This window comes from Pseudomonas sp. LAIL14HWK12:I7, from assembly GCF_000483465.1.
Taxonomy (GTDB): Bacteria; Pseudomonadota; Gammaproteobacteria; order Pseudomonadales; family Pseudomonadaceae; genus Aquipseudomonas; species Aquipseudomonas kermanshahensis.
On sequence record NZ_AXYZ01000005.1, the window covers coordinates 1 to 56,797 of the forward strand.

A 56,797-nucleotide genomic window follows, 5' to 3' on the forward strand; every position below is an offset into this window, starting at 1 on the left:
AATTCCAGGTAGGAGCAGCCTTGTGCTGCGAAGAGGCCGGTGAAGACACCATTAATCTTCGCTGCTGCCACTGGCCTCTTCGCAGCACAAGGCTGCTCCTACCCGGATCGCGCATGGCGGGAAGGCAGGGCTAGTGGGTTGGCTGCGATGTGGCTAAAGCCACGTCCGCGCTGGAGGAATGCCTGGACGGCGGACTGCTTGAATGCGGTTTGGGGGGGCGCTCAATTCCAGGTAGGAGCAGCCTTGCGCTGCGAAGAGGCCGGCGAAAACACCATTAATCTTCGCTGCTGCCACTGGCCTCTTCGCAGCACAAGGCTGCTCCTACCCGGATCGCGCATGACGGGAAGGCAGGGCTAGGGGGTTGGCTGCGATGTGGCAAAAGCCACGTCCGCGCAGGAGGAATGCCTGGACGGCGGGCTGCTTGAATGCGGTTTCGGAGGCAGCTCAATTCCAGGTAGGAGCAGCCTTGCGCTGCGAAGAGGCCGGCGAAGACACCATAAATCTTCGCTGTTGCCACTGGCCTCTTCGCGGCACAAGGCTGCTCCTACCCGGATCGCGCTTGACGGGAAGGCAGGGCTAGTGGGGCCGGCTGCAGGCCTCGCCACCCTGGCATATCCGCCAGCAAGCGGCGTGTGTACTCACTCGCTGGTTGCTCGAATACCTGCTCGGTAGGCCCTTGGTCCACCAGCCTGCCCTGGCTCATCACCAGCACCTGGTCGCTGATGCCGCGTACCGTGGCAAGGTCGTGGGACACGAACAGGTAGGTCAGGCCCAGGTCGCGTTGCAAGGTCTGCAACAGCTCCAGCACTTGCGCCTGCACCGGTGCGTCCAGCGCTGACAGCGGCTCATCCAGTACCAACAGTTCCGGCTCGGCGGCCAGCGCACGGGCGATGGCGACCCGTTGCCGTTGCCCACCGGACAACTGGCCAGGGCGCCGCTGCAGCAAGTCGGCAGGTAGCCCGACACGCTCCAGCAGCTCGACCACCCGCTGGCGATCATCGCGCCGGTTGCCGATGGCGAAGGCGCGCAGCGGCTCACTGATGATGTCCAGCAGGTTGTGCCGCGGGTCGAGTGCAGCCCAAGGGTTCTGGTAGACCAACTGCACCCGGCGCCGATAGGCCTGCAACTGTTTGCGCCCTGCGCCAAGCACCTGCTCGCCATCAAACAACACGCTGCCTGCGTCGGCCTGCTCCAGGGCCAGGATGATGCGCGCCGTGGTCGACTTGCCAGAGCCCGACTCGCCAACCAGGCTGGTAGTGCTGCCACGAGGCAGGCTGAAACTGACATCCGCCACCGCCGCCGCCCCCTGGCGGTTGAAGCGCCGCTGCAGCCCATTGACCTGCAGCAAGGGCGCCGCAGGATGATCGGTCGGGCGGGTACGACGCTGCTGCAACCGTGCCAAGGGTGAGGCATTGAGCAACTGGCGGGTGTAGGGGTGGCTGGGGGTATGCCACAGGTGTTCGGGCGTGCCGCTTTCGAGCAGTTGGCCGTGGCGCATGACCAGAATACGGTCGGCCCGGTCCAGCGCCACCGCCAAGTCATGGGTGATCAGCAACAGGCTGCTGCCGCGCGCGCGCACCAAATGCTGCAAACGGTCGAGGATCTGCCGCTGGACACTCACGTCGAGGGCGCTGGTGGGCTCGTCAGCGATCAGCAGCGGCGGGTCATTGGCCAGGGCAATGGCAATCAATACCCGCTGGCACATGCCGCCCGACAACTGATGGGGGTAGCACCGCAGCAGTTGCTCAGGTGCCTTGAGGCCAACTTGCTGCAACAGGACCAGCGCCTTGGCATGGGCTTCACTGTGCGCTTCGCCATGCACGGTCATGGCTTCGATCACCTGCGCGCCGATGGTCTTGACTGGGTCCAGCGACGTACCTGGGTCTTGTGGCACGAAGCCGACCAGCCGACCACGACGGGTTTGCCAGTCGCGCTCATTGAAGGTGTCGAGCGCCTGGCCCTGCAGCCACAGTTGGCCGTTTTGCCGTGCTGTAGCCGGCAACAGACCCGCCAGCGCGGCCGCGGTAGTGGACTTGCCTGAGCCGGACTCGCCGACCAGGCAGACGACTTCGCCCGCGCCAATCTCCAGGTCCAGCGCCTGTACGGCGGGTTGTTGGCTGCCGGGGTAGTCGACGCGGAACTGGCGGATACGAACCAGTGGTGAACTCATCACGCTGCTCCCTCAAGTTGTTGCAGGCTGCGCGCCAGTTGTTGTGTGGCCAGGACCACTGCAGCCACCACCAGGCCCGGCAAGGTGGTGTACCACCAGGCGACGACCATGTAGTTGCGCCCCTCGGCGATCAGCAAGCCCCATTCCGGCTGGGGCGGCGGCGCGCCGAAGCCCAAAAAGCTAAGCGCCGAGACGGCCAGCACGGCGCTGGCGAATTCCAGTGCGGCCAGGGCCAGCAACGGCCCCGCGGCATGTGGCAACACGTGGCGGCAAAGGTTGGTCCAACTGCCAACCCCGGCCACCTGCGCCGCCTCGACAAAGCTGCGGCGGCGCCAGCGCAAGACTTCGCCACGTGCCAGGCGGGCGAACATCGCCACCGAGGAAAGCCCCACGGCCAGGGCAATTTCCAGCGTGCCAAAACCCAGGGCAGTGACGATGGCCATCGCCAACAACAAGGCAGGAATCGCCATCAGGACTTCCACCCCCATCGCCAGCAGCCGGTCGGCGACGCCACCGAACCAGCCGGCAATGCCCCCCAGCAGGCTGCCGGCGACCAGGGCGATCAGTACCGCGATGCTGGTGGCCTGCAGCGACAGTGCCGCGCCATGCACACAACGCGCATACAGGTCGCGGCCCAGGTGGTCCGTGCCGAACCAGTGGTCGGCGGAGGGGGCTTGCAGGGCCTGGCTCGGGTCGGCCAGCAGCGGGTCGGCGCTGCTGAACAGGTTCGGCCAGAAGGCCCAGCCCAGCACCACGATGAACAAGGCCACGCTCAGCGTCAGTGGCAGGCTTGGCCAGCGCACGGGGCGTGCCAGGCGGTAGGCAGGTTGCAGGATCATGGGCGGCTTCCTTGGCGGATACGGGGGTCGAGCAATGGGTAGGCCAGGTCGGTCAGCAGGTTGGTCAGCACGTACAAGGCGGCGGCCAGCAGTACTACGCCCTGGACCACGGCGATGTCCTGGCTGGCAACAGCACCTTGGGCCAAGCGCCCGATGCCATCACGGGAGAACACGGTTTCAGTCACCACCGCGCCGGCCAGCAGGTTGCCCAGCAGGGTGCCGGCCAGGCTCAGCAAGGGGATCGCTGCGTTGTGCAGGATATGCACGCCAAGCAGCCGCCATGGCCCGACACCCTTGCTACGCAGGGCCTGCACAAAGGGCTGTTGGCTGACCGTGGCGATCGAGCGGCCAAGCACCTGGGCGATCATCGCCGCGCAGGGCAGGGCCAAGGTCACGGCCGGCAGAACCAGGCTGGCCAGGCCTTGCCCACCCATGGCCGGCAACCAGTGCAGTTGAAAGGAAAACAGTTGCAGCAGCACCAGCCCGACCCAGAAGGTCGGCAGCGACACCACCACGGCAGGGGCATTGTGCAGCACGCTCTGCAACGGTCGCTGGCGTACGCGATGGGCCGCGAGCGCTAGGCAGATGCCCAGTGGCAGCGCCAGGCCAAGCGCCGTGAAGGCCAACGCCAGGGTGGCCGGCAATGCCGCTGCAAGGGCTGCGGTGACCGGCTTGCCGGTCTGCAGCGAAGTACCCAGGTCTAGCTGCAGCAACCGCCACAGGGCACCGGTGTACTGCTGCCAGAGGCTGCCGTCGAGGTGATAGCGAGCGCGCAGCTCAGCGACCTTGACCGGGTCTGCCGAGCCCGGTTCGCCGCTTTGCGCCAGCAGGATCGCTACCGGGTCACCGGGCAGCCCATAAAGGATGGCAAACGACAGGGTAAACGCTGCCCACAGCACCAGCAGTGACTGGGCCAGGCGCCACAGGTGCGCGGGGTGATGGTTCAGGGCGTTCATCGGTCAGTGACTCCCCGGTTGTACCAGCCAGGTGTCGTAGAACTGCAAGCGGGTCGAGGCCTCGTAATGCAGGCCGCGCACCGCATCGCGGAACGCCGTGACCGTAGCGGCCTCGACCAGCGGGATCACGTGGCCCTGCTCGAGCAGCTCGCGGCTGGCCTGGTGGATCAACGCTCCGCGCGTTTGCACATCGAGGCTGGCAGCCGAATCGATCAGGGTCTGGTCCAGTGCCAGCGGCCCCCGCACATTCACATTTCGCCCGCTGGCGAGGAACACCGTGCGTAGCACGTCCGGGTCGGCGCGGGTCAGGTTGAAGAACCACAGTTCGTAGTTCAGCGATGTCTGCAGCAGGCTGACCTGGCCAATGGTGGACTTGTTCAGGCGCAGCTCGATGCCGGCTTGACGCAGTAGCTGCTGTACCAACTCCAGCACCGGTGTACTGGCCTGCCAGTAGTCGAGGGCAAAGCTCAAGCGCTTGCCATCGCGCTGCCGCCAACCGTCGGCCCCCTTGTGCCAGCCGGCGCTGTCCAGCAGTTGGCCGGCACCTTGTGGGTCATAGGCGAGCACCGCGCTTAGGTCCTGGTAGTAGGGCGTGCTACTGGCGAGCACGGAACTTGCTGGTTTCTGGTAGCGGGAAATCACGCCCTTGAACTGGCTGCGGTCGATCGCCTTGTTCAGTGCCTGACGCACCTTGGCATCGTCCAGCGGCGGGCGGGACTCGTTGGGCGTCAGGTTGAAGACGATGCCTGGATTAGACCGTGCGATGGACGCAATGCCCTGGGCCTGCAGCACCGCTTCGTCCTGTACCGGCACGCTGGTGTTCACGTCGATTTGCCCGGATAGCAGGCTGCCCAGGCGCACACCGGACTCGGGCAGGATGTGAAACTCGATAGCCTCCAGCCAGGCACGGCCCTTGTGTTCGGCCAGCGAAGACGGCCAGGCGTAATCGGCGCGGGCTTCGACGCGCACCTGGCGGTTGTGCTCGAAGCTTTTTACGTTGAATGGCCCGGAGCCCGCCAAGGCGCCCTGGCAGCGTTGTTCGGCGCTACGTGCCAGGGTACTGGGTGCCAGCAGCCCCAGGCTCATGGTCGAGGTCGCCTGAAGGAACTGCGCGTTGGCCTGTTTGAAGCGGATGCGCACGCTCAGCGGCCCAATGACTTCGACGGTTTCAAGGCCAGCCAGGTAAGTACTGGCCAGTTGTGCCTGGGCACCGAGGGCGACGATGGCCTCAAAGTTGGCCTTGACCGCTGCGGCGTCCAGCGCGCTGCCGTCGCTGAAGGTCACCCCTTCACGCAGGTGAAAGGTGAACTGGCGCGAGTCGTCGCTGACTTCCCAGCGCTCGGCCAGCCAGGGCACGATCTCGGCGGTCTGCGGGTTTTGATCGGTCAGCGAGTCCACCAATTGCCGGCCAACGTTGAGGGCGGTGTTGTTGCCCGCCTGTTGCGGGTCGATGCAGTTGGGGTCGCCGTCGAACGCCACCCGCAGCACGCCGCCATGCTGCGGCTGCGCCGGGGCACCCAGGTTGGCCTGCTGCGCGCTTTTACCATCGCAGCCGGCCAGGCTCAGGGCAATGGCCAGGCTCAGTGTCGCCAGGGGTCGGAACATGGGCTCTCCTTAAAAGAAACGGTTGGCGCGGTAAGGCAGGCCTAGGTTTTGCCGCAGGGTGGTGCCGGCGTATTCGCGCTGGAACAGGCCGCGACGTTGCAGCTCTGGGACCACGCCATCTACGAAGTCATCGATGGCTGAGTGCAGGCCGCTGAACATGATGTTGAAGCCATCGGCGGCGCCGGCTTCGTACCAGGCCTGCAGGTCATCGGCGATGCTCTGCGGGGTGCCGATCAGGATGCGATGGCCGCCGGAGGTGAGTTGGTTGAACAGCTGCCGCACGGTCGGCCGCTCACGGCGGATCAGGTCGAACACCAGCTTTTGTCGGCTCTGGTGAGTGTTGGTGGTGAAGGTCTCTGGGGGCAGGGGCACTGCTTCGTCGAAGGGCAACTCCGAGAGGTCGTAGCCGAGGCTGGCGAAGCGCGAGATGGAACTGAGGAAGGCCTTGGGTTCCAAGAGCGCTTGCTGGCGGTCGTACTTGGCCTGGGCCTCAGCCAGTGTCTTGCCCACTACCGGCGAGACGCCGGGCAACACTTTCAGTGCATCGGCACGGCGCCCAAAACCGGCGGCGGCCTGCTTGGTCTCCTCGTAGAACGCCTGGCCTTGGGCGATGGTGTGCTGGGCGGTGAAGATCAATTCGCCAACCCGCGCCGCCAGCCGCTTGCCAGCTACAGAAGCGCCGGCCTGGGCGACCACCGGATGACCTTGCGGCGATCGCGCCACGTTGAGCGGCCCGCGCACCTGGAAGTGTTCGCCTTGATGTTCGAGCACATGCAGTTTGTCGATGTCCAGCCAGGTACCACTGGCCTTGTCCTGGACAAACGCATCGTCGGCCCAGCTGTCCCACAGGCCGCTGACCACGTCGTAGAACTCTTCGGCACGGGCGTAGCGGTCATCGTGTTCGACGTGCTCCTGGCGGTTGAAGTTTTCGCCGCCGCCCAGCGACGTCACCAGGTTCCAGCCGGCCCGGCCTCCGCTCAGGTGGTCCAGTGCAGCGTATTTGCGGGCGATGTTGTAGGGCTCGTTATAAGTGCTGCTGGCCGTGGCGATCAGGCCGATATGGCGGGTGCTGGCGGCCAGCGCCGGGGCAAGGATCAAAGGGTCCCAACGCACGCTGTTGGGGCCACGCTGCAGGGCCAGGTCGAGTTTGACGTCGAGGGTGTCGTTGAAAAAAAGCGCGTGAAACCGCCCGGCTTCCAGCTTGCGGGCAATGTATTGGTAATGCTCCAGGCTCTTGAAGGTATCGAGCGGTGCCTCCGGAAGGCGCCAGGCGCTGCCGCTAAGGGTGCCGGGGACGAACGCGCCGAGTATGAACGGGCCGTGGCTCATGGTGCTTCTCCTGGCGCCCGCCACACACGGCGGGCGCTGTGTGGGTGGGGTCAGAAGTTGTAGGCGATGCGCGTGTACCAGAAGCCACCGTAAGGGTCGAACGGCGAAATGGCACCGAACTTGGGGAAGCCATTGGTATCGCCGGCGGGGTAGCCGTTGTTGTCGGCACGTACGTCGAACAGGTTGTTGGCACCCACGGCAACATCGAAGTGGTCGGTCAGGGCGTAGGCGACTTCCAGGTCAGTCAGCCACTTGGCGCCGTAGGTCACGTCATAATCGGGGTTGGCGTCGCGGGCGATGACTTTGTCGTAGCGGGTCAGGCCGGCGTTGATGGTGAAGCGCTCGATCTGCCAGTTGGCGCTGAGCATCAGCTTGGTCTTGGGGTTGGCCACGGTCAGGTAACCCTGGGCGACGCGGTCGAACAGTTCGAGGTTGTTGCCTGCGGCGCGCAGCGATGCCGGTGTCTGCTTGATGTCGTCGATGATGGTCTTGTTGTAGTTGACCCCCAGGCCGTACTTGACCCGGCCAAAGCGCCCATAGTCGACGCGGTAGTCGGCCACCAGGTCGACGCCACGGGTGGTGGTGTCAGCTGCGTTGGTGAAGTACTTGACGCGGTAGCCTGGCTTGTAGCCGTTGGCGACCAGTTGCTGATCGACGCCGTTGCCATAAAGGAAGCCCGTCAATGCAATGCGGTCGCGGATTTCGATTTGGTAGGCATCCAGGGTCACGCTGGCCTGCGGCAAGGGTTGCCAGGTCAGGCCGAGGCTGATGTTGCGTGACTTTTCCGGGCTGAGGTCTTCGGCGCCCAGGGCTTTGGCCAACGGCGAATCCACCCGCACGGTCTTGGCTTCGACGAACTGCGCCACACCGTCGACGGTGGTGTACTGGTTGGCGGTCTGGGCGTAGACCGACTGCGACAGCGACGGGGCGCGAAAGCCGTTGCTGAGGGTGCCGCGCAGGGCAAAGGTTGGCGTGAAGTCGTACCGTGCGGAAAACTTGCCGCTGCGGGTATTGCCGCTGCTGTCATCGTATTTTTCGAAGCGCGCGGCCACGCCGAGCCAGAGTTTTTCCGTCGGGTTCAGGCCCAGGTCGAGGTAGCTGGCGTAGCTGTTGCGGCTGAGTTGGCCTTCATCTTCCGGGGTCAGGGTAATGGCGCCTTGGGCGCCCACCGCTGCCGGTTGGCCTGCCAAGGGGCCGCTGGGGTAGAAGTAGCCGCCGTTGATGTACGAGAGCGGGTCGTCGGACTCGGTCTTGTACCGTTCGTGGCGGTGTTCCAGGCCCCAGGAAACCTGCAAGGGCTTAGCCAGGCCAACCTCGAAGGCGCGGGTCAGGTCGAGGTTGTTGGTCCACTGGTCGAAGGTATTGGTATAGGTGTCGAAGCGGGTCGGGCTGGTCGGGCCGAGCGAGGCGTTGAGGGTTTCGTCGGCACCGGCTTGGCCTTTGTCGCGGCCGAAGGTGGAGCTCAGGTCCCAGTGCCATTCGGCGAACTCACCCTTGCCACCGGCGGCTGCCTGGTAGTCGGTTTCTTCCAGAGTGTAGAAGGGGGCGGTGCCGTCCGGGTAGATCTCGGGGATGATGTTGGTGGAATTGGGCCGGCGGTAGTTTTGCCCGCCGCGGGCATCACGCTTGCTGAAGGTCGAGAAGGAATACAGGGTCAGCGCGTCGCTCACCGGCAGTTCGGCGTTATACGACAGGTTGATGGCCTTGATCTTGGGCAGGCCGTTTTTTTGCACTTCGCGGTCGGCGGTGTCGTTGCGGGGGTCGCCGGCGAAATACAGGTTGCCGGTGGCGGCGCGTGAGCGGGTGGCGGTCTGGACCGACTTGGCGTCCAACGCATAGTTGAAGAAGCCGCCGTTGTCGCCCAGGGCCAGGCCCTGGTTGAGGGTTTGCCGCAGGTTACCGCCGTCGCCGTCCTCGTAGTATTGGCCATATTGGGTGCTGGCCGATCCGCCGTTGTCGCGCTGCTTGAGGATAATGTTGATCACCCCGGCGATGGCATCGGAGCCGTACTGCGCCGAGGCGCCGTCGCGCAGTACTTCGACGTGGTCGATGGCACTGATGGGGATCATGTCCAGGTCCACCGGGTTGGTCCCGTAGGCGGCGGTGGAGTCGAGGTTGATCACTGCGCTGTTGTGGCGGCGCTTGCCGTTGACCAGCACCAGTACGTTGGAGCCGTTAAGCCCGCGCAAGCTATAGGGGCGGGCGATGCTGTCATTGGACGAACCGGAAGGGCGCTGGGAAAACGATGGCAGCGTTTTCTGCAGGGCACCGCGCAGGCTGGACTCGCCGGTTTGCTCCAGTTGCTTGCTGTCGATGACGTCGATCGGTGCCGGGCTGCTGGTGACGGTACGTACTTCGCTGCCCCGCGAGCCGGTGACGATCACCGTGTCGAGGGCGGCGTCATCCTCCGCTGCCATGGCCAGGGGGGTGAGCAGGTAGCCAGCGAATACGGCGGGTGCCAGCGTTAAAGAGGTAAACACAGACTTCATGACTGTTCCTTGGGTTCGATTGGCAGATCAGGCCCTGGATGTGCGATCGAACGGGCTCTCATAAGGTGTTTCACGCAGTGCAGGCGCAGCCTGGCCCGCAGGAGGTCCGTTGCTCCCGTGGCTGAGGTGCCTGTGAATCGTCCGGCGCGCGCCGGTGCGGGGTTGCCGCGGCGGGTCTCTAGCCGCTGAGCAAGGGGGTGAAGCGGTCGTCCCAGAAGCCCCGCACATCCAGTGCCTGGCGGATCAGCCCACTGTCGTGGAACAGGTCGGCGATGTGCTGCTGGGCAACGATGTCTGCCTGGCTGACGGGCAATAGCCGACAGGGCTGCTGACGTTGCGCGAACTGTTGCAAATAGAGGTCGCTGGAAATCCCGGTAAGGGCTTGGTTACGTGCAGCCCATTCATGGGGGTTGTGCTCGACCCAGTCCCAAGTGGCTTTTTCGCGCTGCAAAAAGTCGCGAATGGCGGCCTGTTTGCCCGGCTGCTGCAACGTCTGGGCGGTGGTTGCAATCAGGTAGTTGCCGCAGTGATAGGGGCTGGCGTCGGCCAGCGCCATGCCATCCATGGCCGTCTGCGCTTGCAGGGCACCGATACCGCCGGCGACGATGGCGTCCAGGTGGCCGTTTTGAAATGCCACCAGCGCATCCCGGGCAGGCATGGGCCTGGCCTGGATATCGGCAAGGGTCAGGCCGTTGTCGCGCAGCAGGTTGAGTATCAGGTAGTGGGTGTCGGTGGCGCGGACGAAGCTCACGCGCTTGCCCTTGAGGTCAGCGATGGAGGCGATGCCGCTGCCGCGTTTGACGATCACATTGCTGCGGTTCTGCTCGCCTTGGTAGCTGGCGATCAACACCAGCGGGTTACCGGCCACGCTGGCGAACAGCGGCAACACCGGGCTCATGAAGGCGTAGTCGAGGCTGTTGCTGGCAAAGGCTTCCAGCACCATGGCGCCCCCGGGCACGTCTACCCAGTGCAGCGGGTAGGGTGTTTGCGCTTGGCCCGCGTCGGCGAGAAAACTCGCGGCCTGGCCCTTGTAGCGCCAAACCCGCAAGGCTTCATTGGCGCGTGCCAGGGCGGGGGCCAAGCCTACGGCCAGCCCGGCAATGGCGCTGTAGCGTAGGAAGGTGCGGCGGCTGATGCTGATTGCCATAGGGTGCGCCTCAGTCCAACAGGTCGGGTTGTTGCTGGACGATGCGGTCCCACAGCGGCAGGAAGTTCAGCCAACCGAACAGCTCGCGCTGGGCAGGGTTGACGGGGGCTTCGTCCAGGTCCGGGATACGCGGTTGGCCGGCAGCGTAAGCCAGCAGGTGGGCGCGGGCGCTGTCGTCGGCGAGGATGAAGCGCCAGGCGGCGCTTTCCACAGTCTGGCCCGTGGTCCACAGGCCGTGGTTCTGCCAGACCAGCAGGTTGTTGTCGGCGAAGGTTTCGACAAACGCTTGTGCCACTTGGTCGCGGTCTTGCAGCAGGCCGCCTTCGGGCGTGCGCAGGGCGTGGCGGTCGAACAGCACCTGCTCACCGGCGAAGGCAGACGACTCTGCAGTGATCGGCTGGAACAAACGCCCCAGCGCTGACCAGGCCCGCCCATGGAAGCCATGCAGGTGGGCGATACCCACCACGTCAGGCCGGGCGCGTTGCAACGCGTAATGCAGCTCAAGGGCGCTGGTATTAAGCAGGCCGTCACCTTCGACCACCTGGCCTTCGCCGTTGACCCGCAGCAGGTCACGGGTGCGGATGTGCGAGAACGGCACTCCCAAGGGGTTGATCCAGTAGTGGTCGGTCTCGATCGGGTCGCGTGCCGTGAAATGGCCGGCCAAGCCTACTTCAAAGCCCAGTTCGGCGAACAGCCGATAGGACGCTGCAAGGCGCTGCTTGCGGTGCAGACGCTCGGCGAACGGGTCGCTGAAAGCGGGTGGAACGGTGATTTGCAGGCGATTATCACGGTTGGGCAGGCGGGCGACACTGTGGCGCGCAGCAGGTTGGCTCATGGCAGTACCTCACGGAGGAAATGATCGTTTGCCGATCATCCGTTCTGCCATGTCCGCCGTTTCAAGGGCAGGGCTCGCAGGTGGATGAATCGGGGCCTCCACCATGCGAGGGGTCGGGTCTGAGGGGACTGTAGCAAGGGGGTAGGGGCGGAAAGAAATACTGTTTTGATCTATTTTTATTATTATTTTTACGAATAAAAATTAGCGCTGATATTTGAATAATGCATTTAAGACGTGTGCTTGCCCGTGACGCTGGGCCTTGCGGGCAAAAGCCCTGGCTGAAGCATGGGTGGAAACTACTCAGCGCTGTTCACCTTTGGTGCGTAAATGCCTCAAATCAAGGCAGCTGGCACACATCATCTCGCCTCATTCGATGCTTAAATATGCAGAGTGCACAGTATTGTCTGTGCTGTTCGCCCGATGCGCTTCGGTTTCCATCCCTTGTAAAACCGGCCCGCATATTGCTCTTACTGCTCCCGTCTTCCACCCGGAGCCCCGTGCAATGAGCTCACCAACCGAATTCCCGCTTTGCGAAGCCCCGCAGTCGTCCCGCAAGGGCCTGCTACCGATAGCGATGGTGCTGTTCAGCTTCACATTCTTCACTGGCACGATGTTCGCCGGTGGCAAATTGGGCATGGCCTTCAACTTCGTCGACATGCTGTGGGTTGCCACGGTCGGCAACACGCTGTTGGCGTTATACGCCGCAACCCTGGCGTTCATCGCGTCACGCAGTGGGCTGAATACCGTGTTGATGGGCCGCTTCTGTTTCGGTGAAGCGGGCAGCCGACTTTCCGACTTCTTGCTGGGGTTCGCTGAACTGGGCTGGTACGCCTGGGGCACCGCGACCGTAGCGATCGTGCTGGTCAAATTGTTGGGCCTGGCGGGCGGCTTCACTGTGCCGCTGATGGTGCTGTTCGGCCTGGGCTTCAGTATTACGGCCATTATCGGCTTCAAAGGGCTGGACCTGTTGTCGCGGGTATCAGTGCCCTTGATGTTCGTGCTGTTGCTGGTGTCGATGTACATCGCCACTCACGATGCCGGTGGCTTTGCTGGCCTTGCCGCGGTGGTACCACACGAGACCATGACTTTTTCGGCGGCCGTGACCATGGTCTTCGGCACCTTCGCCAGCGGCGCCACCCAGGCCACCAACTGGACACGCCTGGCACGCAGCGGGCGGGTGGCGGTGGTTGCCAGCATCGTTGCGTTTCTGCTGGGCAACGGCCTGATGGTGGTTGCCGGTGCCTGGTGCGCGATGGTGTATCAGCAGGCCGACATCGTCGAGGTGATGATGCTGCAGGGCCTGTCGTTCGCGGCGGTGGTGATGCTCTGCCTGAACCTTTGGACCATCCAGGGCCCGACCATCTACAACGTGTCGGCAGCTGCCTGCCACCTGCTGCGCAGTGAGCGACGGCGAACCGCGACGCTGGTGGCGGCAGGGGTGGGCATTGTGCTGGCGATTGGCGGCATGTACGAATTGCTGATTCCGTTTCTGGTGCTGTTGGGTTCGGTCATCCCGCCAGTAGGTGGGATGATCATGGCCGATTTCTGGTATCGCCACCGTGGCCAGTATCCCGCATTGGCCACAGCCACCCTGCCGCGTTACAACCTGAGGGGGCTTTGTGCCTATGCCGTCGGCGCGGTACTGGCGTATGCCTCGCCCTGGGTTGCGCCGTTGGTAGGTATTGCTGCCTCAGCGCTGTGCTACATCCTCTTGCTTGAACTGAGCGGCCGACGCCGGGTGGTGGGCGAGGCCGGTGTCGAGCCGTGAGCCTGGCACTGGAAGACATTCTGCACCTGCCTGGCTTGCAGGACATGACCGTGCGCGCAGGCGCACGCAACCTGCAGCGTCGGGTGCGCTGGCCTTACGTCGCAGAGAACGAGGGCATCGCTGAGTGGGTGATGGGCGGCGAACTGGTGTTCGTCACCGGCATCAACCACCCGCGTGGCGAGGCCAACCTGCTGAGCCTGGTGGAAGACGGCGAGGCCGTGGGTATTGCCGGCTTGGTGATCCTCACTGGCGGCACTTTCATCCAGGCTATCCCGCCAGCGGTGGTTGCCCGCGCCGAGCAACTGGGCTTGCCGTTGATCGAGCAGCCCTATGCGCTGAAAATGGTCGTGGTCACCCACCTGATCGGCACGGCCCTGGTGCAGATGACCCAGGTGCGCCGCTCGCGCAACGACATCCTCGGGCAGCTGTTGACCGGCGACTACCCAAGCCTGGCCATCGCCCGGCAACGGGCAACGCACCTGGCCCTGGCGCTGGACGAGCCGCGACGCCTGCTGGCGCTGCGTTTGTCGGGCGTCGATGGCGTATTCGAGCGCCATGGGCTGGCCCAAGGCGAGCGTTTGTGGCAAGGCATTCGCCAAGCCCTTGAAGACCAGCTCGAGGCCTGGTGCCGCAGCCGGCCGGGCACCGTGACGGCCCACTTGCCGGGCGATCTGTTCGTACTGTTGCTGCCCGATGCACCGGGCTTGCCTGCTACGCTGGCCGCGCTGCACCGGCAATTGGCGGGCGTGGCAGGGGAGCTGGGCCTCTATATGGGGCTGTCGAGCCTCGCGGAAGATTGCGCGCACTACCGCCGCGCGCTCAACGAGGCCCGCCAGGCCCTGGAAGTGGCGCAAAACCTGCGTCCCGCCAATGGCTATTGCGATTTCAGCGAGCTGGGCGTGCTGCGCCTGTTGCAAGGGATCGTCGATCGGTCATTGATCGACGACTTCGTCGCCCAGACACTAGGGCCGCTGATCGCGCCCGGCCGCAAGCACCCGAATACACTGGTGCATACCCTCGATGCCCTGCTCAAGGAAAACGGCAACGGCCTGAAGGCCGCGCAACGCCTGGGGCTGCACCGCAATACCATCAATCAACGCATTCAACGCATCGAACACCTGAGTGGGCAGTCGCTGGACGACCCGCTTTTCCGTATGAATGCTTCGGTCGCCATGCTGGTGTGGCGCATGACCGAAGCCCAAGGCAAGGAGTAACGCCATGAACATCATCAACGCAAAACTGCGAGGCAAGGCTGGCCTGTTTCGCATCGAATTGAACGGTGACCGCATCGCCAGCATCACGCCACAGGCCGACCCGGTGGCACCAGGCGGCGCTGATGACCTGGATGCCAAACAGAACCTGGTGGTTGCTCCCTTTGTCGAGCCGCACATTCACCTGGATGCCACCCTGACGGCCGGCGAGCCGAAGTGGAACATGAGCGGCACGTTGTTCGAAGGCATCGAACGCTGGGCCGAGCGCAAGGAAATCACCACCCACGAAGACATCAAGGGCCGCGCCAAGAAGACCATCAATATGCTGGTGGACCACGGCATCCAGCATGTGCGCACCCATGTCGACGTCACCGACCCCAAGCTCACTGCACTCAAGGCCATGGTCGAAGTGCGTGAGGAGGTGCGCCATTTGGTCGACCTGCAGATCGTCGCCTTCCCGCAGGAGGGCATCGAGTCGTATGCCAACGGGCGGGCGCTGATGACCGAAGCCGTGGCCATCGGCGCCGACGTGGTCGGCGGCATTCCGCATTTCGAAAACACCCGCGACCAGGGCGTGTCGTCGGTCAAGTTCCTGATGGACCTGGCCGAGCGAACCGGCTGCCTGGTGGACGTGCACTGCGACGAAACCGACGACCCGCAGTCGCGCTTTCTCGAAGTGCTGGCCGAAGAAGCGCGGGTGCGCGACATGGGTGCCCGGGTCACGGCCAGCCACACCGTGGCCATGGGCTCCTACGACAACGCCTACTGCTACAAGCTGTTCCGTTTGCTCAAGTTGTCGGGCATCAACTTCGTCTCGTGCCCGACCGAGAGCATTCACCTGCAAGGGCGCTTCGACAGCTACCCCAAGCGCCGCGGCGTGACCCGCGTGGCGGAGATCGACCGGGCAGGTATGAACGTGTGCTTTGGCCAGGACTCGATCGTCGACCCGTGGTACCCGTTGGGCAATGGCAACATCTTGCGCATTCTTGAAGCCGGGCTGCACATCTGCCACATGCTCGGTTACGAAGACTTGCAACGCTGCCTGGACCTGATCACCGACAACAGCGCCCGCACGCTCAACCTGGGGGAGCGTTATGGCATCGAGGTGGGGCGGCCGGCGAACCTGCTGTTGCTGTCGGCGCCGGATGACTACGAGATGGTGCGCAGCCAGGGGCATGCGCTGGTGTCGGTGCGCAACGGCAAGGTGTTGATGCGGCGCACGCCGGCTCAGGTCGAACGCCTGGCCTGACATCGCGGCACGCTTCAAACGCAACGCCCCGTTGGCTTTTGCCGGCGGGGCGTTTTGCTTTCTGCGCTTCGTGTACGCGTTTCCCAGTCAAAAACCGCTTAGTTGGGTGTTCACATGCGATAAGCCGTGATTATTCCATGTTAGATAGCACTTGAATTAGAGGTGCCGACCGGTCAAAATTAGTACGTAATTACATATTACGTATTCCAGTACAAAATCGTAGGAGCACGCATGGCCCGGGGCGGTATCAACAAGGTGGTAGTGCAGCAAGCGCGTCAGGCGCTGATCGCCCGCGGGGAGAACCCCAGCATCGATGCGGTACGTATCGAGCTGGGCAACACTGGCTCGAAAAGCACGATTCATCGCTACCTGAAGGAGCTCAATGGCCAGCAAACCGTGGCCACGGCGGGCGCCCCTGGGTTGAGCGATACGCTTGGGCGGTTTGTCGGGCAGTTGGCAACACAGCTGCAGGAAGAGGCGGATATACGCATCGAAGAGGCCGAAAGCGTTTTCACCCAGCAACGCGAACAGCTCGAAGCACAATTGCAGCTGGCCCAAGAAGCGCTGGCTGCGGCGCATCAACAGCAAAAGATCCAGGACGCGGCACTGGCTGCCGAATCGGAGAAACTGCTGTCCACGCAAAGCACCTTGCAGGCTGAGCAACTGCGCAGTGCCAGCCTCAATCAGTCATTGGGCGAGTTGCAGCTGCGCCTGAACGACAAGGAAGAGCAGGTGCGGTCACTCGAAGACAAGCATCGCCACGCCCGCGATGCCCTGGAGCACTACCGCAGCGCCAGCCGCGAACAGCGCGAGCAGGACCAGCGCCGCCACGAGGCGCAACTGCAACAGTTGCAAGTTGAAGTACGGCAACTGCAGCAGGGCATGATGGTCAAGCAGGACGAACTGACCCGCCTGCACCGTGATAACGAGCGCTTGCTCGGCGAGCATCGCCAGGCCACCAGCGAACGCAAGGCACGTGACGAACTGCTTGAACAGCGGGACGCGCAGATTCAGGGCCTGCGAACGATTTTGGCTCAAGCCCAAGGGGCGACCGAGGAAATGCGGCGGCAGTTGGATGTGCAAACGCAAAACCTGGAAGACAAGCGCGAACTGTATGCCGAACAGGTGCGCCAAGTGCAGCGTCTGCAGGATGAGCTGCTAGAGCGCGATGAGGCATTGAGCGCTTGTCGAGCGCAGTTGAGCACCTGAAAGTGCTCTTGACGGCACTTGATTACTCACTATGATTAACTTTGAATCACGTAATGTTCAGGAGCAACCCTATCATGGCAACTGCCGCGAAAACCCGTACTGTCACAGCTCATGTCCCTGAGCAACTCGCCCAAAAAGTCGATTTAATGGCAGAGCGTCTTGAGCGCTCCAAAAATTGGATAGTCAAGCAGGCCCTGTCCGCCTGGATAGACCAAGAAGAAGAGCGTAGCCGCCTGACCCGAGAGGCCTTGGCTGATGTTGACGCGGGTAGCGTGATTGACCACCAAGCTGTGCAGGCCTGGGCTGACAGCCTCAGCACCGATACTCCGTTGCCGGTACCGCGCTGATGGTGTTGAAGTGGACAAGCAAGGCACTGTCCGACATTGCCAGGCTGTACGAGTTTCTGGCATCTGTGAATCAACCTGCCGCTGCACGCACGGTTCAGCAACTTACAGCAGCGCCGACCACGTTGATCGCCAACCCGCGCATTGGTGAACGTCTAGAAGAGTTCGAGCCCCGGGATGTGCGCCGAATTCAGATAGGTCTTTACGAAATGCGCTACGAGATCGTGGACTCCACTATTTACCTGCTGCGACTGTGGCACACCCGTGAGGAGCGATAGTAGCGCTGAGCGCAGAAGTCCGTAGTAGTCACATTATCGACGCTTTGCCACAGCTTTTTCTCCACGGTAGTTGTTCAGCACCGCCTTTCTGTCCTCTGCTTTCTCAGCGTGGTTGAACGTTGGCCAAGACCTGCGCTCACACATTCAAAGTGGGTAGCGAGGAGCCACGTACATGAGCATCGAACGCAGCATTCCCGAGCTTGAGGCCTGGTACGCGCATTACGACGACATCAGTTACCGCCGCGAATCGCCAGATGCCTATCACCATGGACTGGTGCGCACGGCCGAAGCCCTGCGTGATGACGGCGCCATCGACTGGGATGACTGGTTGCAGCTGAAGGCCTTGGCCGACCAGGCGCACATCAACGCGCTCGAAGATGCAGTACAGGCGCATGTCGACGACCCTGACGCATGAAAGCGCTGAAGATCGCCACCTTCAATATCAACGGCATTCGCAGCCGATTGCCGGCATTGATCGCCTGGCTAGAGCGAGAGAAGCCTGACATTGCCTGCCTGCAAGAGCTGAAAGCGCCCGACCAGCAGTTCCCGCGTGAAGCGCTTGAAGCAGTGGGCTACGGGTGTTTGTACCAAGGGCAGCCTTCGTGGAACGGCGTTGCCATTCTCGCGCGTGGCAGTGAGCCACTCGAAGTGCGCCGCGGCCTACCCGGCATGGAGGATGACGCCCAGAGCCGCTACCTGGAGGCAGCGGTGCAGGGGCTGATCATCGGCTGCCTCTACCTGCCCAACGGCAACCCGCAACCCGGGCCTAAGTTCGACTACAAACTGCGCTGGTTCCAATGCCTGATCGACCATGCGGCCAGTTTGCAAAAGAGCGGGCACCCGGCAGTGTTAGCCGGCGATTTCAACGTCGTCCCCACCGATTTCGACATCTATAACCCGCGCTCCTGGCTCAAGGACGCGTTGCTGCAACCTGAGACCCGCGATTGCTACCAGCGTTTGCTCAACCAGGGCTGGACAGATGCGCTGCGCCACCTGCACCCTGACGAGCGGGTTTATACCTTCTGGGACTATTTTCGCAATCACTGGCAGCGTAACGCCGGGTTGCGTATCGATCATGTGTTGCTCAACCCTGAGCTTGCGCCTTACCTCAAGACCGCAGGCGTGGATGCCTGGGTACGCAACGAACCCAAGGCCAGCGACCATGCACCGGTGTGGATCGAGCTGGCTTCGCGTAAGCAGCGCTGAACTATAGTCATAAGCGGCGAACGCGAGACGACAAGGGAATAGGATGTGCGCAGCCAGGAAACAGGATGACGATGGGCACCTCGCGGTAGCGGGCGAGGGCCGCGCCGTGGCATTGTTCCGCCAGGTCCTGGCATTCATGGTGGTGGTGATGCTGGCCTTCGTGATGGTGGAAGGCTGGCGTATCTGGCGTGATTACCGTCACGCGTTCAGCAATGCCGAAAACATGGTGACCAACCTGGCTCGGGCGACGGCGCAACACGCCGAGGACGCTATTCGCCAAGTGGATGTCGTCAGCGCGTCCTTGGCTGAGCGCCTGGAGGGCGATGGCTTCGAGCATATGAACCGCCCGCGCCTGCAGGCGTTGCTCGCGCGACAAAAAGCGCTCATGCCGCAGCTGCACGGGCTGTTCGTGTATGGCGCGGATGGCCGCTGGCTGGTTACCGACCAGGCGACCCTACCGCCCAACCTCAACAATGCTGACCGCGACTATTTCGTTTACCACCGCAATCATCGTGACCGGCAGGTACGCATCGGTTCGGTGGTGCGCAGCCGCTCGACCGGCGACTTGATCATTCCCATCTCGCGGCGTCTGGAATACCCCGACGGGCATTTTGCCGGGGTGCTGTTGGGCACGATCAAAGTGGACTGGTTCGTGCGCTATTACGGCGATTTCAAGATCGACGAGCGTGGCGCGCTGGTGCTGGCCAAGCGTGACGGTACGATTCTGGTCCGTCGCCCGTTCGTTTCGAGGGTCGTTGGGCGCACATTGGCCAACAGCGAAGTCTTTCGCAACCACTTGCCCTATGCCGATGAAGGGCTGGTCGAGGCAGTCGCGGTAGTCGATGGCACGCCTCGCCTATATGCCTACCGGGCGCTGTCGAGTTACCCGTTGGTGGTAGAGGCTGGCCTGTCGCGGGAATCCATAGTGGCGCCCTGGCGGCACGACGCGATCAAATCAGTGGCCGTATTGTTGCTGTTGTTGGTGGGGTTGGCAGCGTTCGGCGGGGTAGTGTTGCGCCAACTGCGCGAACGCATTGTGATAGAGCGCGCACTGCACCAGGCGCACCAGACGCTGAAATCCCTGGCCTTGACCGACAGCCTGACCGGCCTTGGCAACCGCCGCCGGCTGGATGCGGTGTTCGAGCCCGAGGTGCGGCGGGCTCGGCGGCAGGGTTATCCGGTAGCGCTGGTGATGCTCGACCTCGACTATTTCAAGGCTTACAACGACCGGTACGGGCACCTTGCCGGCGACCAATGCCTGCGGCGTTTCGCCGAGCTCCTGCAACAGGCGCTGAAGCGCCCGGCAGACCTGGCGGTGCGCTTTGGTGGCGAGGAGTTCACGCTATTAATGCCCGACACCGATGCGCCGGGTGCCGAGCTTGTCGTGCAGGAAATACAGCATATGCTGCGTCGCCATGTGATCGAGCATGGCGGCAGCCCATTGGGGCGGGTGTCGTTCAGTGCCGGAATCGCGATCGGCGACCCAGCTCGGCAAACCATGACGCCCGAGCGACTGATGGCGGCGGCAGATAGCGCGTTGTACCAGGCCAAGGGGCAGGGGCGGGACGGTTACTGCGTGGCGAACAGTACCGCGGCGGGTGTAGACCCATGATCGCCTATCAAGGGCGAGCAAGGCAGGTGCTGTTCAGCCGATGCTCATGCGCATTGCACAACGCCCGGCAAACCCGTGGGCATGCTCGTTGGCCAGGATGTTACCCAGCCGCGAGCACAGCAGGCCTTCATCAATGGTTTCAAACCCAAAGCGTGCATAAAAAGGTGCATTCCAGGGCACGTCGACAAAGGTGGTCAAGGTCAGTTCCCGAACGCCTGCTGCTTGCGCCGCATCGACCAGTTGATTCAGCAGCAGGCGCCCGATCCCTTGCCCTTGAGCTTCCCGGCGCACGGAAATCTCATGAATGTGCAATGCCTGTTGCTCCCGCCGTGCGCACACAAAGCCTAGGATCTGCCCGGCGTCACCCTCCGCCAGCCAGCTTGCGCCTGCATCGACGAATCCTTGATGCGCTGTGCTGTCCATTACTTCGCCTTGTGCCAGCCACGCCAGCGCCGGCAGTTGGGCGAAAGCCTGGGCGGCTGAACGCTCGACCTCGGCCAGCCAGGGGATATCGCGGGTGAGGGTAGGGCGTATATGCACAGTCGGGTCCTGCAAACCGTGGGATGGGTGGGCGTCAGTCTGCCGGCACCTCTTGCGGCTGCAACTGCCAGCGCACCGAGCTTACACCTTTTTCCAGGCTCACCCGGCTGACCAGCCGTTCCAGCTGCGCCGGTGCCTGCGGATTGCCCAGCAGTTCGGCGCGTACTTCGAGGCGCGCCGGGTTGGGCAAGTCCTCGCTATGCAGCGATTGCAGGCGCAGCTCCGGGTCGCCGAGGCTGTGCAGCATCAGGCTGCGAACCTGGATTTCATCTTCGGCACGGCACACAACACGCACTTCGAAGCGTTGCTCCACTTCAGTGGCCGGGACGATGTCCTGGCGGTCCAGGCGCTGGGCGATGTCGCGCAGCAGGATGTTGGCGCACAACACGGCCAAGCTGCCCAGTGTCGCTTCCAGCAGCAGCCCAAGGCTGCACAATACGCCAACGGCGGCCGTGCACCACAGCGTGGCGGCAGTGTTCAGGCCGCGCACGTTGAAACCGTCGCGCATGATCACGCCGCCCCCGAGAAAGCCGATCCCCGACACCACATAAGCGGCCACGCGCGAGGCATCGTTAGGGGCCATGCCCGGTACGGCCTGGGTCATCAGTACGAACAGGCAAGCGCCGGTACTGACCAGCGCATTGGTACGCAAGCCAGTGAGGCGTTGACGCAATTGACGCTCGGCGCCGATCAGGGCACCCAGCAGCAGGGCGATGCTGACACGCAGCAGAAAGACTTTCCAATCCATAGCAAACCTCTTCCACGGGCACACGCCCGCATGAACGCCATCTGGTGTTGGCGTGGTTGAATAACCAGAAAATGCGCAGGACCACAGAAGGGAAGAAAAGAGGAAGCTGCAGCCACGGGGGCTGAAGAAATCCACCATCAAGCCATGACGGCGAGACAGTGGCAGGGCACTGCCGGACTAGCTCGCCAAGTGGGCCTGTCGCAAGCGACTGGGGCTACTGTCCAATGCAGGACTCCTGTTTGGGGATGCGAAATTGCGTCGCGGACCTTACGCCCCGAGATAGGCGAGGTCAAGGGTAAAAACATGACAAGGGCTTCATCAGGAAAGTGCCTACAGCCCGTCACGCCTGCATGGAAAAATAGGCGGGTAGTCGGTAACCTTGCGCCTTCCCTTGCGATCACCCGGACCCGTTACATGCTGTTCAATCTCGCCGTGCTGCTCGGCACACTGGTGGCCATGGAGGGTGTCGGCACACTGGCGCACAAGTACATCATGCATGGCTGGGGCTGGTGGCTGCACCGCTCGCATCATGAGCCACACCTGGGTATGCTCGAGACCAATGACATTTACCTGCTTGCGCTGGGGCTGATCGCCGCCGGCCTGGTGGCGCTGGGTAAAGCCGGGTACGCCCCCTTGCAGTGGGTGGGTGGGGGCGTGGCGGGGTACGGCCTGTTGTATGTGCTGGCCCACGACGGCTTCTTTCATCGCCACTGGCCCAAAAAACCGCGGCCAGTCAGCCGCTACCTCAAGCGCCTGCATCGTGCCCATCGGCTTCACCATGCGGTCAAAGGCCGGCAAGGCAGCGTGTCGTTCGGCTTTTTCTACGCTCCGCCCCTTGCAGTGCTCAAGCGCCAGTTGCGCGACCGACGCGAGCGGCCCTGACCGTCACTGCGGTCAGTTGACCGCGTTGCCCTCAGCCTCAACGGTTTCTGCCACGTGCCCGCGGCTCACCCACCAGCCAAACCCTGCCGCCGTGAAGAACATGATCAGGCTGTACAGCGCCGCCGGCACCGCCATGGTGGCGTTGTTCAGCAACGAAGGGCTCAAGGCCAGCGCGATCGCCAGGGTACCGTTGTGGATGCCGATTTCCATGCCGATGGCGATGGCCTGGCGCTTGGGAATCTTCAACAGCCGGGGCACCCAGTAGCCTACGGCCAGGCTCAGTACGTTGAACAACAGGGCAGCCAGGCCTACCACGGGGGCGTACTCGACCACCGTCTGCCAGTCCTTGGCCAGCGCGAGGATGATGGTGAAAGCCAGAAACAGCGCCGCCACCAGCTTCATCGGTTTTTCCATGCGTGCGGCAAAGCGCGGGGCAAAGTGGCGGATCAACATGCCCAGCGCCACCGGCAGCAGGACAATCGCGAACACCTGCAACACCTTGGCAAACTGCAGCGGGATGGCCTGGTCCGAGGCCATGAACCAGCCTAGCGACAGGTTCACCAGCAGCGGCATGGTGAGGATCGCAATCAACGAGTTGACCGCCGTCAAGGTGATGTTCAATGCCACATCGCCGTGGGCCAGGTGGCTGAATAGATTGGCCGTGGTCCCCCCCGGCGAGGCCGCCAGCAGCATCAGCCCCACCGCCAGGGCGGACTCCAGGCCAAAGCCGTTGGCGATCAGGAAGCACACCAGCGGCAGCAACAGGATCTGGCAGACCAGGCCAATCACCACAGGCTTGGGGTATTTCACCACACGGGCGAAATCGGCCAGGGTCAGCGACAGCCCGAGGCCGAGCATGATGATGCCCAGGGCCAGGGGCAGAAATGCGGTGAGCAGGGGCGAGGCAGTCATGAAGGGGCTCTCGGATCAGGGAGTCGCACAAAGGATTCCGAGGAGTGTAGGTGGCACTGCATTGATAGCTAATTGCAAAGCGCCACCTCTTGGTAACCTTTTGTTACCGAGTGCACCGTGCGCAGCGTCTGCATGCCGCGTTGCGATGGGCGTCCCGGCGCAGTAGCATGCGCGCTTTTACCGAGGATTAGCCTGTCATGCTGTTTCAGCAAGGTCTGCTTGCCACGCCGGTGCCGGCCCATGCCCGCCACCTGTTCTTCACGCTGCACTCGCCCGAAGCGCTGCCCGCCGCCCTCGACGCCTTGCTGCCGCAGGTCGACGGCCAACAGTTGATCCTGGGCGTCGGCGCGACCCTGGCCAAGGCCCTGGGCCGTGACGTGCCGGGTTTGCGTGCCTTCCCGCTGCTCGACGCCGCCGTGGAGAACCCCAGCACCCAGCACGCCTTGTGGCTGTGGCTGCGGGGTAACGAGCGTGGCGACCTGCTGCTGCGGGCCCAGGCCCTGGAACACGCGCTGGCACCGGCGTTGCGCCTGGCAGACAGCGTCGATGGCTTTTTGCACCGGGGTGGCCACGACCTGACCGGCTATGAAGACGGCACCGAGAACCCGGTGGACGAAGACGCCGTGCAAGCCGCCATCGTTGACGACGCGCCCCCTGGCCTCAACGGTTCCAGCTTTGCCGCGTTCCAACTGTGGAAGCATGACTTGGAGTACTTCAAGTCGCTGCCCCAGGCGGACCAGGACAACATCATCGGCCGCCGCCTCAGCGACAACGAAGAGCTTGACGACGCCCCGCCGTCCGCGCACGTCAAACGCACCGCCCAGGAAAGCTTCGAACCTGAGGCGTTCATGGTCCGTCGCTCGGTCGCCTGGGCTGACGCCCGTGGTGCTGGCCTTGCCTTCGTGGCGCTGGGCCACAGCTTCGATGCCTTCGAAGTGCAACTGCGGCGCATGAGCGGCCTGGAAGACGGCATCATCGACGGCCTCTACCGCTTCAGCCGGCCACTGACCGGTGGTTATTACTGGTGCCCGCCGATGGGTGAAACCGGCCTGGACCTGCGCCTGCTGTTGCAGGCCTGATCGCTAACATCCAGATACAGAATCACTCGCCGAGGCGGGGTAGAGCGGCTAGCCTTGAAAGTTTCCGGTTCATGACGGGGGCTTTTCCATGTATGCACGTCGTGATGTCCTACGCGCCGGTGCAGCCTTGGGGTTGCTGGCCGCAAGCCCTTGGCTGCACGCAGGGGCGGCGAGTGGCCTGCTGACGCGCACTATCCCTTCCACCGGCGAGGCCTTGCCGGTCATCGGTGCCGGTACCTCTGGCAGTTTCGAGGTCGAGGCCGGCTCGCCTCAGTACCAACAGCTCGGCGCGGTGCTCAGGGCCTTCTTCGAAGGTGGCGGCAGGGTCATCGACACCTCGCCCAACTACGGGGGGGCCGACAGCATTCTGGGCCAGTTGCTGGAAGAGGGCGGCTGGCACAAGCAGTGCTTTCTAGCCACCAAGATCGCCGCCGACAGCCAGGCCGACGCACAAGCGCAGTGGCAAGGCAGCCTGCGCAGCTTGCGCACCGACAAAGTCGACTTGCTGCAGATCCACAACCTGCGCGATTGGCAGACCCAACTGCCTTACGCCCGTGAACTAAAGCAGCAGGGCGAGACCCGCTACGTCGGCATCACCCATTACCTGAACAGCGGCCAGGATGAAGTGGCCAGGATCGTACGTAGCGAACCGCTCGACTTCATTCAGATCAACTACTCGGTCAACGCCCCACAGGCCGCGCGTGAGCTGCTGCCATTGTGCCAAGACAAGGGCGTCGCGGTGCTGATCAACCGGGCGTTCGATGACGGCCGGCTGTTTGCCCGGGTCAAGGACCAACCGTTGCCTGGCTGGGCATCGGAAGTAGGTATCGGCAGCTGGGCACAGCTGTTTCTGAAGTTCGCCATCAGCCACCCGGCAGTGACCACGGTCATTCCCGCCACCAGCCGGCCGGATCGCCAGCTCGACCAGCTCAAGGCCGGACATACGCCAGTGCTCAGCCAGGCGCAGCAACAGGCGCTGATCGAACAGTTCGGCTGACACCATGCAAGGCTGGCGGCGGCGTCTGGACCAAGGGCTGAACATACAACCGGGCGAAGGGCCGGCGGTGGTTGCCGGCCTGTTGTTGTTCTACTTGCTGTTCACCGGCTACTTCATGCTGCGCCCGGTGCGCGAGACCATGGGTGTGGCCGGTGGCGTGGATAACCTGCAGTGGCTGTTCACCGGCACCTTCGTCGCCACCCTGGCATGCCTGCCGCTGTTCGGCTGGCTGGCATCCAAGGTGCGGCGGCGGCAAATCCTGCCCTGGACCTACGGGTTCTTCACCAGCAACCTGTTGCTGTTCGCGGTGCTGTTTGCCCGGGCCCCGGACGATGTATGGACTGCGCGCGCGTTCTATATCTGGCTGTCGGTGTTCAACTTGCTGACCATTTCACTGGCCTGGAGCGTGCTTGCCGACCTGTTTGCCACCGAACAAGGCAAACGGTTGTTTGGCCTGCTGGCAGCGGGTGCCAGCCTGGGCGGCCTCTGCGGGCCGATCCTGGGTACGTTGCTGGTGGGTCCGCTGGGGCATGCAGGCCTGCTGGTACTGGCCGGGCTATGTTTGCTAGGCAGCACCGGCGCTGCCTTGTTTTTGCAGCGCTGGCGAGACCGTCATCCGCTGCCGGCCCATCTGCAGCGCTCGACGTCCAAGCCGTTGGGTGGCAACCCGTTCGCGGGGGCTACTGCCGTGCTGCGCGCTCCTTACCTGTTGGGCATCGCGCTGTTCGTGGTGCTGCTGGCCAGTGTCAGCACGTTCCTGTACTTCGAACAGGCGCGCATCGTCAGCGAGACCTTCACCGACCGGACCCGGCAAACCCAGGTGTTCGGCCTGATCGACACCGTGGTCCAGGCCTTGGCGATTCTCACGCAGGTGTTTCTGACGGGGCGGCTAGCGCGAAGGATGGGCGTGGGCATATTGCTGGTGGCGGTGCCGTTGATCATGGCCGCAGGCTTTGCCTGGCTGGCAGTTGCCCCGGTGTTCGCCGCCTTCGTGGTGGTGACGGTGGTGCGCCGGGCCGGTGAATATGCGCTGGTCCGGCCGGGACGGGAGATGCTCTTCACCGTGTTGTCGGCAGAAGACAAGTACAAAGCCAAGAACTTCATCGACACCGTGGTCTACCGCGGCGGTGACGCCCTCAGCGGCTGGCTCAAGCGGGCACTGGATGTGATCGCGGAGCACCCGCAGTTGGCGATGCTGATTGGCGCGGCGATCGCGTTGGGCTGGGCCGGCACCGGCGCCTGGCTGGGTCGCCGCCAGGCGCAGCTCGATGCACCCGATGCCGAGTGAGGCGGGCGGTCGCTTGGCGCACCAAATACGTAACCTTCCCTTATTTAACGCCACCGGTCCGAACGTGCGGCAATAAAACGAATCCCTCGATATCGCCGAACTCCGAAGCTATGTACGGCCCAGTGCCGTGCATCCTGAAGTCATACGAGGCTTGAAGACCATGGCTAACAAAGAGAACAGCCGCACCGGCACCCAAGGCAAGGAAGGCAGCCCAGGCGGCAGCAAGAACCCAGGCAACTTCGCCAACGACCGTGAAAAAGCGTCCGAAGCCGGGCGTAAAGGCGGCCAGTCTTCGGGGGGCAACATGCCTCACGACACCAGCCGCAAAGGCGGTCGTTCGTAACCGTCGTTTGTAACCGAGGGATCCGCAGTGCCAGGGCGACCTGGCACTGCATTCAGAGGCACACGGCATGACGGTGATGACCTGCAAGACCGTTACTCATGAAAGGTCTATGACCCCAAGCCATAGCCTGCAGCACCGGTACCAGACCCTATTGCAAGGCCACGACGCCACTAGCGCTGCGTGGCTTAATGAACAGATCGCCCGCGTCGAGCAGTCCCCCGACGACCTGCCGGCCAACCCTTCACAGCTGCCTGCCTGGAGCGCCCAGCATGCCGCTGAGGTGGCCAAGGCCTATGCCGAATACCTCCAGCAGCGCCATCAAGGTGGGCCACGCCAGTTTTTCAGCAACCGCGCCCATGCGTTGTGGTTCCTCCAGCAAATTGCGCCGACCAAGGCCGTGGACGGGGCCTGGTTGCACGGCACGCTGCAGCATTGGCAAGACCCGCGTTACCACGGGCTGATCCGCACTTACCTGGAAGAACTGGGCAATGGCGACCCGCGCTGTAACCATGTATTGATCTACCAACGGCTACTTAGCCGCCTCGGCTGCCTGGAACGGCCGTCTCTGGATGACGACCGTTATTTGCAAGGTGCCGTGCAACTGGCCTTGGGGCAGAACTGCGACGAATTTCTGCCCGAAGTGCTGGGCTACAACCTTGGCTACGAACAACCGCCGCTGCATTTGCTGATCACCACTTACGAGCTGGCGGAGCTGGGTATCGATGGCCACTACTTCCAGTTGCACGTGACCATCGACAACGCTGCCAGTGGTCACGCGCAGTTGTCTATCCAGGCGTTGCACCAACTGTGCCCCGCAGAAGACCCACAGGCGTTCTATCAGCGGGTGCGGCGGGGTTACCGCCTGAACGACCTGGGCATCTCGGCTGCCACCCTGGTCAGCCAGTTTGACCTTCAAGCGCAGCTGTTCGCGGCTTTGGAGTGCAAGCGCCAGTATGGTCAGTTCATGCACTCCGATCATTGCCGCTTGCAGCAACGCACCATTAATCAATGGCTAGCCGAGCCTGGGGCCATCCCGGCCTTTGTCAGTGCCCTGCAGGCCCAGGGCTGGATTCGCCGCGGCGAGGACCCGGCGAACAGCCGCTGGTGGAAGCTGATCGAAGGGCCAACGGCGGCCATGTTCGGGGTGTTCACGGCGTACGAAAAACAATTGTGGCATGACTGGATCGCCGACGACTGGCAGGCCACGACCCGCCGCGTCGTGCCTGGCAGTTGGGATACACCTTCAGCTTTGAGCGAAGTACCGATCGCCAGCATCGCCCCAGAAGCGCTTGCTACCCTTATGGAGCGGATGTCCGGTAACCGTCACGCGTTGCCGGAAGGTTTGCAGGCTACTCAAGCCTTCGTCCGCGCAACCGGCCTGATTCAAGAGGGATGCCATTGATGGTGCTCGACTCGTCTCAAGGCCAGGCAGATGAGGCCTTGCTGCAACTAGGCAAATGCCTGCGAGCCGACGGCTACCGCTTCACCTGCGTCAGCCCGGCCACCCATGCCCGCAACAATGCCCGCGATGCCGCCAGGCAGGCGACGAACGTGCGCGACGTGTTCGGCTGGAGCCGCCCCTTCGCGCCTTCGCTGATGCCTGCTGACCTACTACACCAGCTGGAGCGCGCGCAGGTGCTGACGCAATGCTGCGAGCTGATGGCCAGCACGGTGCGCTGGTCAAGCCTGGACGACCTGCTGCTGGTCCATTCGGCTTACCCGACCCACGCCAGTGACGCAGTTTTCTTCGGCCCCGACAGTTACCGCTTTGCCCAGGTCATCCACGATCACCTGAAACACCGCTTGTCTCGGGTGGAGCATGCGGTCGACATCGGTTGCGGTACCGGCGTGGGCGCCTTGATCATCGCGCGCGCCGCCCAGCACGCGCAGGTCAGCGCGGTGGACATCAATCCGCTTGCGCTACGCTACACCGCCATCAATGCCGCATTGGCGGGTATCAACAACGTGTCGGTGGCCGCCAGTGACCTGCTCGATGGCATAACCGGGCCTTTCGACCTGATTGTCGCCAATCCCCCCTACATGCTCGACCTCAGCGCGCGCACCTACCGCCACGGCGGTGGGGAGCTGGGCGAGGCGCTGTCGCTGCGTATCGTCGAGCAGGCGCTGGAGCGCTTGAGTGCGCGGGGCACCTTGTTGCTCTACACCGGTGTTGCGATCGTCGAAGGCCGCGATGCCTTGCTTGAAGCTGTTCGTTTACGCCTGGCGGGCCCGGAGTGGTCTTGGGTCTACCGGGAAATGGACCCCGATGTGTTCGGCGAACAACTGGCCGAGCCCGGCTATGAACAGGTGGAGCGCATTGCCGCCGTAGCGCTCACTGTCACTCGCAACGGCTGAAGGCCTATGCCGCGGCCTTGCACGTTCGGCATCGAAGAGGAGTATTTGTTGGTGGACCTTGCCACTGGCAAAGTCCCAGCGATGCCGGCGCCCAGCCTGGCAAGGCACTGCCGAGAGGCAGTGGGGCCGTACTTTGTGCAGGAGATGTTCCGCAGCCAGATAGAAGTCGCCTCGCCGGTGTTTTCGAACCTGTACCAGGCACGGGAATTCTTCGTGCATGCGCGGCAGCGGCTGACCGACGTGCTGGCGGCGCAGGGTATGGGCCTGTATGGCGCAGCCAGCCACCCCAATGCACCTTGGTTACGGCATAAGCCGGCAGCCTCGGCACACTACCGTCAGCTGTTCGACGACTACCGGCATGTGGCACGGCGCAGCCTGCTCAACGGGTTGCACGTGCACGTAGGCGTACCGGCTGACTGCGATCGCATGCAACTGATCAATCGCCTGGTGCCCTGGTTGCCGTTGCTACTGGTGCTCAGCACATCGTCACCCTTATGGCTGGGCCAGGCGACCGGCTACATGAGCTACCGGCGGGTCATTTGTGGCGAGTGGCCGCACATGGGGCTGCCAGAGCCATTAGCGGATTGGCCCGCCTACGAGCGCTACCGAGCCTTGCTGCAAAGGACCGGCTCACTGGCAGAAAAGGGTGATTTCTGGTGGGCGATCAGGCCTTCGCAGCGCTTTCCGACAGTCGAGTTGCGTATCTGCGATGGTTGCCCTTGCCTTGAGGACGCATTGAGCATTGCCGGCGTGTTTCGTCACTTGGTCGAGCACAGCCTGCAGCCAAGGCATGAACGTAGCCCCTTCAATCGCGAGCTGCGCTGGGTCGCACAGGAAAACTACTGGCGAGCCATGCGCTATGGGCGCCATGGCCAATTCATCGGTGCCGATGCGCAGCAGCCGGTCACGGCGCAAGGCTGGCTTGGGCAGTTGCAGGGCCAGTTTCCGGTCGACACTGTCGACGCCGAACGCGCCTTCCAGCATGCCCACGGCATTCTGCGCGAGGGCACCAGCGCGGACCGGCAATTGCACTGCCTGGCGCGCGCACACGCCGATGGGCAAAGCGCAGCACACGCTTTACAGGCCGTGGTCGAGCAGGTGGTGACGCAAGGAAACGCCGCATTGCCAACGGCTGGGGTTGCAATTACACAGGGTTGACCGAAAATGGCCGCGCCCTTTGCAGCCACTCGGAACGTCCTGCGCCATGATGCTGATCAAGCAATTTCCCCAGATCACCCCGACCGACACGCTTTTTGTCTTCGCCCTCGAGGCAGAGGCGGGCACTGTGTTTGCCGATGTGAACACCGTGTTCACCGGCATCGGCAAGGTCAATGCCGCCATCGCACTGACCAAGGCCATTGCCCAGCGCAAGCCCAAGTTGATCGTCAACCTGGGCTCTGCCGGCAGCCAACGCTATGGCAAGGGCGAGGTAGTGTGCTGTACCCGTTTCGTGCAGCGCGACATGGACGTCACGCCTTTGGGCTTCGCCCGGTACGAGACGCCGCTGTCTGACATCCCGGTGCTGCTGGAACACGGCGAGGAAATCCCCGGGCTTGCCCTGGGTACCTGCGGCAGTGGTGACAGCTTCGAAGTCAGTCACGGCGAGGCACCTTACGATATCGTCGACATGGAAGCCTATGTGCTGGCCCTGATCGCCCGTGACGAAGGCATTCCGTTCGTGTGCCTCAAGTACATTTCAGACGATGCCGGCAGCGACGCGGCAGACGACTGGTCGGTGCAGGTGCACCTGGCCGCCGAAGCCTTCAAGCGTGTGTTGTTCAGCTAAAAAAGCGGCGCTGCCCGCCGCAGGGCAGCCTGACTAAACCTTCCCGGCGCGCCGCAGTCACTTCCAGTAGAAGCCCCGATAGACGCGGGGCCTGGCGGGAGGTGATTAACGATGGCTAGGGCAATCTGGAAAGGCGCGATCAGCTTTGGGCTGGTGCACATCCCTGTCTCGCTCAATACCGCTGTGCGCACCGAGCGGGTGGATTTCGACTGGCTCGACAAACGCAGCATGGAGCCGGTCGGGTACAAGCGGGTCAACAAGGTCACAGGCAAGGAAATCGACAAGGAGCACATCGTCAAAGGTGTGGAGTATGAAAAAGGCCGCTATGTGGTGATCAGCGAGGAGGAGATCCGCACGGCCCGGCCTGAAGCCACCCAGACCATTGATATTTTCTCGTTCGTCGATGCTGGCGAAATCCCCCTTCAGCATTTCGATACCCCGTATTACCTGGCCCCCGACCGCCGTGGCGGCAAGGTTTACGCGCTGCTGCGCGAAACCCTGGCGAGTACCGGCAAGGTGGCCTTGGCCACGGTGGTGTTGCATACCCGTCAGCACCTGACGCTGCTGCGCCCGCTGGACGATGCACTGGTGATGATCACCTTGCGCTGGCCAGAGGAAGTGCGAGGGCTGGAGACGCTGGAGCTGGACAAGAGCGTGACCGACACCAAGGTAGACAAGCGTGAACTGGACATGGCCAAGCGGCTGGTGGAGGACATGAGCGGGCCGTGGCAGCCGGATGAATACCACGATGCGTTCCGCCAGACGATCATGGACCTGGTGGAAGAGAAGGCCAGTAAAGGCAAGATCAGCGTGGTCGAGAAGGGCGAGGGCGGCAGTGCGGAGAAAAGTGCCGACATCATCGACCTTACCGAGTTGCTCAAGCGCAGTTTGGGGGGCAAGGCTGGGGCTACTGGCAAGAAGAAACCTACCAAGCGGACCCGGAAGGCTTCTTGATCTTTCCATCTATGTATCGGCAGCCCACGCCTGTGGGAGCGCTATAAGCCTGCGATTCAGGAGGGGGAGGCTTCAAGGCCCGCCAGGAAATCCCCAAACCCCTCCCGGGCGCGGCTGTCGCGTCGGCTACTGGTCGCCACGCTGTGCCGTGCCGTCCAGGAGATCTGCGCACCGTGCGCCTCCAGGTCGCGCACCAGTTGTACGTCTTCATGGGCCGGCAACGGCTGGAACCCCCCGATACGCAAATACGCCTGCGCACTGACCCCAAGGTTGGCGCCGTGGATATGCCGGTGCCCCTCTCGCGCCTGGTAATGGCTCAGGTACAACCGGCGCAACGCGGCTTTCTGCCAGGGCTGCCAGCGCTCCACATGCACGGTGCCACAGACCACGTCCGCACCACACGCCAGTTGCGACAGCAACCAATGCGGAGGCACCTGGCTGTCGGCATCGGTACAGGCCAGCCAGCTGGCGCCCTGTTCGATCATCTGTGCCGCGCCGGCACTGCGCGCCATGCCAACATTGCCTGCGTGCACTTCCAGTGTCTGCACCTGGTGCCGCCTGGCAACCGCCGCACTACCATCGCTGCAGCGGTCCAGCACCACCAGTATTTCGACCCGATAGCCCGCCAACTCAGCCTGGTCTGCAGCCGCCCGCACGGACTTGAGGCAACGACCCAGGCGGCGCGCTTCGTTGTGCGCGGGTATGACCACGGCAATCATGGGCAGGTCTCGTCAAGGTCGACCACGCTGGGCTGGCAAGACCAGTACTCGAGCAGAAAGTCCGCTTCTTCATGGCGATAGACGGGGTACAGCGGCAGATGCTTGCCCAGCATGCGATGCACTTCACGCCCGTCCTGGGGGCAGCCCGCGATCGGGTGTTTCCAGTGGCAGGCCAGCAGGCCGCCGTCGTCGCTGAGGCTGGCGGCTGACTGTTCGATCACTTGCAACCAATCGGTGGGATCAAGGTAGTAACCCAACTCACTCAGCACGATCAGGTCAAAGCGCCCACCGGGCCAATCACCCGGAAGCCTGCCGAGTTCGACCGAGGCGTGGCTGACCCCGGTCAAGCGTTCCCGCGCCAGGCCTACGGCAGTTGGGTTCAAGTCCTGGCACAACAAGTCTGCACACCGCTCGGCCAGCAAGGCACTCAGCTCGCCATTGGCGCACGCAGGCTCGAACACGCGCTCATAGCATTGGCGGGGCAGGCTGGCCATGACCAGCTCGCGTTTGCGCTTTTCGTACCAGCGGGTGCGAAAGGCCCAAGGGTCTTCGCTGCTGGCGTACAGGTCGGCGAAATACTGTGCGTCGAGGCTCATGACAACTCCCTTTACAAGAACACCAATTCGAAAGGCTGTAGCAGGCACTCCTGCAAGTTCGCTGGCAGCACGGGCGGTTGGCCTTCATCTGGCACGAGTTGGCTGATGTGCGCGGCCAAGGCCTTGCGCTTGCGGGCCAGGCGGGTTTCATCCAGCTGCACGCGATGAGCCCGTGGCCAGGGCAGGCGAGGGTCGTCAGGTTGCGCCCAGTGCCAGGCCCAGACCGGCACCTCCACCAATTGCACCTTGCGCGCCATTGCCGCTTGCGCGGCGGCCCTGCCCACCGCCTCGTGGTCGCAGTGGCCGTCGTTGCGCCAGGTCGCCATCAGCACGTCGTCAGGCTTGAGCAACTGGCTCAGGTGGTTGACTAGAAACGCCTCGTCCCGCGGCAGCGCGCCGTCCTTCAGGTGCAACCTGCGCCAGTCCAGCCGGTTGAGGTCAAGTTCGAGCTGTTGCAGGGCGTGGCGGCTCTCCAGCGGCCGCTGCCTGCGCAAGCGGTGCTCGGTCCAGTGGCTGGAGCCTGGGTGGCTGCCTTCGCCATCGGTAGCAGAGACCAACACCAGGTCGTCCTCGCGCCCATGAAAGCCTGCCAGCAAACCACCCGCCATAAGAATTTCGTCATCCGGGTGCGGGGCGATCATTACAAGCCGGCGGCCAGGCGGGCACAGTTGCCCTGGGTCGATCCAGGTGGCCCTGGCCAGGTGCGCGGCGTGCTGCCAGGCCGACCAGGGGGTACCGCTACTCGACTCGATCAAATTCATAGTTGCCAGGCTCCTGCCGGCAGGGTAGCCAGCTGCTGTCCGAGGGCGGCCAGGTCACGCTCGGCGTGGCTCTGGCGCAGGAACACCGGCAAGTCGGCACTCAACCGGGCAAAGTGGCTGCTGCGGCAAAACGGCGAGGCGCCCAAGGCGCGCCCCACGTGATGGATCACGTGCTCGACGGCCTGTTCGACCTGTGCGCGGGTACGCCGTACTTCGAAACAGGCGTCTGCGCCCGGCTGGCGGTCGATCCAGCCCGCACACTCGCGCAGCGCCGCCCTGGCACCGCACAAGGCGGCGTCCACAGCCCCCAAGTGCGCGTCGGCGTGCGGGTCTGGCCGCGGGTTGCGACAGTGTTCGCGCAGGTAGTCCGCCAGGGCCTCGGCGCCGCCGTACCAGCACGCCGCGATGCCACCACCTCCGTGCCAAAAACCGGGTCTGGAGAGGTACTGCCCGGGCCGGCCGATGGCGATACCAGGCGTATGGTTGAACTCGACCTCGACGCTCGCGGTAATGGCCATGCCGACCGCCTGCCACTGTTCGATACGCAAGCCTTGGCTGGGGTGCGACAGCTCTATGGCCACCAGCTGCGGTTGGTCGTCTTCACCCCATGCCGTGATCAGGGCGCGGTCGATTTGCAAGGCGCCCGAGCACCACGCCTTGCGGCCCGAAAGCCGCACCTGCTCGCCCTGGCGCTCGACGATACGTGCGCGGGCATCTGGCGGTTCCGCCGCCCATACACCCCAGATGCCGTCCTGCGCATGGTGCGCGGCGCCACATTCGGCCAAGATCGCCAAGGCATCGGTGTGGCCTTCGTAGAGCTTGGCCAAGGCCATGTCACAGCCAGCAATGCGGGCTAGGCTCTGCCAGCGGCGCAGCGTGTTGCCCTGGCCGGGCAGGGGCAGCAGGTCAAGGTGGTCGGCCTGCAGCGCCTGCATCAGCGCTGGCAGTTGGGTATCGAGGTTCAGCGCCTGCGGCCGTTCGGTGAAGGTGCGCAACAGGCGGTCGAGGGTGTTCAAATCAAAGTCCTGAATGATGCTCATCAGCCCAGCCCTAGCTGTTTGCGCATGCGCGCAGTGATCGATTGACGGGTCTTGCCCATGTCGGCCCAGGGGTCGTCCACCTCGGCCAGGCGCTCGTGCAGGTTGCCGATGTGCCATTGATTGGCACCCTTGAGCCCGGCCAGCTCTTCACGCCAGATCGGCACGGACACCGGCAGGCCCTCCCGCGCACGCAAGGAGTAGGCACAGGCGGTGGTGGCGCCTTTGCCATTGCGCAGATAGTCGATGAAAATCCGCCCGACCCGGTTTTTCGGCCCCGACACGGCGCTGAGGCGATCGGGGAACAGGTTGGCCAGGTAATCGACGATCGCATGGCTGAAGTCCTTCACCTCATCCCAGCCCGCTTTTCGGGTCAGCGGCACGACAATGTGAATGCCCTTGCCGCCACTGGTCTTCAGAAACACCTTCAGGCCAAGTTCGTCGAGCAGGGTCAAGGTCAGCTGCGTGGCCTCCAGCATGGCCTTCCAGGGCAGCGCCGGGTCCGGGTCCAGGTCGAGCACGAAGCGGTCCGGTTTGTCGAAGTCCTTGTCGGTGGCGTTCCAGGTGTGCAGTTCGAGCATGTTCATCTGCACCGCGCCCAGCAGGGTATCGGCGCGGTTGATGACCATGGCAGCCTGGCCGGCCTGTTTCTTGTCGTAGCTGACCACGTTGGGGATGTGCAGCTGGCCAGCGTTTTTCTGGAAGAACAACTCGCCACCGAGGCCATCGGGCGCGCGTACCAGCGCCACAGGGCGGTTTTTCAGCTGGGGCAGGATCCATTGGCTCACCTGCGCATAGTATTCGGCGACTTGGCGTTTGGTGGTGGCGCGGGTAGCGTCGATGACGCGGTCAGGGTGGGTCAGGCGCAGTTCGCCCAACGCTTCGGGCTTGTGCTGAGCGTGGGTTTTAGCCACGGACTTGCCAGGCATGGCGTGCTCCAGGTCGATCGCGGTCGCGGGTTTGTCATCACGCAGGCCGTGGAACACCGCATGGCGCACCACGCCGTCTCGGGTCATCTGTGCGTAGGCGACTTCGGCCAGCAACGTCGGCTTGAGCCAGTGCACGCCCCGGGCTTCGGCGCCGGTCGGCGGCTTGCTCAGCATCGGCTTGGGGGTTTCCAACGGTTTGAGTCGCGCATGAATGGTTTCCAGGGTGGCAGCACTGAACCCTGTACCGACTTTGCCGGCATAGCGCAGCGCGCCGCTGTCGTCGTGCACGGCCAGCAGCAAGGCGCCAAAAGCGCTGCGGCTGCCCTTGGGGTCGGTGTAGCCGACAATCACGAACTCTTGGCGTTGCTGGCACTTGAGCTTGACCCAGTCGGCGCTGCGGCGCCCGGTGTAAGGGCTGTCGGCGCGTTTGCCGATCAAGCCTTCCAGGTTCATGCGGCAGGCGCTGTCGAGCAGGGAGTCGACCGGCTGATCGAAACCTTCGGAAAACCTCAGCCACTCTGAGTCGGCCCGTTCAAGCAGCTGTTGCAGGGTTTTGCGCCGCGCTTGCAGCGGTAACTGGCGTAGGTCCTCGCCGCCCAGGAAGGGCAGGTCGAACAGGTAGTAGAGAATGTGCTGATCGTCCTCGACATCGAACGCGTTCTGCAGGGCCTGGAAGTCGGCCACACCGTGTTCGTCATTGACCACCATTTCGCCGTCCAACCAGGCCGAGTCGAGGCCCAGCGTGCGCAGTGCATCTCGCTGATGGGGCAGCTTGGCGGTCCAGTCGTGGCCATTGCGGGTAAAAAGACGCACGTCATCGCCGTCGATGCGCGCGAGAATCCGGTAGCCATCGAACTTGACCTCGTACAACCAGTCGCCGGCGGGTGGCGAGTCGACCAGCGTCGCCAGTTGCGGTTGCAGCGTGTCGGGTAACGGGGCCTTCTGTGCGTCTGCCTTGCGTTTGCGGGTACGCGGCGCCGCTTTTTCGGCAGGCTTGCTACGTCTGGGGACCAGGGTGCGCTCGCTGAGCACGCTGTCGGGCTGGGCCTCGACGATGCTGTAATCGGCCTCGCTACGGGCTTCGCCATCGTGCGATTTGACCAGCATCCATTGCTCTTTCTTGCCAGCCAGGTGGGTGCGGAACAGGTTCCAGACGCCGTTGAGCTTCTCGCCTTGCAGGCGAAAGCGCAGCTTGCCCTTGGCGTAGGCCTGCTGCGCATCACCTTCAGGCTCCCAGATGCCACGGTCCCAGACGATCACATCGCCCGCGCCGTAATGGCCTTCGGGGATATTGCCCTCGAAATCGGCGTAGTCCAGCGGGTGATCTTCGACGTGCACGGCCAAGCGCCGCACCTTCGGGTCCAGCGACGGGCCCTTGGGGATGGCCCAGCTCTTGAGCGTGCCGTCGAGCTCCAGCCGGAAGTCGTAGTGCAGGTGGCTGGCGTCGTGCTTCTGGATGCAGAACTGCAGGGCATGGGGCTTCCGGCCCCGGCCACGTTTACCGCTCGGCTCGGGCGTGGCATTGAAGTCACGCTTGCGCTGGTATTCCTGCAGGGGCTTGGCCATGGCGGGGTCCTGAAGAATCGCGGGGGCTCTTCAGGTGGGAGAGAGTGCGGTGAGGGGAGTTCAAAATTTCCCCCCGTCGAGCGCCTGACGGCTCGACGGGGGCACATGGCCCTTTAGCAGCTTGAGCGGCTGCCCTCACCATCGACCAGGCGCCAGATACCCAGCGGATTGGCGTTCTGCAACGCAGGAGGAAGCATCGCATCAGGGTAGTTCTGGAAGCACACCGGCCGCAGGAAGCGATCGATCGCCAGCGACCCCACCGAGGTGCCGCGGGCGTCCGAGGTGGCAGGGTATGGGCCGCCGTGGACCATCGCATCGCACACCTCGACGCCGGTGGGGTAGCCGTTGAACAACACGCGGCCGACCTTGTCCTGGAGCAATTCACTCAACCAGCTGAAGCCTGTCAGTTCTGCTGCTTCGCCAATGACCGTGGCGGTCAGTTGCCCGCGCAGGGCTTGCACGGCGGCGCTCAGTTGCGCCTGATCTTCAACTTCAATGACCAGGGTCGTGGGCCCGAACACTTCTTCCTGCAGCAGCGGGTCGCCGTTCAGCAGCAGGCTGACATCGGCCTTGAACAGTTGCGGCTGCGCCTGCCGCTCGCCTTGCTCGGCGCCGGCCAGGTGGGTGATGCCGGGGTGCCCGTGCAAGTGTTGTAGGCCCTGGCGGTAGCTGGCCAGGGTGCCGGCGTTGAGCATGGTCTGGGCGCCTTGCGCAGCCATTTGTGCTTGCAGGTGCTCGACAAAATGGCTGAATGCAGCAGAGCGCATGCCCAGCACCAGGCCTGGGTTGGTGCAGAACTGGCCACAGCCCAGGGTCACGGACGCAGCGAGCTCGCGGGCCAGTGCAGCGCCTCGCTGAGCCAGCGCTTCAGGCAGCAGGATCACCGGGTTGATGCTGGACATCTCGGCAAACACTGGGATCGGTTGCGCCCGCTCCGCAGCCATGCGCATCAGCGCGTTACCGCCCTTGAGCGAGCCGGTGAAACCGACGGCCTGGATGGCCGGGTGCTTGACCAGCCACTCGCCGACGCCCGCACCGTAGACCATGTTGAAGACGCCCGCCGGCATGCCACTGCGCGTCGCGGCGCGCAAGATGGCATCCGCTACACCTTCAGCGGTGGCCATGTGGCCGCTGTGCGCCTTGAACACCACCGGGCAACCGGCGGCCAGGGCCGACGCGGTATCGCCGCCTGCGGTGGAGAACGCCAGCGGGAAGTTGCTGGCCCCGAACACGGCAACCGGGCCCACCCCGATACGGTACTGGCGTATGTCCGGGCGCGGCAGCGGCTGGCGCTGCGCCTGCGCTCGGTCAATGCGGGCGCCGTAAAAATCACCCCGGCGCAGCACCGTGGCGAACAGGCGCATCTGGCCGCTGGTGCGGGCACGTTCCCCCTGGATTCGGCCGGCGGGCAGGGCCGTTTCACGGCATACCGTGGCGATGAAGGCGTCACCCATTGCATCGAGTTCGTCGGCAATCGCCTCCAGAAACACTGCGCGTTGCTCGGCCGGCAGGTTGCGGTAGGCCGGGAAGGCCGTGGCAGCAGCCTTTGCGGCCGCATCCACTTCAGCTTCGGTGGCTTGGCTGAATGCGCCGGGCAGCGCTTCGCCAGTGCTGGCATCCAGGCTCTTGAGCAGCGTATTGCCTTGCGCCGAGCGCTGGCCGCCGATGTAATTGTGACCAAGAATCTGGGTCATGAGGGCTCCGATAAACGTTAAGGCAGGTACATCAAGGCAAGCAGTCAGGTAATGGCGCCGATCTGCCACGGCACGAACTCGTTCTGCCCGTAGCCATGCTGTTCGCTCTTGCTGCGCTCCCCCGAGGCGATGCGCAGCATCATCTGGTAGATGTGCTCGCCGCGCTCTTCGATGGTCATGCTGCCGTCGGCAATGCCGCCGCAGTTGACGTCCATGTCGTCTTCCTGGGTTTCCCACAGCCGCGTGTTGGTCGCCAGCTTGATGGACGGCGAGGGCGCACAGCCGTAGGCGGAACCGCGGCCGGTGGTGAAAGCGATCAAGTTGGCACCCCCGGCGACTTGGCCAGTGGCCGAGATCGGGTCATAACCGGGGGTGTCCATGAACACCAGGCCATGGGCGCGCACCGGCTCTGCGTACTCGTACACATCCACCAGGTCACTGGAGCCGGCCTTGGCGACCGCACCCAGTGATTTTTCCAGGATGGTGGTCAAGCCACCGGCCTTGTTGCCGGCCGAAGGGTTGTTGTTCAGCTCGGCGCCCATGCGCTGGCAATAGGCTTCCCACCACTGGATGCGGGCGATCAGCTTTTCACCGACTTGCTGGCTTACGGCGCGGCGCGTCAGCAAGTGCTCGGCACCGTAGATTTCGGGGGTTTCCGACAGGATCGCGGTACCGCCTGCGGCTACCAGCCGGTCCACGGCATTGCCCAGCGCAGGGTTGGCGGTGATGCCCGAGTAGCCGTCCGAACCCCCGCATTGAAGGCCCACGGTGAGGTGGCGCACGCTGACTGGCTGGCGCTCGACCTGGTTGGCTTCGGCGAGCAACGCCTTGACCTGGGCAATGCCGCTGGCGATGGTCTTGCTGGTGCCACCAGTGCCCTGGATGGTGAAGGTGCGCAGGGTGTGGCTGCTTTGCAACCCTTGGGCGGCGAGCAGCTCAGGGATCTGGTTGGTTTCGCAACCCAGGCCAATCAGCAGCACCGAGGCGAAGTTGGCATGCACGGCATAGCCGCCCAAGGTCCGGCGCAGCATGGCCAAGGCCTCGCCAGAGGGGTCGACGGCGCAACCGACGCCATGGGTCAGGGCCACCACGCCGTCGACGTTCGGGTACGGCGCCAACGCTTCGGGGTGAATGTCACGGCGAAAATGGTCGGCGATTGCCCGGGCCACGGTGGCCGAGCAGTTCACCGAAGTGAGGATGCCGACATAGTTGCGCGTGGCGACCCGGCCATCGGCCCGGACGATACCCCTGAAGGTGTCGTCGTTGGGCGCCTGCGCGCCACGGGCATCGACGCCAAAGGCGTAGTCACGGGCAAAGTCACCCATTGCCAGGTTATGCACGTGCACATGCTCGCCTGCGGTGATGGCCTGGCTGGCGAAGCCGATGATCTGCCCGTAGCGGCGCAGCGGCTGGCCGGCCGCAATGTCGCGCGCCGCCACCTTGTGCCCAGCAGGGATTGGCTGGCGAACGGTGATGCCTTCGTCCAGCAGCAACCCTTCGGGCAGGGCCTGGCGGGCGATCAGCACGTCGTCGAGCGGGTTGAGACGGATCACGGCGTGGGCAGCGCGTTCACTGCCTGTTGTTGTAATGAGTTGCATGACAGTTACCTCAATAGGGCGCGTGGCTCAGGCCAGCCCGCGCTCGCGATAGTCGATCAGGCCAGAGAACAGCATCAGGCCGAAGGCCATGACCACGAAGAAGATCAGGGCCAAGAAGTACGAACCGGTGAACTGCACGATCAGGCCGATCAGGATCGGTACCAGCACGCCGACCATGTTGCCGCAGAAGTTCATGCTGCCGCCCAGAACGCCGGCTTTGGATTTACCGCCGAGAATGGCCGGCAGGCACCAGTACATGCCGCACCAGCGGATGAAGAACAGCGCCACGCACAGCAGGGCGATCACCCGTGCAGCATCGGGGGTGTAGGCCACCAGCAGGATGCACAGCGCGGCGACGGCAGCGGAGCCTGCGAACATGCTGCGCATGACCGTGTTCGGCTGGCCGCCATTGGCTTTCCACTTGTCCGAGATCCAGCCGCCCACCAGCTCGCCGACAAAACCGCACATGAAGATCAGGAAGGTCGCGCCACCCATGGCCTTGATGTCCAGGTTGTGGGCTTGGTGCAGGTAGCTTGGCATCCAGGTCAGCAGGCCATAGAACACGCTGTTGTAGCAGGCGTAGCCGGCGAACATGCACAGCACCGAGCGGCTTTTCAGCAGCTCTTTGAGTACCGCCTTGCGGTTGCCGTTGGCCTGGGTCGCGGCGTCGTTGGCTTGGGTGATGTAGGCCAGTTCGGCGGCGTTGACCTGCGGGTGTTCGCTGGGGTGGTTGCGGATGTACCACCAGGCCCAGATGCCTGCAGCCACGGTGCCGACACCGGCGATGATGAAGGCGATGCGCCAGGAATCGAACCAGGTGATCAGCCCGGCGATGATGATCGCGCCAAACGCTGTGCCCAGCGGCGCGCCGCCGTCGACCAGGGTGGCGCCGCGGCCACGCTCGTTGGGGGTCAACCAAGCGCCGTTGAGTTTGGCGCCCGCCGGCATGATCGGCGACTCGGCCACGCCCAGGCCAATGCGGGTGACCAGCAGGGTGATCCAATTGTGGGCAAAGCCGCCCAGCGCCTGGAAGGCGCCCCAGCCGATGGTGGCGACACCAATGATGTTGCGCACCTGGAAGCGGTCGAGCAGCACACCGGCTGGGATCTGCATCAGGGCATAGGACCAGAAGAACGCGCTGAGGATCAACCCTTCAAGTGCTGGGGTGAGTTCGAACTCGGCAGAAATCAAGGGCAGGGCCACCGACAGCGACGCCCGGTCGATGTAGTTGATCGCTGCCAGCAACAGCAGGATCAAGAAGATCCGCCAGCGCACGGTGGTCGGCTTGGCGGTGTCTGTGCTGGCCGTGGCGGTTGTGGCCGCCGGGTAAGGGGTGTGTTTCATGCTCATCTCACTGTTGTGATTGTTATGAAATGCCGCGGCGGCGCGGCCCTGCGCCGCCGTCGGTTCAGAGCGTCTTCACCTCGCCAGGTGAGATGGCCGAAGGCGTCCCGGCAATGCCATTGCACAGGGGGGCGCCGAAATCAGGCAGGCTGATCTCGAACACATCGCCCTCGGCGGTCTTGATCTGGTCGGCGAACGACAAGGTCGCCGTGCCGAAGAAGTGCACGTGCACATCGCCTGGGCGCAGGAACTGGGCGTACTTGAAGTGGTGATACTCCAGGTTGTCCAGCGAGTGGCACATGTTGTCCTCACCGCTGAGGAAGGCCTTTTCCCAGATCACCTGGTTGCCGCGACGAATCCGGCTGATGCCATCGAGGTGGCGGGGCAGCTCACCGACCCGCAGTTCAGGGCCAAAGGCGCAACTGCGCAATTTGGAGTGAGCCAGGTACAGGTAGTTGCGTCGTTCCATCACATGGTCGGAAAACTCGTTACCGATGGCAAAACCGAGGCGGTAGGGCTGGCCATCATCTCCGATCACATACAGGCCGGCCAGCTCGGGTTCTTCACCGGCATCTTCAGCAAAGGCCGGGCGCTGCAAGGCCTGGCCAGGGCGGACCACAATGGAGCCGTCGCCCTTGTAGAACCACTCCGGTTGTACGCCCGCGGTGCCCGGTGCAGGGCGGCCGCCTTCGATGCCCCACTGGAAGATCCGCGCGGTGTCGGTCAACGCCGCCGCATCGTCGATTTTTTGCTGGTGCATCTTGTCGCGGGTGGCAGCACTGCCCAGGTGGGTCAGGCCGGTGCCGCTGATCAGGCAATGGGCTGGGTCTTCGTGGTCCAGCGGGGGCAGTACGCGGCAGTCGCTCAGGGCCTGGCGGTAACTGTGTTGCGTGCTGTCCAGGCCGCGTTCGAGCACTTCTGCGGCCAGGCTGGTGTGGTTGCGGATCGCGGCCAAGGCCAGCTCACGCATGGAGTGGGTATCACGCACGACCTGGATCAGGTCGCCTTCGACCACGCCGACGTGGCGTTGGCCGGGTGCGGTTTCAAATTGGATCAGGCGCATGCGGGTTCCTGTGTTGTTCTTGTTGAAGATGCAGGTCACTTTAATTTTCCCCGCCGTTGCTGCCTAATGAGACCTGCTGACCCCGTGATAACTTTAAGTGATCCCCTATGCTGCCACCCCTGAGTTCCATGGCCTCGCGCCTTCGCCTGCGCCAGTTGCGGTTATTGATCAGCCTGGATGAGCTGGGCTCGATTCATAAAGCGGCCGAGGCCATGTCGATCACCCAACCGGGGGCGACAAAAGCCCTCAACGAGATTGAATCGACCCTGGGCGCGGTGCTGTTCGAGCGCACCAGCAAGGGCCTCGAGGCCAATGACCTGGGCCGTTGCGTGCTGCGCTACGCGCGCCTGATCAGTAACGACCTGGCACACCTGCGTGAAGAGATGCTGGGTATTCTGCAGGGCCATGGGGGGCGTTTGTCGGTCGGCACGATCATGGGGGCGGTGCCGATATTGGTGGAGGGGTTGGCGCGCTTGCGTGAAAGCCAGCCAGACCTGTCGGTGTCGGTAGTTGAGGACACCAGCGACCGCCTGCTCAACCTGCTCGACCAGGGCCGCCTGGACGTGGTGATCTGCCGGACCAGTGTCAGCCCGCGGCCCGCCGCCTACGACAGTGTGCCGAAACACCAGGAGCAATTGGTGCTGGTAGCCAACCCTGCACACGCCCTGGCCGGCAGCGAGACCTTGAGCCTTGCGCAGCTGGCCAGTTCACGTTGGGTGGTATTCCCGGTCAACATGCCCATGCGCCTGACGTTGGAGCGCGAATTCCGCGAAGCGGGCCTGAGCTTTCCGCAATACCCGATTGAAACGTCATCGACCTTCACTACTTTGTCGATGCTGCTGCAGGACCCGGGCTTGCTCGCTGTGATGCCGTGGGATGTGGCCAAGGTCGCACTGGACCATGGCATGCTGGTGCGCCTGCCGCTGCAGCTCAAGTCGCGCAGCGAGCCGTACGAAGTGGTCACGCGCAAGGGCGTGGAGTTGAGCCGGCCTGCGCAGATGCTGGTGAGCATTCTAATGGCATGAGCCCGCTGCACCGCTCGGGTGCAAGGGGCTTTAAAGGGTGGCAGAGCGCGGGGTCAGTCGCCGAATGGACCAGCGACGGTGAAGGCGCCACCTTGCAGGTGCGCGCTGGCATCGTCAGTGGCAGGTTTTGGCTGTTGCTCGAGTTTTGCGCGAAAGCGCTCCGAGCTGTCCTGCGGATTGAAGCCCAGGTGCGCCGCGTAGCGGTTGTCCCACCACAGCTCGCGGTTGGCCGACACGCCATACACCACGGTGTGGCCAACGTTTTCAGCGAGCAAGGCCCGTTCTACCAGGTGCGAAAGGTCTGCATAGCTCAGCCAGGTCGAGAGCATGCGCATGTTGCGCGGTTCTGGGAATGACGAGCCGATGCGCAGGCTCACGGTCTCGATGCCGTAACGGTGGAAATAGAAGGTGGCGAGGTCTTCGCCATACGATTTCGACAACCCGTAATAGCAGTCTGGGCGACGCACAGACTGCGCATCCACCTGCTCGTCTTGCGGATAAAACCCGGTGACGTGGTTGGAGCTGGCGAACACCACCCGTGGGATCCCGTGCTTGCGTGCGGCTTCATAGATATGAAAAGTGCCGCGGATATTGGCGTCGAGAATTTCTTCGAACGCACGCTCCGTGGAAATCCCACCCAAGTGGACGATGGCATCCACGCCTTGGGCAAGCGCCAGTACACCGGCCTTGTCCGCAAGGTTGCAACTGATCACTTCTTCATGGGCGCCCGCTGCGGGCGCCATCGCACTGATATCGGAAGCCCGTACGACGTTGGCGTGCGCCTGCAGGGCTTCGCGCAGGATCTGCCCGAGACCGCCGGCGGCGCCGGTCAGCAGCAGGCGGTTGAACGGTTTGCCCAGGGTGGGCGAGGAGGGTGTGGTCATGGCGAGCGCCTTGGCGTGAGGGGTGGTTGGGGGGTAGTTGGGCGACAACGCCGGGCCACCTGGCAGGCACCCGGCAGCGCGGCATTACATGAAGTTGTACTGGATGCCCAGGCGCCAGCGGGCCTGGCGGTCGTCGGTGTAGGCGTTGACCTTGATGTCACCCACTTCCATGAACGGCGCCCACTGCTTGTTGAGCTTGTACTTGACGATCAGGTTCTGCTCGTAGTCGCTCTTCTTGTTGTCGTAGCGGATGTAGTCGGTGTCGAAATAAATGTACTGGTACTCGAAGGCCCACGGCCCTTTCGGGGTGTAGCCGAGCCAGCCTTCGAGCCGAGTGGTGTTCTGGTTGTCCTTGGCGCGATCTGCCTTGGAGTGGTCGATCTGGTCGCGGTCGAGGTTGCGCGCGTCGTGCCGCACACGGGTGGCGACGTACCAGGTGTCGCTGATCTTGTAGTTGTACTTCAAACCGAACTTGTAGGTGGTGGCGTCCTTGGAACTGTCCATCTGGAACGCGGGGGTAAGGGTCGACTTGGGACTCAGCTTGTAGTTGTAGTCCACGGTGAACTCATGGCCGTTGTTGACCATGTTGTCGTACGCCACGTCCTCGCGGTCGCCGGCGGTCTTGTACTTGATCTCGGCGGCGAAGCCCAGGCCAGTGTCCATCCGGTAGTTCAGCTTGATCCGGTCGGAATGGATGCTGTCGTCTTCGGTGTAGCCGTGGCGGTAGTTGATGCTGGCCGAGTCTGCGCAGGCATAAAACGACAGGCCGAGTGTACTGACAGCAATGAGGTTGCGGAGTGTGGTGTTCATTCGATCTTCTTTTCTTGTTTTTGTTGAGGTCGTTTTGAAGCGGGTGGTCACGATCGGATGCGGTAAGGGGCAGGGCGCCGCGATCAGATGCGGCAAAGTTATCGTACAACATTTCGGTTGTCTACGATTTCTTCAGTGGTTGTCGGATGACCTTTCGGCTCGCCTTTGAAATGCCTGATATAGAGGCTTTACTGCAACCATAGGAATGCGATAGGTATCCCAAAAGAGGTAAAAAATCAGAAGGCGAAGCCATTTTTTAAAGTTTTTAAGGGGTGCTTTTCAAAAGTTGTATGATGACGTAGGATGACCTCCAGAGCGTGACTCACCCGCCACAAATCCAATAAGAAGGCTCAGACGTCCATGATCATCACTGCTGTAAACGTCCAGGTTTTTTCCTACCCCACGCGCCGCGCTGTCGACAGCGCCGGCCATGCCCACCCCGGTGACGTAACCCAGGCCAAGATGGCGCTGCTGCGCATCACCACCGAATGCGGTAACGAAGGCTATGCACTGGGTGCCCCTGAACTGATCCGCCCCTACGTGCTCGATGGTTTCGTGCGCAAAGTGCTGGTCGGCGCAAACGCCTTCGACCGCGAGAAGATCTGGCACGACCTCGCCCACTGGCAGCGCGGCAGTGCCAGCCAGTTGACCGATCGCGCCCTGGCGTTGGTCGAGCAGGCCTTGTGGGACTGGGCCGGGCGCAAGCTCAATGTGCCGGTGCACAAGTTGATTGGTGGCTACCGCGACAAGGTGCCTGCGTACGGCTCGACCATGTGTGGCGATGAGCTTGAAGGTGGCCTGTCGACCCCTGAGGAATACGGGCGCTTTGCCGAAACCCTGGTCAAGCGCGGCTATAAAGCGATCAAGCTGCACACCTGGATGCCGCCTGTGTCGTTCGCGCCCAGCCTGAGCATGGATATCAAGGCCTGCGCCGCGGTGCGCGAGGCAGTCGGCCCGGACATCGCCCTGATGATCGACGGCTACCACTGGTACAGCCGCACCGACGCCCTGACCATCGGCCGCGCCCTGGAAAAGCTCGACTTCGCCTGGTTCGAAGAGCCGATGATGGAAGACTCCGCCGAATCCTATGCCTGGCTGTCTAGCCAGTTGGACATCCCGGTACTGGGCCCGGAAAGCCTGGGTGGCAAGCACCTGAGCCGGGCCAGCTGGGTCAAGAACGATGTGTGTGACATCCTGCGTGCCGGGGTTGCCGGGGTCGGTGGCATCGCCCCATGCCTGAAGGTGGCGCACATGGCCGAGTCATTTGGCATGGATTGCGAGATCCACGGCAACGGCGCAGCCAACCTGGCCGTGGTCGGGGCGATCAAGAACTGCACCTGGTACGAGCGCGGCCTGCTGCACCCGTTCCTCGACTACGACGAAGTACCGGCCTACCTCAAGCGCCTGGTCGACCCGATGGACAAGGACGGCTTCGTGCACCTGTCGGACCTGCCGGGCCTGGGTGAAGAGATCGATTTTGACTACGTCGAGACCCACACGCTGCAACGCTTCTGATTCGTGCATGGCGGCACGCGCCCTCGCGTGCCGCCCGAGAGTCCAATAACTATAAAAAGGCAATCTCACATGAGCGTTCTCCCCACATTCTGGGCAGGGGTCCTTGCTGCATCGCTGGCAATGACCTCGGTACCTGCTGCTTTCGCCAAGACGCCGGCCGACCAGTTGATCGTCGGCATGAGCATGATCAACCTGTTGTCCCTCGACCCAGCCGGTGCCACCGGGCTGGACGTTTCCGAGGTCAACGCCAACCTGTACGACATGCTGCTGGTGCAGGACGCGCAGCAACCGGACCAACTGGTGCCGGCGCTGGCGCAAAGCTGGCAGGTCAGCGATGACCGCAAGACCCTCACCTTCAAGTTGCGCGAAGGCGTGAAGTTCCAGTCCGGCAACGCGTTCAGTGCCGAGGACGTCGCCTGGTCACTGCAGCGCATCCTCAAGCTCAACCTGGCCCTGGCCTCGACCTGGAAGGCCTACGGCTTCACGGCGGGCAACGTCGCCCAATACATGCGCGCCAGCGATGAACACACCTTTGTCCTCGAACTGCCGCGGCCGACCGACCCGCTGTTGGTGCTGAACACCCTGGCGACCTCGCCCAGCGCGTTCATCCTCGACCGCAAGGTCGTTCAGCAGCACCAGAAGGGCGACGACATGGGCGCCGCCTGGCTGACCACCCATGCCGCTGGCAGCGGCCCATTCATCCTCAACGACTGGCGTGCCAACGACGTGATCCTGATGAGCCGTTTCGACGGCTATTGGGGTGGCCCGGCCAAGCTCAAGCGCATCGTCATGCGCAACATGACCGAATCGCAGTCGCTGCGGCTGATGGTGGAGCGCGGCGACCTGGACCTGGCCAAGGGCATGTCCGCCCCGGACATCGAGGCGCTGGAGAAGTCCGACAAGGTGCGCACCGAGACCGTGCAGCGCGGCACGCTCTACTACGTGGCGCTGAGCGTCAAACAAAAACCCTACGACGACGCCCGCGTGCGCAAGGCCGTGCGTTCGCTGATCGACTATCAGGGCATCAACCAGACCGTCATGCCGCATTACGGCCAGCTCAATCAGCGCCCGCTGCCACTAGGCCTGCCGGCACGCCTGGACGATCCCGGCTATAGCCTGAACGTGGCCGAAGCAAAAAAACTGCTGGCAGAAGCCGGTTACCCCAATGGTTTCAAGACCACCATCCGCGTGCTCACCGAACCCCCGTTCATCAACATTGCCTCCAGCCTGCAGGCCACCCTGGCCCAGGCCGGCATCCAGGCCACCATCGTCACCGGCACCGGCAACCAGATCTACGGCGCCATGCGCGAACGCAGCTTCGACATCCTGGTGGGCCGCGGCGGCGGCGGTGCCGAGCGGCACCCGCATTCCAGCTTGCGCACCCTGGTGTACAACCCGGACAACCGTGATGAAGCCAAGCTGAGCAACTTCCAGGGCTGGCGCACGTCATTCTACAGCCCTGAGTTGAACACCCTCATCGAGCAAGCCGAAGTGGAACCGGACAAGGCGCGCCAGTTGGCCCAGTACCAGCAGATCCAGACGTCCCTGGACGCCCAAGTGGGCGCGATTCTGCCGGTGTCGCAGATGACCGACACCGTGGTGCTGTACCACGACGTGCAGAACTATCAGGCCCACAGCGCGGCCACCACCCGTTACAAAGACGTCTACAAGTCGCGATGAGCGGGACGGGGGCGCCCGCGCCCCTTACGCCTCGGTGTTTGCTGAACGCTTTTTCAGGAGCCTGTTATGTTGCTTTCGACTGCCTCTGTGCTGGGCACGCGCGTGTCTGCCACTGCCCGACGGGCCAGCACGGTCCTGGTGACCTTGCTCGGCCTGTTGGCGCTGACATTCTTCATTGGTCGGGTGATGCCGCTGGACCCGGTGCTGGCCGTGGTCGGGCCGGACGCCGACAGCTCCACCTATGACCAGGTCTACCAGGCGATGGGCCTGGACAAGCCGATCTGGACCCAGTTCGGGCTGTACCTCAACGATTTGCTGCACGGTGATTTCGGCAATGCGCTGCTCACTGGCCACCCGGTGCTGGAGGACATCAAGCGGGTGTTCCCGGCGACCATCGAGCTGGCCACGCTGGCGATCCTGTTCGGCATCCTCATCGGCCTGCCGCTGGGTGTGGTTGCCGCCAGCAACCAGGGCAAGCTGGGCGACCATGTGGCCCGGGTGATCACGTTGTTCGGTTACTCCACGCCGATTTTCTGGGTGGGCATGATGGGCCTGCTGGTGTTCTACGCCTGGCTCGGCTGGGCGGGCGGGGCAGGGCGTATCGACCTCGCCTACGACGGCATGGTCCCCGACGTGACCGGCCTGCTGCTGATCGACACCGCCCTGGCGCGTGACTGGGAGGCGTTCAGCAGTGCCTTGCGCCACATCATTTTGCCGGGGCTGATCCTGGGCTTGAACTCGGTGGCCTATATCAGCCGCATGACGCGCAGCTTCATGCTCGAGCAGTTGTCGCAGGAATACATCATCACGGCGCGGGTCAAGGGCCTGTCGCGGCGCCAAGTGGTGTGGGGCCATGCGTTTCGCAACATCCTCGTGCAACTGCTGACCGTGGTGGCGCTGGCCTACGGCTCGCTGCTCGAAGGCGCGGTGCTGATCGAGACGGTGTTCGCCTGGCCAGGCTTTGGCCAATACCTCACCAGCAGCCTGATGCTCGGTGACATGAACGCGGTAATGGGCTGCGTGCTGGTGATCGGCCTGATCTTCGTCGCCCTCAACCTGATCAGCGATGCCCTGTACAAGGTGTTCGACCCAAGGACCCGCTAAGCCCTCAGGGGCTGCGTGAACACATTGCATAACTATAAAAAGAAGGACGCCCACATGAAGACTGCACTTCCCCCGCTGCACATGAGCCTGCTGGGTGCAATCCTGGCCCTGGCGCCGATGGCCGCCGTGCAGGCCAAGACCCCTGCCGACCAGTTGATCGTCGGCATGAGCATGGTCAACCTGTTTTCCATCGACCCGGCCAATGCGCCGGGCCTGGATGCCTCCGGGGTCAACGCCAACCTGTACGACACCTTGGTCAAGCGCGACCAGGGCAACCCGGAAAAACACCTGCCACAGCTGGCCGAACGCTGGGACATCAGCGAAGACGGCAAGCAGATCACCTTCCATTTGCGCAACGACGTCAAATTCCATTCCGGCAACCCGCTAACCGCCGAGGACGTGGCCTGGTCGCTGTACCGGGTGATGAAGCTCAACTTCGGCCTGGCCACCACCTGGAAGGCCTACGGCTACAACGTGGACAACATCCAGGCGCTGATTCGCGCCACCGATGCGCAGACCCTGGTGGTCGACTTGCCACAACCGACCGACCCGCTGCTGCTGATCGACTCGCTGGCGACCTCGCCCAGTGCGGTCATTGTCGACCGCCTAGAAGTGCTGAAGCATGAAAAAAACGGCGACCTCGGCGCCGCCTGGCTGGTCACCCATGAAGCGGGGAGCGGCCCGTTCACGCTGGCCAAGTGGAGTGCCAACGATGCGTTGGTGATGAACCGTTTCGACGGCTACTGGGCTGGCCCGGCGAAAATGAAGCGGGTGCTGGTGCGGCACATGACCGAGTCGCAATCGCTGCGCCTGATGCTCGAACGCGGCGACCTGGACCTCGCCTACGGCATGGCCGCACCGGATATCAAAGCCGTCGAGCGCTCTGACCAGTTGCAGGTGCAGCCCCTGCAGCGCGGCACCATGTACTACGTGGCGATGAGCATGAAGCAGCCCGAGTTCGCCAACCCGAAGGTGCGCGAAGCCGTACGTTACCTGATCGACTACAAAGGCATCGACGAACAGGTCATGCCGCATTACGGCATGCTCAACCAGCAGCCGATGCAACTGGGCCTGGACGCGCGCCTGCCAGACCCTGGCTACCGGCTCGACGTGGCCAAAGCCAAGGCGTTGCTGAGCGAAGCCGGCTACCCGCAAGGCTTCAGCACCACCCTAAGGACGCTGTCCGAACCGCCCTTTATCGACATTGCCGCGCGCATGCAATCGACCCTGGCCGAAGGCGGCATCAAGGCCAGCATCGTCACCGGCACCGGCAACCAGGTGTACGGCGCCATGCGTGCGCGCAACTTTGAAATGATCGTGGCCCGTGGGGCCGAACGCTACCCGCACCCGTACTTCAGCCTGCGCACCTTCGTCTACAACCCCGACAACAGCGATGCCGCCGGGCTGCCCAACTTCCAGGGCTGGCGCGCGTCGTTCTTCGACCAACAGCTGAATGCGCTGATCGACCAGGCTGGGGTCGAGCGTGACGCCGGCAAGCGCCTGAACCTGTACCACCAGGCACAGCAGCGTTACGACCAACAGGTCGGCCCGATCATGATGATCTCGCAGATGACCGACACCGCCGTCAGTGCAGTGGACGTCAAGGGCTTCACCGGCGATGACGCCGAGGCGACCCGTTACCTGGGCGTCTACAAGCAACGCTGAACACTGCCGAGGGCGTCTGCGGGCGCCCCAGGTGGCCATGATTTCACATCGAGAACATGCCGATGATTGCCAACCTGTCTTCTACCGTTTCAAGCGACAAGCCGCAGGCCGACAACACACCTGCGTCCAGTGTCGATGCGCTGTACAAAAGCAGCCTGCGGGTGCTGCGCCACCTGCTGCGCAACCCGATGACCCTGGCTGGCCTGCTGGTGGCCTTGCTGCTGGTGGTGGTCGCCGCCTTCGCGCCGTGGATCGCCACCCATGACCCGGTCGTGCAGAACCTCGCCAACGCCCTGCAGGCACCCGGTGCCGCGCACTGGTTCGGCACCGACGAGTACGGCCGCGACATCTTCAGCCGGCTGGTGTACGGCTCACGCATCACCCTGTACATCATTACCCTGGTGACCGTGATCGTCGGCCCGATCGGGTTGTTCATCGGCACGGTGTCGGGGTATTTCGGTGGCGTCGTCGACACCGTGTTCATGCGCATCACCGATATTTTCATCTCGTTCCCAAGCCTGGTGCTGGCGCTGGCGTTCATTGCTGCGCTCGGCCCTGGTCTGGAGCATGCCGTGGTCGCCATCGCGCTGACCTCATGGCCGCCGATCGCTCGCCTGGCGCGGGCCGAAACGCTGTCGCTGCGCAAGGCTGACTTCGTCGTTGCGGTCGAGCTGCAGGGCGCGTCGTCGACGCGGATCATCCTGCGCCACATCGTGCCGATGTGCCTGTCGTCGGTGATCATCCGCCTGACCATGAACATGGCCGGCATCATCCTCACCGCGGCTGCATTGGGCTTTCTTGGCCTGGGCGCGCAGGCGCCGTTGCCGGAGTGGGGCGCGATGATCTCCACCGGCCGACGCTACATGCTCGAATGCTGGTGGCTGGTGGCCGTACCGGGGGCTGCGATCATGCTGGTGAGCCTGGCGTTCAACCTGTTGGGCGATGGCCTGCGGGACATTCTCGACCCGCGTAGCGAGTAACTGGAGGCTTTATGTCGACGCTCAAACTCACTGTCGATTCGCTCAATGTGCGCTTCGTCAATGGCAAGAAAGAAATGCACGCGGTACGCGATGTGTCGTTCACCTTGGGCCGCGAGAAGCTCGCCATTGTCGGCGAGTCCGGTTCGGGCAAGTCCACCGTCGGGCGCAGCTTGCTCAAGCTGCACCCCAATAGCACGCAGATCACTGCCAAGGCCCTGCAGTTCGGCGATGTCGACTTGCTCAGTGCCAGCGAAAAGGCCATGCAGAAGATTCGCGGCCAGCGCATTTCGATGATCATGCAAGACCCCAAGTACTCGCTCAACCCGGTGGTCAAGGTGGGCGATCAGATTGCCGAAGCCTACCTGGCGCACCACAAGGCCAGCCGCAGCGAGGCCCGCGAGCGGGTCTTGCTGATGCTGGAAAAGGTTCATATCCGTGACCCCAAGCGGGTCTACAACCTGTACCCGCATGAAGTCAGCGGCGGCATGGGCCAGCGCATCATGATCGCCATGATGGTCATCACCAACCCGGAGGTGATCATCGCGGATGAACCGACCTCGGCGCTGGATGTGTCGGTACGCCAGCAGGTGCTCAATGTGCTCGAAGAACTGGTGGTGGACCAGCAGATGGGGCTGATTTTCGTCAGCCACGACCTCAACCTGGTTCGCAATTACTGCGACCGAGTGCTGGTGATGTACGCCGGGCGGGTGGTCGAGTCGCTGGCCGCCTGCGACCTGCAATATGCCGAACACCCCTATACCCGTGGCCTGCTGGCGGCCCTGCCGAGCATGGACAACCGCCGCCCACGCCTGCCGGTCCTGCAACGCGACCCGCTGTGGCTCACCTGCTGAGGGAACTGACATGAGCATGATCCAAGCACAATCGCTGAACCTGAGTTTTGGTGTGGGCGCCGCCTGCAACCAGGTGCTGCACGATGTCGACCTGACGGTCGAAGACGGCGAGTCGTTCGGCCTGGTGGGCGAGTCGGGTTCGGGCAAGACCACGGTCTTGCGCTGCCTGGCCGGGCAGTACCGGCACTGGAGCGGGGCGCTGAGCATTGCCGGCGTCCCGCTGCAGCACAAACTGCCCAAGGAGCACTTTCGCAAGGTCCAGATGGTGTTCCAAGACCCTTACGGTTCGCTGCACCCGCGGCACACCATCGACACCGCGTTGCGCGAGCCATTGACCATTCATGGCCTGGGCGAGCGCGATGACCGCATCAACGACATCCTGGTCAAGGTCGGCTTGAACGACAGCTTCCGTTACCGCTACCCGCACCAGCTGTCAGGCGGGCAACGTCAGCGCGTGGCGATCGCCCGGGCGCTGATTCTCGAACCCCGGGTGTTGCTGCTGGACGAGCCGACGTCGGCGCTCGATGTGTCGGTGCAGGCAGAGATTCTCAACCTGCTGGCGGACCTGCGTCAGCGCGAGAAACTCACCTACCTGATGGTGACCCACGACCTGGGTGTGGTCAGCCATTTGTGCGACAAGGTCGCGGTGATGCAACAGGGGCGGATTGTCGAGCGCCTGGACAGCCAAGCCTTGAGCCAGGACCTGGCCAGCCACGACTACACCCGCATGCTGGTGCAGGCCAGCCGCGATTTCAGTGCTGAATCAGTACGTAACGTCAGCTGACACACGCTTTGTGTAGGAGCAGCCTTGCGCTGCGAAGAGGCCTGTATTACCCACCGTTTTTCTTTGGCTGGGATGGCCTCTTCGCAGCACAAGGCTGCTCCTACAACGACTGTGCATAGCGCTATAACAAGGAAGATAACCCCATGCCGCATGCAAACACCGCGACCACCCAATCACTGCTGACTGTCCTGGCACTCGGCTTCAGTTCACCCCTTTGGGCACTCGAAGCGCCGAGCAAAGTCCTGGTCCCGACGCTGGCCTACGACGACCAGCAGATAATCCTGGTCTGGGAGAAACCCGCCGACCCTGCCGACATCGCCGATTACCACGTCTACGCCAATGGCAAGCTGCTCGGTGGCAGCAACGCCAACAACGGGCACGTGTCCCCGGCCAAACCCTATATCGACCGCTTCTACGAGCAGGACACGCGCAATTTCCACCACCGTATCGCCATCCACAGCTACACCGCAGTTGGCCTAGCCCCCGACACTGAATACCGCTTCACCGTGCGTTCGGTGGACCACGCCGGCAAGGAATCGGCCGACAGCCCGGTAATCGTCCAACGTACGACCGCCGTGCCGGCACTGTTCGACGTGCGCCACTATGGCGCCAAGGGCGACGGCCAGACCCTCGATACCGCCGCCATCCAGAAGGCCATCGACGCCTGTACCGTCGGCTGCAAAGTGCTGCTGCCAGCAGGTACCTACAAAAGCGGCGCGCTGTACCTCAAAAGCAACATGACCCTGGAAATCGCCGAGGGCGCGACCCTGCTCGGGTCCGAGCGCGCCGAAGACTACCCCCGCGATGGCTATATCCAGTACCCGTACTCCACCACCGTACGCCCGGCCTCGCTGATCAACGCCTTGCCGCGTGACCCGCGTGCGCACCAGGCATTCGAGAACATTCGTATCGTCGGCAAAGGGGTGATTGATGGTAACGGCTGGAAGCGCAACGCCGACATCGTCGATGAACGTGGCCAACCGCTGCCGTTCTACCTGCCGAGCGACAACACCCGCTATCTGCAGGACGGCGTGCTGGCCAAGGCCCAGGTCGCTCGCGCCGTGGCCGAAGGCATGAACGTCAAGGACGCCTATGGCCAAATGCGCTCGTCGCTGGTCACCTTGCGCAACGTCAAGAACGTGTTCTACGGCGGCTTCACGGTCCTCAACCCGGCTTATCACGGCATCATGAACCTGGAGACCGAGAACGTGGTGCTGGCCAACACCACGCACAAGACCTACGACGCCAACAACGGCGATGGCATCGAATTCGCCAACAGCCGCGGCGCATTGGTGTTCAACAACTTCTTCGACACCGGCGATGACTGCGTCAACTTCGCAGCCGGCACCGGCGCCGATGCGGTCAAGCAAAGGCCCCAGGAAGACGCGTGGATCTTCAACAACTACTTCCGCAAGGGCCACGGCATGGTCGTGGCTGGCAGCCACACGGGGGCGTGGATCCAGAACATCCTGGCCGAAGATAACGTTTCTGACGGCACCGATACCGGCTTACGCATGAAGAGCACCAATTTCATGGGCGGTGGCGCGCGTAATGTGGTGTTCCGTGATTCGGCGATGCGCAATACGGTCAAGCAGGCGTTCATCTTCACCCTCGACTACAACGACCCGAACGCCAAGCTGGACTACAAGAAGTCGACCATCGCCGGCCAGTTCCGCGATGTGCGGGTTAGCAATGTCACGGTCGAGAATGCCCAACTGGCGGCGATCGAGGTCAAGGGCGACAGCCTGCACGGCGCTTACCACCAAGGCCTGTCCTTCGAGCGGGTGCGTTTCAGCGGGCCGGCCAAGGCCAAGATCGATGGCTTGAAGGGCTCACGGTTCGACACGGTCCACTTCAGCGAAACCGGCAGTGCCAACCCGTGGCAGGTCAGTGCCAGCGACGGGTTGATCTTCGAGGATGTGCAACCGGCGCCTGAAGCGGCTCACTCGCTGTAGACAGCCTGGTGTTTCTGCGCCTCGCGCAGGCGCATGCGGCTATTGCTCAAATGCAGGAACATGGCCGCACGCGCCGCATCGACCTGCTTGCTGACGATGGCATCGA

50 protein-coding genes and 1 pseudogene (1 of these 51 cut by a window edge) are annotated in these 56,797 nt (G+C 63.3%); 28 read left to right on the plus strand and 23 right to left on the minus strand.

The genetic code is table 11. The annotated features are described in order from the left end of the window. Nucleotides 1–544 precede the first annotated feature (544 nt). The 8 genes from D886_RS0106805 to D886_RS0106840 form a co-directional block, all read right to left on the minus strand. A complete protein-coding gene (locus tag D886_RS0106805; RefSeq protein WP_027593178.1) occupies nucleotides 545–2,170 on the minus strand; it encodes an ABC transporter ATP-binding protein in 1,626 nt (541 codons plus the stop codon). After that, a complete protein-coding gene (locus D886_RS0106810; RefSeq protein ID WP_050580726.1) occupies nucleotides 2,170–3,009 on the minus strand; it encodes an ABC transporter permease in 840 nt (279 codons plus the stop codon). Before D886_RS0106810 ends, D886_RS0106805 begins: the two co-directional genes overlap by 1 nt. Further along, nucleotides 3,006–3,965: an ABC transporter permease gene (locus tag D886_RS0106815; protein ID WP_027593180.1), complete on the minus strand. Its 960-nt coding sequence runs from the start codon at nucleotides 3,963–3,965 to the stop codon at nucleotides 3,006–3,008. Before D886_RS0106815 ends, D886_RS0106810 begins: the two co-directional genes overlap by 4 nt. Nucleotides 3,966–3,968: 3 nt before the next feature. Further along, the gene (locus D886_RS0106820) at nucleotides 3,969–5,570 is read right to left on the minus strand and encodes an ABC transporter substrate-binding protein (protein WP_027593181.1); all 1,602 of its coding nucleotides are present in this window, start codon (nucleotides 5,568–5,570) and stop codon (nucleotides 3,969–3,971) included. 9 nt (nucleotides 5,571–5,579) lie between these two features. Beyond that, a complete protein-coding gene (locus tag D886_RS0106825) occupies nucleotides 5,580–6,899 on the minus strand; it encodes an LLM class flavin-dependent oxidoreductase (protein ID WP_027593182.1) in 1,320 nt (439 codons plus the stop codon). A 50-nt stretch (nucleotides 6,900–6,949) separates the two neighbouring features. Beyond that, complete coding sequence (locus tag D886_RS0106830) at nucleotides 6,950–9,388, minus strand: TonB-dependent siderophore receptor (RefSeq protein WP_027593183.1); 2,439 nt, start codon at nucleotides 9,386–9,388, stop codon at nucleotides 6,950–6,952. A 178-nt stretch (nucleotides 9,389–9,566) separates the two neighbouring features. Further along, nucleotides 9,567–10,535 carry an ABC transporter substrate-binding protein gene (locus D886_RS0106835; RefSeq protein ID WP_027593184.1) on the minus strand — a complete coding sequence of 323 codons (969 nt, stop codon included), beginning with the start codon at nucleotides 10,533–10,535 and terminating at the stop codon, nucleotides 9,567–9,569. 10 nt (nucleotides 10,536–10,545) lie between these two features. Then, nucleotides 10,546–11,370, minus strand: coding sequence for a class II aldolase/adducin family protein (locus tag D886_RS0106840; protein WP_027593185.1), 825 nt, complete (start codon nucleotides 11,368–11,370; stop codon nucleotides 10,546–10,548). A gap of 502 nt (nucleotides 11,371–11,872) precedes the next feature. On the opposite strand from D886_RS0106840, the gene codB reads away from it, so the two are divergent. From codB to D886_RS0106885, 9 genes are all read left to right on the plus strand, one after another. Then, nucleotides 11,873–13,138 (plus strand): cytosine permease, encoded by a 1,266-nt coding sequence (gene codB / locus D886_RS0106845; RefSeq protein ID WP_027593186.1) that lies wholly within the window; start codon nucleotides 11,873–11,875, stop codon nucleotides 13,136–13,138. Beyond that, entirely contained in the window at nucleotides 13,135–14,352 is a 1,218-nt protein-coding gene (locus tag D886_RS0106850; protein WP_027593187.1) for a PucR family transcriptional regulator, read from the plus strand. The genes codB and D886_RS0106850 overlap by 4 nt, the downstream gene beginning before the upstream one ends. Nucleotides 14,353–14,356: 4 nt before the next feature. Then, entirely contained in the window at nucleotides 14,357–15,598 is a 1,242-nt protein-coding gene (gene codA / locus D886_RS0106855; protein ID WP_027593188.1) for a cytosine deaminase, read from the plus strand. Between the two features lie 231 nt (nucleotides 15,599–15,829). Continuing rightward, nucleotides 15,830–16,807: a DNA-binding protein gene (locus tag D886_RS0106860; protein ID WP_027593189.1), complete on the plus strand. Its 978-nt coding sequence runs from the start codon at nucleotides 15,830–15,832 to the stop codon at nucleotides 16,805–16,807. 74 nt (nucleotides 16,808–16,881) lie between these two features. Continuing rightward, on the plus strand, nucleotides 16,882–17,154 hold the full coding sequence (locus D886_RS0106865) for a CopG family ribbon-helix-helix protein (RefSeq protein ID WP_027593190.1): 273 nt from the start codon (nucleotides 16,882–16,884) through the stop codon (nucleotides 17,152–17,154). Beyond that, nucleotides 17,154–17,429, plus strand: a complete 276-nt coding sequence (locus tag D886_RS0106870; RefSeq protein WP_027593191.1) for a type II toxin-antitoxin system RelE/ParE family toxin — start codon at nucleotides 17,154–17,156, stop codon at nucleotides 17,427–17,429. The genes D886_RS0106865 and D886_RS0106870 overlap by 1 nt, the downstream gene beginning before the upstream one ends. A 172-nt stretch (nucleotides 17,430–17,601) precedes the next feature. After that, nucleotides 17,602–17,844, plus strand: coding sequence for a hypothetical protein (locus D886_RS0106875; protein ID WP_027593192.1), 243 nt, complete (start codon nucleotides 17,602–17,604; stop codon nucleotides 17,842–17,844). After that, nucleotides 17,841–18,635, plus strand: a complete 795-nt coding sequence (gene xth / locus D886_RS0106880; protein ID WP_027593193.1) for an exodeoxyribonuclease III — start codon at nucleotides 17,841–17,843, stop codon at nucleotides 18,633–18,635. The genes D886_RS0106875 and xth overlap by 4 nt, the downstream gene beginning before the upstream one ends. 43 nt (nucleotides 18,636–18,678) lie before the next feature. Beyond that, nucleotides 18,679–20,247: a sensor domain-containing diguanylate cyclase gene (locus tag D886_RS0106885; RefSeq protein WP_027593194.1), complete on the plus strand. Its 1,569-nt coding sequence runs from the start codon at nucleotides 18,679–18,681 to the stop codon at nucleotides 20,245–20,247. Nucleotides 20,248–20,280: 33 nt separating this feature from the next. On the opposite strand, the gene D886_RS0106890 is transcribed toward D886_RS0106885, so the two are convergent. Both D886_RS0106890 and D886_RS0106895 read right to left on the minus strand, forming a co-directional pair. After that, entirely contained in the window at nucleotides 20,281–20,787 is a 507-nt protein-coding gene (locus D886_RS0106890) for a GNAT family N-acetyltransferase (RefSeq protein ID WP_027593195.1), read from the minus strand. A 34-nt stretch (nucleotides 20,788–20,821) separates the two neighbouring features. After that, nucleotides 20,822–21,535: an MgtC/SapB family protein gene (locus D886_RS0106895; protein ID WP_027593196.1), complete on the minus strand. Its 714-nt coding sequence runs from the start codon at nucleotides 21,533–21,535 to the stop codon at nucleotides 20,822–20,824. Between the two features lie 414 nt (nucleotides 21,536–21,949). On the opposite strand from D886_RS0106895, the gene D886_RS0106900 reads away from it, so the two are divergent. After that, nucleotides 21,950–22,417 carry a sterol desaturase family protein gene (locus tag D886_RS0106900; protein WP_027593197.1) on the plus strand — a complete coding sequence of 156 codons (468 nt, stop codon included), beginning with the start codon at nucleotides 21,950–21,952 and terminating at the stop codon, nucleotides 22,415–22,417. 12 nt (nucleotides 22,418–22,429) lie between these two features. Here D886_RS0106900 and D886_RS0106905 read toward each other — a convergent pair whose 3' ends face one another. Then, on the minus strand, nucleotides 22,430–23,329 hold the full coding sequence (locus tag D886_RS0106905) for a bile acid:sodium symporter family protein (RefSeq protein WP_027593198.1): 900 nt from the start codon (nucleotides 23,327–23,329) through the stop codon (nucleotides 22,430–22,432). 197 nt (nucleotides 23,330–23,526) lie between these two features. Here D886_RS0106905 and D886_RS0106910 point away from each other — a divergent pair, with 197 nt between their 5' ends. From D886_RS0106910 to D886_RS0106950, 9 genes and pseudogenes are all read left to right on the plus strand, one after another. Further along, nucleotides 23,527–24,408, plus strand: a complete 882-nt coding sequence (locus D886_RS0106910; protein WP_027593199.1) for a Dyp-type peroxidase — start codon at nucleotides 23,527–23,529, stop codon at nucleotides 24,406–24,408. Nucleotides 24,409–24,496: 88 nt separating this feature from the next. Continuing rightward, entirely contained in the window at nucleotides 24,497–25,405 is a 909-nt protein-coding gene (locus tag D886_RS0106915) for an aldo/keto reductase (RefSeq protein WP_027593200.1), read from the plus strand. Between the two features lie 4 nt (nucleotides 25,406–25,409). Then, nucleotides 25,410–26,693: an NTP/NDP exchange transporter gene (locus D886_RS0106920; RefSeq protein ID WP_027593201.1), complete on the plus strand. Its 1,284-nt coding sequence runs from the start codon at nucleotides 25,410–25,412 to the stop codon at nucleotides 26,691–26,693. Nucleotides 26,694–26,916: 223 nt separating this feature from the next. Next, nucleotides 26,917–27,036 (plus strand): annotated as a pseudogene (locus D886_RS0106925) (general stress protein); the annotation flags it as partial. A gap of 67 nt (nucleotides 27,037–27,103) precedes the next feature. Continuing rightward, a complete protein-coding gene (locus D886_RS0106930; protein WP_027593203.1) occupies nucleotides 27,104–28,438 on the plus strand; it encodes an iron-containing redox enzyme family protein in 1,335 nt (444 codons plus the stop codon). After that, nucleotides 28,438–29,391, plus strand: a complete 954-nt coding sequence (locus D886_RS0106935) for a class I SAM-dependent methyltransferase (RefSeq protein WP_027593204.1) — start codon at nucleotides 28,438–28,440, stop codon at nucleotides 29,389–29,391. Before D886_RS0106930 ends, D886_RS0106935 begins: the two co-directional genes overlap by 1 nt. 6 nt (nucleotides 29,392–29,397) lie before the next feature. Then, a complete protein-coding gene (locus tag D886_RS26785) occupies nucleotides 29,398–30,549 on the plus strand; it encodes a carboxylate-amine ligase (protein ID WP_050580727.1) in 1,152 nt (383 codons plus the stop codon). A 46-nt stretch (nucleotides 30,550–30,595) separates the two neighbouring features. Then, the gene (locus D886_RS0106945) at nucleotides 30,596–31,177 is read left to right on the plus strand and encodes a nucleosidase (protein WP_027593205.1); all 582 of its coding nucleotides are present in this window, start codon (nucleotides 30,596–30,598) and stop codon (nucleotides 31,175–31,177) included. Between the two features lie 111 nt (nucleotides 31,178–31,288). Beyond that, nucleotides 31,289–32,131, plus strand: a complete 843-nt coding sequence (locus D886_RS0106950) for a Ku protein (protein WP_027593206.1) — start codon at nucleotides 31,289–31,291, stop codon at nucleotides 32,129–32,131. A 56-nt stretch (nucleotides 32,132–32,187) separates the two neighbouring features. On the opposite strand, the gene D886_RS0106955 is transcribed toward D886_RS0106950, so the two are convergent. The 9 genes from D886_RS0106955 to araD1 form a co-directional block, all read right to left on the minus strand. Beyond that, nucleotides 32,188–32,850, minus strand: coding sequence for a glycosyltransferase family 2 protein (locus tag D886_RS0106955; protein WP_027593207.1), 663 nt, complete (start codon nucleotides 32,848–32,850; stop codon nucleotides 32,188–32,190). Further along, nucleotides 32,847–33,446, minus strand: coding sequence for a bifunctional 2-polyprenyl-6-hydroxyphenol methylase/3-demethylubiquinol 3-O-methyltransferase UbiG (locus tag D886_RS0106960; protein WP_027593208.1), 600 nt, complete (start codon nucleotides 33,444–33,446; stop codon nucleotides 32,847–32,849). The genes D886_RS0106955 and D886_RS0106960 overlap by 4 nt, the downstream gene beginning before the upstream one ends. 11 nt (nucleotides 33,447–33,457) lie before the next feature. Next, nucleotides 33,458–34,207: a PIG-L deacetylase family protein gene (locus tag D886_RS0106965; protein WP_033694007.1), complete on the minus strand. Its 750-nt coding sequence runs from the start codon at nucleotides 34,205–34,207 to the stop codon at nucleotides 33,458–33,460. Beyond that, nucleotides 34,204–35,247 carry an acyl-CoA dehydrogenase family protein gene (locus D886_RS0106970; protein ID WP_027593210.1) on the minus strand — a complete coding sequence of 348 codons (1,044 nt, stop codon included), beginning with the start codon at nucleotides 35,245–35,247 and terminating at the stop codon, nucleotides 34,204–34,206. The genes D886_RS0106965 and D886_RS0106970 overlap by 4 nt, the downstream gene beginning before the upstream one ends. Continuing rightward, complete coding sequence (ligD, locus tag D886_RS0106975) at nucleotides 35,247–37,739, minus strand: DNA ligase D (protein ID WP_027593211.1); 2,493 nt, start codon at nucleotides 37,737–37,739, stop codon at nucleotides 35,247–35,249. Before ligD ends, D886_RS0106970 begins: the two co-directional genes overlap by 1 nt. 113 nt (nucleotides 37,740–37,852) lie before the next feature. After that, nucleotides 37,853–39,433 carry an aldehyde dehydrogenase (NADP(+)) gene (locus tag D886_RS0106980; protein ID WP_027593212.1) on the minus strand — a complete coding sequence of 527 codons (1,581 nt, stop codon included), beginning with the start codon at nucleotides 39,431–39,433 and terminating at the stop codon, nucleotides 37,853–37,855. Nucleotides 39,434–39,477: 44 nt separating this feature from the next. Continuing rightward, the gene (locus D886_RS0106985) at nucleotides 39,478–41,031 is read right to left on the minus strand and encodes a UxaA family hydrolase (RefSeq protein ID WP_027593213.1); all 1,554 of its coding nucleotides are present in this window, start codon (nucleotides 41,029–41,031) and stop codon (nucleotides 39,478–39,480) included. Between the two features lie 27 nt (nucleotides 41,032–41,058). Further along, nucleotides 41,059–42,375: an MFS transporter gene (locus tag D886_RS0106990; protein WP_027593214.1), complete on the minus strand. Its 1,317-nt coding sequence runs from the start codon at nucleotides 42,373–42,375 to the stop codon at nucleotides 41,059–41,061. 64 nt (nucleotides 42,376–42,439) lie between these two features. Then, nucleotides 42,440–43,438, minus strand: a complete 999-nt coding sequence (gene araD1 / locus D886_RS0106995; RefSeq protein ID WP_027593215.1) for an AraD1 family protein — start codon at nucleotides 43,436–43,438, stop codon at nucleotides 42,440–42,442. A gap of 107 nt (nucleotides 43,439–43,545) precedes the next feature. Between araD1 and D886_RS0107000 the strand changes: the two genes are divergently transcribed. Further along, nucleotides 43,546–44,463, plus strand: a complete 918-nt coding sequence (locus D886_RS0107000) for a LysR family transcriptional regulator (protein WP_027593216.1) — start codon at nucleotides 43,546–43,548, stop codon at nucleotides 44,461–44,463. A 53-nt stretch (nucleotides 44,464–44,516) separates the two neighbouring features. Here the strand turns inward: D886_RS0107000 and D886_RS0107005 are convergent, their stop codons facing one another. After that, on the minus strand, nucleotides 44,517–45,347 hold the full coding sequence (locus D886_RS0107005) for an NAD(P)-dependent oxidoreductase (RefSeq protein WP_027593217.1): 831 nt from the start codon (nucleotides 45,345–45,347) through the stop codon (nucleotides 44,517–44,519). Between the two features lie 84 nt (nucleotides 45,348–45,431). Then, complete coding sequence (locus tag D886_RS0107010; protein ID WP_027593218.1) at nucleotides 45,432–46,157, minus strand: oligogalacturonate-specific porin KdgM family protein; 726 nt, start codon at nucleotides 46,155–46,157, stop codon at nucleotides 45,432–45,434. Between the two features lie 360 nt (nucleotides 46,158–46,517). Between D886_RS0107010 and D886_RS0107015 the strand changes: the two genes are divergently transcribed. The 8 genes from D886_RS0107015 to D886_RS0107050 all read left to right on the plus strand — a co-directional run bounded on the left by D886_RS0107015 (nucleotide 46,518) and on the right by D886_RS0107050 (nucleotide 56,691). Then, a complete protein-coding gene (locus D886_RS0107015) occupies nucleotides 46,518–47,672 on the plus strand; it encodes a mandelate racemase family protein (RefSeq protein WP_027593219.1) in 1,155 nt (384 codons plus the stop codon). Between the two features lie 69 nt (nucleotides 47,673–47,741). Next, entirely contained in the window at nucleotides 47,742–49,352 is a 1,611-nt protein-coding gene (locus tag D886_RS0107020) for an ABC transporter substrate-binding protein (protein ID WP_027593220.1), read from the plus strand. Between the two features lie 66 nt (nucleotides 49,353–49,418). Further along, on the plus strand, nucleotides 49,419–50,456 hold the full coding sequence (locus D886_RS0107025; protein WP_027593221.1) for an ABC transporter permease: 1,038 nt from the start codon (nucleotides 49,419–49,421) through the stop codon (nucleotides 50,454–50,456). A gap of 54 nt (nucleotides 50,457–50,510) precedes the next feature. After that, nucleotides 50,511–52,121, plus strand: coding sequence for an ABC transporter substrate-binding protein (locus D886_RS0107030; protein ID WP_027593222.1), 1,611 nt, complete (start codon nucleotides 50,511–50,513; stop codon nucleotides 52,119–52,121). A gap of 62 nt (nucleotides 52,122–52,183) precedes the next feature. Beyond that, nucleotides 52,184–53,101: an ABC transporter permease gene (locus D886_RS0107035; RefSeq protein ID WP_033694009.1), complete on the plus strand. Its 918-nt coding sequence runs from the start codon at nucleotides 52,184–52,186 to the stop codon at nucleotides 53,099–53,101. 11 nt (nucleotides 53,102–53,112) lie between these two features. Next, nucleotides 53,113–53,952, plus strand: coding sequence for an ABC transporter ATP-binding protein (locus D886_RS0107040; protein ID WP_027593224.1), 840 nt, complete (start codon nucleotides 53,113–53,115; stop codon nucleotides 53,950–53,952). Nucleotides 53,953–53,962: 10 nt separating this feature from the next. Beyond that, nucleotides 53,963–54,736: an ABC transporter ATP-binding protein gene (locus D886_RS0107045; RefSeq protein WP_027593225.1), complete on the plus strand. Its 774-nt coding sequence runs from the start codon at nucleotides 53,963–53,965 to the stop codon at nucleotides 54,734–54,736. Nucleotides 54,737–54,879: 143 nt separating this feature from the next. Continuing rightward, nucleotides 54,880–56,691, plus strand: coding sequence for a glycosyl hydrolase family 28 protein (locus D886_RS0107050; RefSeq protein ID WP_027593226.1), 1,812 nt, complete (start codon nucleotides 54,880–54,882; stop codon nucleotides 56,689–56,691). On the opposite strand, the gene D886_RS0107055 is transcribed toward D886_RS0107050, so the two are convergent. Next, nucleotides 56,679–56,797, minus strand: partial view of a FadR/GntR family transcriptional regulator gene (locus tag D886_RS0107055; protein ID WP_027593227.1) — the 3' portion only. 625 nt of this gene lie beyond the right edge of the window; only the last 119 of its 744 coding nucleotides appear in the window; its start codon lies off the right edge, out of view; it ends in the stop codon at nucleotides 56,679–56,681. The two genes, D886_RS0107050 and D886_RS0107055, sit on opposite strands and share 13 nt — an antisense overlap.

What these genes read in the sequence shown, in the direction of transcription:
- D886_RS0107005 (WP_027593217.1), bottom strand. Translation starts at nt 45,347, where the DNA reads ATGACCACACCCTCCTCGCCCACCCTGGGCAAACCGTTCAACCGCCTG.
- D886_RS0106840 (WP_027593185.1), bottom strand. Translation starts at nt 11,370, where the DNA reads ATGAGCCAACCTGCTGCGCGCCACAGTGTCGCCCGCCTGCCCAACCGT.
- D886_RS0106835 (WP_027593184.1), bottom strand. Translation starts at nt 10,535, where the DNA reads ATGGCAATCAGCATCAGCCGCCGCACCTTCCTACGCTACAGCGCCATT.
- D886_RS0107010 (WP_027593218.1), bottom strand. Translation starts at nt 46,157, where the DNA reads ATGAACACCACACTCCGCAACCTCATTGCTGTCAGTACACTCGGCCTG.
- D886_RS0106980 (WP_027593212.1), bottom strand. Translation starts at nt 39,433, where the DNA reads ATGACCCAGATTCTTGGTCACAATTACATCGGCGGCCAGCGCTCGGCG.
- D886_RS0106930 (WP_027593203.1), top strand. Translation starts at nt 27,104, where the DNA reads ATGACGGTGATGACCTGCAAGACCGTTACTCATGAAAGGTCTATGACC.
- D886_RS0107030 (WP_027593222.1), top strand. Translation starts at nt 50,511, where the DNA reads ATGAAGACTGCACTTCCCCCGCTGCACATGAGCCTGCTGGGTGCAATC.
- D886_RS0106985 (WP_027593213.1), bottom strand. Translation starts at nt 41,031, where the DNA reads ATGCAACTCATTACAACAACAGGCAGTGAACGCGCTGCCCACGCCGTG.
- D886_RS0107035 (WP_033694009.1), top strand. Translation starts at nt 52,184, where the DNA reads ATGATTGCCAACCTGTCTTCTACCGTTTCAAGCGACAAGCCGCAGGCC.
- D886_RS0106910 (WP_027593199.1), top strand. Translation starts at nt 23,527, where the DNA reads ATGCTGTTTCAGCAAGGTCTGCTTGCCACGCCGGTGCCGGCCCATGCC.
- D886_RS0107015 (WP_027593219.1), top strand. Translation starts at nt 46,518, where the DNA reads ATGATCATCACTGCTGTAAACGTCCAGGTTTTTTCCTACCCCACGCGC.
- D886_RS0106875 (WP_027593192.1), top strand. Translation starts at nt 17,602, where the DNA reads ATGAGCATCGAACGCAGCATTCCCGAGCTTGAGGCCTGGTACGCGCAT.
- D886_RS0106825 (WP_027593182.1), bottom strand. Translation starts at nt 6,899, where the DNA reads ATGAGCCACGGCCCGTTCATACTCGGCGCGTTCGTCCCCGGCACCCTT.
- D886_RS0106895 (WP_027593196.1), bottom strand. Translation starts at nt 21,535, where the DNA reads ATGGATTGGAAAGTCTTTCTGCTGCGTGTCAGCATCGCCCTGCTGCTG.
- D886_RS0106820 (WP_027593181.1), bottom strand. Translation starts at nt 5,570, where the DNA reads ATGTTCCGACCCCTGGCGACACTGAGCCTGGCCATTGCCCTGAGCCTG.
- D886_RS0107020 (WP_027593220.1), top strand. Translation starts at nt 47,742, where the DNA reads ATGAGCGTTCTCCCCACATTCTGGGCAGGGGTCCTTGCTGCATCGCTG.
- araD1 (WP_027593215.1), bottom strand. Translation starts at nt 43,438, where the DNA reads ATGCGCCTGATCCAATTTGAAACCGCACCCGGCCAACGCCACGTCGGC.
- D886_RS0106920 (WP_027593201.1), top strand. Translation starts at nt 25,410, where the DNA reads ATGCAAGGCTGGCGGCGGCGTCTGGACCAAGGGCTGAACATACAACCG.
- D886_RS0106935 (WP_027593204.1), top strand. Translation starts at nt 28,438, where the DNA reads ATGGTGCTCGACTCGTCTCAAGGCCAGGCAGATGAGGCCTTGCTGCAA.
- D886_RS0107045 (WP_027593225.1), top strand. Translation starts at nt 53,963, where the DNA reads ATGAGCATGATCCAAGCACAATCGCTGAACCTGAGTTTTGGTGTGGGC.
- xth (WP_027593193.1), top strand. Translation starts at nt 17,841, where the DNA reads ATGAAAGCGCTGAAGATCGCCACCTTCAATATCAACGGCATTCGCAGC.
- D886_RS0106830 (WP_027593183.1), bottom strand. Translation starts at nt 9,388, where the DNA reads ATGAAGTCTGTGTTTACCTCTTTAACGCTGGCACCCGCCGTATTCGCT.
- D886_RS0106860 (WP_027593189.1), top strand. Translation starts at nt 15,830, where the DNA reads ATGGCCCGGGGCGGTATCAACAAGGTGGTAGTGCAGCAAGCGCGTCAG.
- D886_RS0106965 (WP_033694007.1), bottom strand. Translation starts at nt 34,207, where the DNA reads ATGAATTTGATCGAGTCGAGTAGCGGTACCCCCTGGTCGGCCTGGCAG.
- codA (WP_027593188.1), top strand. Translation starts at nt 14,357, where the DNA reads ATGAACATCATCAACGCAAAACTGCGAGGCAAGGCTGGCCTGTTTCGC.
- D886_RS0106900 (WP_027593197.1), top strand. Translation starts at nt 21,950, where the DNA reads ATGCTGTTCAATCTCGCCGTGCTGCTCGGCACACTGGTGGCCATGGAG.
- D886_RS0106990 (WP_027593214.1), bottom strand. Translation starts at nt 42,375, where the DNA reads ATGAAACACACCCCTTACCCGGCGGCCACAACCGCCACGGCCAGCACA.
- D886_RS26785 (WP_050580727.1), top strand. Translation starts at nt 29,398, where the DNA reads ATGCCGCGGCCTTGCACGTTCGGCATCGAAGAGGAGTATTTGTTGGTG.
- D886_RS0106885 (WP_027593194.1), top strand. Translation starts at nt 18,679, where the DNA reads ATGTGCGCAGCCAGGAAACAGGATGACGATGGGCACCTCGCGGTAGCG.
- D886_RS0106960 (WP_027593208.1), bottom strand. Translation starts at nt 33,446, where the DNA reads ATGAGCCTCGACGCACAGTATTTCGCCGACCTGTACGCCAGCAGCGAA.
- D886_RS0106810 (WP_050580726.1), bottom strand. Translation starts at nt 3,009, where the DNA reads ATGATCCTGCAACCTGCCTACCGCCTGGCACGCCCCGTGCGCTGGCCA.
- D886_RS0106865 (WP_027593190.1), top strand. Translation starts at nt 16,882, where the DNA reads ATGGCAACTGCCGCGAAAACCCGTACTGTCACAGCTCATGTCCCTGAG.
- ligD (WP_027593211.1), bottom strand. Translation starts at nt 37,739, where the DNA reads ATGGCCAAGCCCCTGCAGGAATACCAGCGCAAGCGTGACTTCAATGCC.
- D886_RS0107025 (WP_027593221.1), top strand. Translation starts at nt 49,419, where the DNA reads ATGTTGCTTTCGACTGCCTCTGTGCTGGGCACGCGCGTGTCTGCCACT.
- codB (WP_027593186.1), top strand. Translation starts at nt 11,873, where the DNA reads ATGAGCTCACCAACCGAATTCCCGCTTTGCGAAGCCCCGCAGTCGTCC.
- D886_RS0106915 (WP_027593200.1), top strand. Translation starts at nt 24,497, where the DNA reads ATGTATGCACGTCGTGATGTCCTACGCGCCGGTGCAGCCTTGGGGTTG.
- D886_RS0106955 (WP_027593207.1), bottom strand. Translation starts at nt 32,850, where the DNA reads ATGATTGCCGTGGTCATACCCGCGCACAACGAAGCGCGCCGCCTGGGT.
- D886_RS0106870 (WP_027593191.1), top strand. Translation starts at nt 17,154, where the DNA reads ATGGTGTTGAAGTGGACAAGCAAGGCACTGTCCGACATTGCCAGGCTG.
- D886_RS0107040 (WP_027593224.1), top strand. Translation starts at nt 53,113, where the DNA reads ATGTCGACGCTCAAACTCACTGTCGATTCGCTCAATGTGCGCTTCGTC.
- D886_RS0107050 (WP_027593226.1), top strand. Translation starts at nt 54,880, where the DNA reads ATGCCGCATGCAAACACCGCGACCACCCAATCACTGCTGACTGTCCTG.
- D886_RS0106945 (WP_027593205.1), top strand. Translation starts at nt 30,596, where the DNA reads ATGATGCTGATCAAGCAATTTCCCCAGATCACCCCGACCGACACGCTT.
- D886_RS0106815 (WP_027593180.1), bottom strand. Translation starts at nt 3,965, where the DNA reads ATGAACGCCCTGAACCATCACCCCGCGCACCTGTGGCGCCTGGCCCAG.
- D886_RS0106905 (WP_027593198.1), bottom strand. Translation starts at nt 23,329, where the DNA reads ATGACTGCCTCGCCCCTGCTCACCGCATTTCTGCCCCTGGCCCTGGGC.
- D886_RS0107000 (WP_027593216.1), top strand. Translation starts at nt 43,546, where the DNA reads ATGCTGCCACCCCTGAGTTCCATGGCCTCGCGCCTTCGCCTGCGCCAG.
- D886_RS0106950 (WP_027593206.1), top strand. Translation starts at nt 31,289, where the DNA reads ATGGCTAGGGCAATCTGGAAAGGCGCGATCAGCTTTGGGCTGGTGCAC.
- D886_RS0106805 (WP_027593178.1), bottom strand. Translation starts at nt 2,170, where the DNA reads ATGAGTTCACCACTGGTTCGTATCCGCCAGTTCCGCGTCGACTACCCC.
- D886_RS0106970 (WP_027593210.1), bottom strand. Translation starts at nt 35,247, where the DNA reads ATGAGCATCATTCAGGACTTTGATTTGAACACCCTCGACCGCCTGTTG.